At 72.9% G+C, this 57,156-nt stretch carries 46 protein-coding genes and 1 pseudogene (1 of these 47 only partly in view); 31 read left to right on the forward strand and 16 right to left on the reverse strand.

The annotated features are described in order from the left end of the window. Nucleotides 1-90: 90 nt before the first annotated feature. The gene (locus tag ACFWFZ_RS31480) at nt 91-870 is read right to left on the reverse strand and encodes a beta-glucanase (RefSeq protein WP_387126896.1); all 780 of its coding nucleotides are present in this window, start codon (nt 868-870) and stop codon (nt 91-93) included. Nucleotides 871-1,090: 220 nt separating this feature from the next. Between ACFWFZ_RS31480 and ACFWFZ_RS31485 the strand changes: the two genes are divergently transcribed. From ACFWFZ_RS31485 to ACFWFZ_RS31495, 3 genes are read left to right on the forward strand one after another with little or no spacing between them, the layout of a single operon-like run. Next, nucleotides 1,091-1,948: a hypothetical protein gene (locus ACFWFZ_RS31485; protein WP_387126898.1), complete on the forward strand. Its 858-nt coding sequence runs from the start codon at nt 1,091-1,093 to the stop codon at nt 1,946-1,948. Further along, on the forward strand, nt 1,948-4,107 hold the full coding sequence (locus ACFWFZ_RS31490; RefSeq protein ID WP_387126900.1) for an ABC transporter substrate-binding protein: 2,160 nt from the start codon (nt 1,948-1,950) through the stop codon (nt 4,105-4,107). The genes ACFWFZ_RS31485 and ACFWFZ_RS31490 overlap by 1 nt, the downstream gene beginning before the upstream one ends. Nucleotides 4,108-4,113: 6 nt before the next feature. Further along, complete coding sequence (locus tag ACFWFZ_RS31495; protein ID WP_387126902.1) at nt 4,114-6,264, forward strand: bifunctional serine/threonine-protein kinase/ABC transporter substrate-binding protein; 2,151 nt, start codon at nt 4,114-4,116, stop codon at nt 6,262-6,264. A gap of 5 nt (nt 6,265-6,269) precedes the next feature. Here the strand turns inward: ACFWFZ_RS31495 and ACFWFZ_RS31500 are convergent, their stop codons facing one another. Further along, entirely contained in the window at nt 6,270-6,890 is a 621-nt protein-coding gene (locus ACFWFZ_RS31500; protein WP_030819830.1) for an L-threonylcarbamoyladenylate synthase, read from the reverse strand. Nucleotides 6,891-7,075: 185 nt separating this feature from the next. Between ACFWFZ_RS31500 and ACFWFZ_RS31505 the strand changes: the two genes are divergently transcribed. From ACFWFZ_RS31505 to ACFWFZ_RS31520, 4 genes are read left to right on the forward strand one after another with little or no spacing between them, the layout of a single operon-like run. Continuing rightward, nucleotides 7,076-9,208: a SpoIIE family protein phosphatase gene (locus ACFWFZ_RS31505; RefSeq protein WP_387126904.1), complete on the forward strand. Its 2,133-nt coding sequence runs from the start codon at nt 7,076-7,078 to the stop codon at nt 9,206-9,208. Between the two features lie 43 nt (nt 9,209-9,251). Then, a complete protein-coding gene (locus ACFWFZ_RS31510; RefSeq protein ID WP_387126906.1) occupies nt 9,252-10,481 on the forward strand; it encodes a serine hydrolase domain-containing protein in 1,230 nt (409 codons plus the stop codon). 35 nt (nt 10,482-10,516) lie between these two features. Next, entirely contained in the window at nt 10,517-11,041 is a 525-nt protein-coding gene (locus ACFWFZ_RS31515; RefSeq protein WP_387126908.1) for a GNAT family N-acetyltransferase, read from the forward strand. A 55-nt stretch (nt 11,042-11,096) separates the two neighbouring features. Further along, a complete protein-coding gene (locus ACFWFZ_RS31520) occupies nt 11,097-11,495 on the forward strand; it encodes a DUF4440 domain-containing protein (protein WP_387126910.1) in 399 nt (132 codons plus the stop codon). A gap of 194 nt (nt 11,496-11,689) precedes the next feature. Here ACFWFZ_RS31520 and ACFWFZ_RS31525 read toward each other — a convergent pair whose 3' ends face one another. After that, nucleotides 11,690-12,874, reverse strand: a complete 1,185-nt coding sequence (locus ACFWFZ_RS31525) for a cytochrome P450 (RefSeq protein ID WP_387126912.1) — start codon at nt 12,872-12,874, stop codon at nt 11,690-11,692. After that, complete coding sequence (locus ACFWFZ_RS31530; protein WP_387126914.1) at nt 12,864-13,571, reverse strand: tRNA-dependent cyclodipeptide synthase; 708 nt, start codon at nt 13,569-13,571, stop codon at nt 12,864-12,866. Before ACFWFZ_RS31530 ends, ACFWFZ_RS31525 begins: the two co-directional genes overlap by 11 nt. A gap of 691 nt (nt 13,572-14,262) precedes the next feature. Between ACFWFZ_RS31530 and ACFWFZ_RS31535 the strand changes: the two genes are divergently transcribed. After that, a complete protein-coding gene (locus ACFWFZ_RS31535) occupies nt 14,263-15,603 on the forward strand; it encodes a phytase (protein WP_387126916.1) in 1,341 nt (446 codons plus the stop codon). A 54-nt stretch (nt 15,604-15,657) separates the two neighbouring features. After that, nucleotides 15,658-15,810 (forward strand): annotated as a pseudogene (locus tag ACFWFZ_RS31540) (PaaX family transcriptional regulator C-terminal domain-containing protein); the annotation flags it as partial. A gap of 48 nt (nt 15,811-15,858) precedes the next feature. Here the strand turns inward: ACFWFZ_RS31540 and katG (ACFWFZ_RS31545) are convergent. Continuing rightward, entirely contained in the window at nt 15,859-18,075 is a 2,217-nt protein-coding gene (gene katG, locus ACFWFZ_RS31545) for a catalase/peroxidase HPI (protein ID WP_387126918.1), read from the reverse strand. A 305-nt stretch (nt 18,076-18,380) separates the two neighbouring features. Between katG (ACFWFZ_RS31545) and ACFWFZ_RS31550 the strand changes: the two genes are divergently transcribed. From ACFWFZ_RS31550 to ACFWFZ_RS31560, 3 genes are all read left to right on the forward strand, one after another. After that, the gene (locus tag ACFWFZ_RS31550; RefSeq protein ID WP_387126920.1) at nt 18,381-18,791 is read left to right on the forward strand and encodes a Fur family transcriptional regulator; all 411 of its coding nucleotides are present in this window, start codon (nt 18,381-18,383) and stop codon (nt 18,789-18,791) included. Between the two features lie 185 nt (nt 18,792-18,976). After that, nucleotides 18,977-19,345 (forward strand): STAS domain-containing protein, encoded by a 369-nt coding sequence (locus ACFWFZ_RS31555; RefSeq protein WP_387126922.1) that lies wholly within the window; start codon nt 18,977-18,979, stop codon nt 19,343-19,345. 14 nt (nt 19,346-19,359) lie between these two features. After that, nucleotides 19,360-19,803 carry an ATP-binding protein gene (locus ACFWFZ_RS31560; protein ID WP_387126924.1) on the forward strand — a complete coding sequence of 148 codons (444 nt, stop codon included), beginning with the start codon at nt 19,360-19,362 and terminating at the stop codon, nt 19,801-19,803. 4 nt (nt 19,804-19,807) lie between these two features. On the opposite strand, the gene ACFWFZ_RS31565 is transcribed toward ACFWFZ_RS31560, so the two are convergent. From ACFWFZ_RS31565 to ACFWFZ_RS31580, 4 genes are all read right to left on the reverse strand, one after another. After that, a complete protein-coding gene (locus ACFWFZ_RS31565) occupies nt 19,808-20,719 on the reverse strand; it encodes a SigB/SigF/SigG family RNA polymerase sigma factor (RefSeq protein ID WP_387126926.1) in 912 nt (303 codons plus the stop codon). Between the two features lie 106 nt (nt 20,720-20,825). Next, nucleotides 20,826-21,557: a metallophosphoesterase gene (locus ACFWFZ_RS31570; protein ID WP_387126928.1), complete on the reverse strand. Its 732-nt coding sequence runs from the start codon at nt 21,555-21,557 to the stop codon at nt 20,826-20,828. Beyond that, a complete protein-coding gene (locus ACFWFZ_RS31575) occupies nt 21,554-21,808 on the reverse strand; it encodes a hypothetical protein (RefSeq protein WP_387126930.1) in 255 nt (84 codons plus the stop codon). The genes ACFWFZ_RS31570 and ACFWFZ_RS31575 overlap by 4 nt, the downstream gene beginning before the upstream one ends. Then, a complete protein-coding gene (locus ACFWFZ_RS31580) occupies nt 21,805-22,392 on the reverse strand; it encodes a nucleotidyltransferase family protein (RefSeq protein WP_387126992.1) in 588 nt (195 codons plus the stop codon). The genes ACFWFZ_RS31575 and ACFWFZ_RS31580 overlap by 4 nt, the downstream gene beginning before the upstream one ends. Nucleotides 22,393-22,652: 260 nt before the next feature. On the opposite strand from ACFWFZ_RS31580, the gene ACFWFZ_RS31585 reads away from it, so the two are divergent. From ACFWFZ_RS31585 to ACFWFZ_RS31605, 5 genes are all read left to right on the forward strand, one after another. Beyond that, nucleotides 22,653-23,333 carry an HAD family hydrolase gene (locus ACFWFZ_RS31585; protein WP_387126932.1) on the forward strand — a complete coding sequence of 227 codons (681 nt, stop codon included), beginning with the start codon at nt 22,653-22,655 and terminating at the stop codon, nt 23,331-23,333. Nucleotides 23,334-23,393: 60 nt separating this feature from the next. Beyond that, on the forward strand, nt 23,394-23,876 hold the full coding sequence (locus tag ACFWFZ_RS31590) for a DUF6328 family protein (RefSeq protein ID WP_387126934.1): 483 nt from the start codon (nt 23,394-23,396) through the stop codon (nt 23,874-23,876). 193 nt (nt 23,877-24,069) lie between these two features. Beyond that, the gene (locus ACFWFZ_RS31595) at nt 24,070-28,008 is read left to right on the forward strand and encodes a Pls/PosA family non-ribosomal peptide synthetase (RefSeq protein WP_387126936.1); all 3,939 of its coding nucleotides are present in this window, start codon (nt 24,070-24,072) and stop codon (nt 28,006-28,008) included. Between the two features lie 95 nt (nt 28,009-28,103). Next, on the forward strand, nt 28,104-29,426 hold the full coding sequence (locus tag ACFWFZ_RS31600) for a M1 family metallopeptidase (RefSeq protein ID WP_387126938.1): 1,323 nt from the start codon (nt 28,104-28,106) through the stop codon (nt 29,424-29,426). Between the two features lie 241 nt (nt 29,427-29,667). Then, nucleotides 29,668-30,138 carry a hypothetical protein gene (locus ACFWFZ_RS31605; protein WP_387126940.1) on the forward strand — a complete coding sequence of 157 codons (471 nt, stop codon included), beginning with the start codon at nt 29,668-29,670 and terminating at the stop codon, nt 30,136-30,138. A 128-nt stretch (nt 30,139-30,266) separates the two neighbouring features. Here ACFWFZ_RS31605 and ACFWFZ_RS31610 read toward each other — a convergent pair whose 3' ends face one another. Together ACFWFZ_RS31610 and ACFWFZ_RS31615 are read right to left on the reverse strand one after the other, a co-directional pair. Further along, nucleotides 30,267-30,818 (reverse strand): hypothetical protein, encoded by a 552-nt coding sequence (locus tag ACFWFZ_RS31610; RefSeq protein WP_387126942.1) that lies wholly within the window; start codon nt 30,816-30,818, stop codon nt 30,267-30,269. 71 nt (nt 30,819-30,889) lie between these two features. Beyond that, on the reverse strand, nt 30,890-32,746 hold the full coding sequence (locus tag ACFWFZ_RS31615; protein ID WP_387126944.1) for a protein kinase: 1,857 nt from the start codon (nt 32,744-32,746) through the stop codon (nt 30,890-30,892). A gap of 429 nt (nt 32,747-33,175) precedes the next feature. Between ACFWFZ_RS31615 and ACFWFZ_RS31620 the strand changes: the two genes are divergently transcribed. From ACFWFZ_RS31620 to ACFWFZ_RS31630, 3 genes are all read left to right on the forward strand, one after another. Continuing rightward, the gene (locus tag ACFWFZ_RS31620) at nt 33,176-34,999 is read left to right on the forward strand and encodes a VanW family protein (RefSeq protein ID WP_387126946.1); all 1,824 of its coding nucleotides are present in this window, start codon (nt 33,176-33,178) and stop codon (nt 34,997-34,999) included. 182 nt (nt 35,000-35,181) lie between these two features. Next, nucleotides 35,182-37,815, forward strand: a complete 2,634-nt coding sequence (locus tag ACFWFZ_RS31625; RefSeq protein ID WP_387126948.1) for a SpoIIE family protein phosphatase — start codon at nt 35,182-35,184, stop codon at nt 37,813-37,815. 59 nt (nt 37,816-37,874) lie between these two features. Beyond that, complete coding sequence (locus ACFWFZ_RS31630; protein WP_387126950.1) at nt 37,875-38,873, forward strand: RNA ligase family protein; 999 nt, start codon at nt 37,875-37,877, stop codon at nt 38,871-38,873. Nucleotides 38,874-38,909: 36 nt separating this feature from the next. Here the strand turns inward: ACFWFZ_RS31630 and ACFWFZ_RS31635 are convergent, their stop codons facing one another. Beyond that, a complete protein-coding gene (locus ACFWFZ_RS31635; protein ID WP_387126952.1) occupies nt 38,910-40,994 on the reverse strand; it encodes a SpoIIE family protein phosphatase in 2,085 nt (694 codons plus the stop codon). A 311-nt stretch (nt 40,995-41,305) separates the two neighbouring features. Here ACFWFZ_RS31635 and ACFWFZ_RS31640 point away from each other — a divergent pair, with 311 nt between their 5' ends. Continuing rightward, nucleotides 41,306-41,659 (forward strand): hypothetical protein, encoded by a 354-nt coding sequence (locus tag ACFWFZ_RS31640; RefSeq protein WP_387126954.1) that lies wholly within the window; start codon nt 41,306-41,308, stop codon nt 41,657-41,659. A gap of 56 nt (nt 41,660-41,715) precedes the next feature. On the opposite strand, the gene ACFWFZ_RS31645 is transcribed toward ACFWFZ_RS31640, so the two are convergent. Together ACFWFZ_RS31645 and ACFWFZ_RS31650 are read right to left on the reverse strand one after the other, a co-directional pair. After that, nucleotides 41,716-43,083: a pyridoxal phosphate-dependent decarboxylase family protein gene (locus ACFWFZ_RS31645; RefSeq protein ID WP_387126956.1), complete on the reverse strand. Its 1,368-nt coding sequence runs from the start codon at nt 43,081-43,083 to the stop codon at nt 41,716-41,718. Nucleotides 43,084-43,185: 102 nt separating this feature from the next. Then, complete coding sequence (locus tag ACFWFZ_RS31650) at nt 43,186-43,710, reverse strand: flavoprotein (protein WP_387126958.1); 525 nt, start codon at nt 43,708-43,710, stop codon at nt 43,186-43,188. A gap of 266 nt (nt 43,711-43,976) precedes the next feature. On the opposite strand from ACFWFZ_RS31650, the gene ACFWFZ_RS31655 reads away from it, so the two are divergent. The 5 genes from ACFWFZ_RS31655 to ACFWFZ_RS31675 all read left to right on the forward strand — a co-directional run bounded on the left by ACFWFZ_RS31655 (nt 43,977) and on the right by ACFWFZ_RS31675 (nt 48,297). Beyond that, on the forward strand, nt 43,977-44,783 hold the full coding sequence (locus tag ACFWFZ_RS31655) for a hypothetical protein (RefSeq protein WP_387126960.1): 807 nt from the start codon (nt 43,977-43,979) through the stop codon (nt 44,781-44,783). A 136-nt stretch (nt 44,784-44,919) separates the two neighbouring features. Further along, the gene (locus ACFWFZ_RS31660) at nt 44,920-45,612 is read left to right on the forward strand and encodes a DUF6882 domain-containing protein (protein WP_387126962.1); all 693 of its coding nucleotides are present in this window, start codon (nt 44,920-44,922) and stop codon (nt 45,610-45,612) included. A 510-nt stretch (nt 45,613-46,122) separates the two neighbouring features. After that, nucleotides 46,123-46,767 (forward strand): DUF4360 domain-containing protein, encoded by a 645-nt coding sequence (locus ACFWFZ_RS31665; protein WP_387126994.1) that lies wholly within the window; start codon nt 46,123-46,125, stop codon nt 46,765-46,767. A 48-nt stretch (nt 46,768-46,815) separates the two neighbouring features. Further along, entirely contained in the window at nt 46,816-47,499 is a 684-nt protein-coding gene (locus tag ACFWFZ_RS31670) for a DUF4360 domain-containing protein (protein WP_387126964.1), read from the forward strand. Nucleotides 47,500-47,745: 246 nt separating this feature from the next. Further along, nucleotides 47,746-48,297 carry a GNAT family N-acetyltransferase gene (locus tag ACFWFZ_RS31675; RefSeq protein ID WP_387126967.1) on the forward strand — a complete coding sequence of 184 codons (552 nt, stop codon included), beginning with the start codon at nt 47,746-47,748 and terminating at the stop codon, nt 48,295-48,297. 179 nt (nt 48,298-48,476) lie between these two features. On the opposite strand, the gene ACFWFZ_RS31680 is transcribed toward ACFWFZ_RS31675, so the two are convergent. Next, nucleotides 48,477-50,345 (reverse strand): protein kinase, encoded by a 1,869-nt coding sequence (locus ACFWFZ_RS31680; RefSeq protein ID WP_387126970.1) that lies wholly within the window; start codon nt 50,343-50,345, stop codon nt 48,477-48,479. A 275-nt stretch (nt 50,346-50,620) separates the two neighbouring features. On the opposite strand from ACFWFZ_RS31680, the gene ACFWFZ_RS31685 reads away from it, so the two are divergent. The 4 genes from ACFWFZ_RS31685 (at nt 50,621) to ACFWFZ_RS31700 (ending at nt 54,199) form a co-directional block, all read left to right on the forward strand. After that, a complete protein-coding gene (locus ACFWFZ_RS31685; RefSeq protein ID WP_387126972.1) occupies nt 50,621-51,790 on the forward strand; it encodes a hypothetical protein in 1,170 nt (389 codons plus the stop codon). 168 nt (nt 51,791-51,958) lie between these two features. Further along, on the forward strand, nt 51,959-52,798 hold the full coding sequence (locus ACFWFZ_RS31690) for a class I SAM-dependent methyltransferase (RefSeq protein ID WP_387126974.1): 840 nt from the start codon (nt 51,959-51,961) through the stop codon (nt 52,796-52,798). A 130-nt stretch (nt 52,799-52,928) separates the two neighbouring features. Then, nucleotides 52,929-53,549, forward strand: a complete 621-nt coding sequence (locus tag ACFWFZ_RS31695) for a nucleoside/nucleotide kinase family protein (RefSeq protein WP_387126976.1) — start codon at nt 52,929-52,931, stop codon at nt 53,547-53,549. Between the two features lie 125 nt (nt 53,550-53,674). After that, complete coding sequence (locus ACFWFZ_RS31700; protein ID WP_387126978.1) at nt 53,675-54,199, forward strand: hypothetical protein; 525 nt, start codon at nt 53,675-53,677, stop codon at nt 54,197-54,199. Nucleotides 54,200-54,253: 54 nt separating this feature from the next. Here the strand turns inward: ACFWFZ_RS31700 and katG (ACFWFZ_RS31705) are convergent, their stop codons facing one another. After that, the gene (katG, locus tag ACFWFZ_RS31705) at nt 54,254-56,446 is read right to left on the reverse strand and encodes a catalase/peroxidase HPI (RefSeq protein ID WP_387126980.1); all 2,193 of its coding nucleotides are present in this window, start codon (nt 56,444-56,446) and stop codon (nt 54,254-54,256) included. 312 nt (nt 56,447-56,758) lie between these two features. Between katG (ACFWFZ_RS31705) and ACFWFZ_RS31710 the strand changes: the two genes are divergently transcribed. Beyond that, nucleotides 56,759-57,156, forward strand: partial view of a Fur family transcriptional regulator gene (locus tag ACFWFZ_RS31710; protein ID WP_387126982.1) — the 5' portion only. Its footprint extends 31 nt past the window's final position; only the first 398 of its 429 coding nucleotides appear in the window; the start codon lies at nt 56,759-56,761; the stop codon falls past the right edge of the window.

Below are 57,156 nucleotides of genomic sequence, written 5' to 3' on the forward strand. Positions count from 1 at the left end.
AGTAGCTCCGCTACGAGGACATTCGTCCCGCACGCCGAGGGCACGCACCGAACGCCGCTCCTTGCTCCACGGGGCAACTCGATACAGACCCTAGGGGCGGATGACGCGGAGGTAGGCCACCTCGAACGACATCTCGGACACGTCGTGGTCGGGCGCCGGGTGGTAGCGGCCCGCGCAGACCGAGAGGTTGACGATGAGGTACGCGCGCCAGCGGCGTCCCACCCCGCGCCGGTCGGCGAAGACCCGCTTGCCGTTGACCCACCACACGACCGAGCGGGACCCGAACTCGACCTTGAGGTCCACCCAGCGGCCGGGGCCGACCGCGGCATCGCGGTGGTAACGGGAGCCGCCCCTGACGTGGTTGGACAGTTCGAGGAGGTCGGGGTTGTCCGGGTGGTACTCGAAGACGTCGATCTCGTTGTCGCCGTCCAGCCAGGTCCAGATCGCGGGCCAGGCCCCGAGCTCGGCGGGCAGCCGTACGCGGGACTCCAGTACGTCCCCGGTCCGCACCATGAAGCCTTCGTCGCTGCCCTCGGTGGTCAACAGGCCCGCGTTCCACTTGCCGTCGGGGCGGCGGACGGCCCGGAAGGTGCCGCTGCGGCTGAAGGAGGGGTCCTGCACCAGGTAGTCGAGCTTGTTGTCGCCGGGGTTGGTGGGGCCGCCGTTCGGATAGGCCCAGGAACGGCCGGCGACCCACTGGCGGGTCGAGCCGAAGTCCGCCGTGAAGACCGGAGCCCGGGCGCTCGTCGGACGGGCGCCGTCACCTCCGGGAGCGGAGGGGGAGGCCGAGGTGGAGGTGGAGGTGGAGGTGGAGGTGGAGGTGGAGCGTCCGAGGAGCCGTCGGATCCGGTCGAGAACCTGAGTGAGCACATCGCTCCTTCCCGAGCATGCGAGCCCTTGCAGCATGCCCGCCTTCCCGGCAGTACATACCGGTCCACCGGTTTGTGTTTCACCCGCCCCGCCATGGAGTAACCCCCACGCCCTTTCGGCGAGGCACCCGGTGATCGCGCTCTCGCACGCGAACAACGCTTGTGCATAAGCCAGTTGCGCGCGACCGCGGCGGGGTACGATCCGTGCCGTGGGGGGAACTGTGACACGACGTGATGTCGCGCTGCGCGCCTGCGGCTGCGCGGCGGCAGGCTTGTTCTTCATGGCCATGGTCGGGTGCACGGCCGACGGAGGGGCCGACGGCGGGGCGACAAGCCGCGCCCCTGCCGCGTCGCCGCCATCGCCCGCCTCACCGGCACCGGCACGGCCCTCGTCCACCGCCCCGCCCGCACCCGGGACCACGGCCGTCTCCCTCGTGCCGGAGCTGGACGAGTCCAAGCAGCCGAAGACGGCCGCCGAGGCCCGGGCGCTGCTCGACCGGATCGTCATCACCGAGGACGCCTTCGGCCCGGACGTCGTGCGCCGCACCCCCTTCGAGAGCAGCCCCGGCCGCTGGCCCGTCCTCGACGAGAAGTGCGTGTGGCAGACCACCGGCCTGCCGCCGGACGTACTCGCCACCAGCACCCGCTACTTCCAGATCCCGGCCGGCAACGGCCACGGCCGCGTCCAGCTCAACGCCACGGTGACCGTCCACCACAACCGCGCCGAATCAGGCTGGGAGACCGCCCGCGCCATGGAGGAGGTCGTGCGCTGCCCCGAACAGAAGCTGCGCGAGGGCGAGGACCTCACGGGACTGCTGGGCACCGTGAACCACCAGGGCGAACAGCTGAACAACTGGAGCGAGGACGCCTTCAGCGAGTTCGGCACGTACGTCAGCGCCCAGGGCGGCGAACCCCAGCCCTACTTCTGGTACCAGGCGCAGTTCGGCCCCGTCACCGTGGCCATCGCCGGCAAGGGCGCCGAGGGCTTCCAGCAGGAGACGCTCAGCCAGCTCATCGTGCAGGGCAACAGCCGCATGCTCGCGCAGGCCAAGCAGGCCCTCGGAAAGGCGGCCGGCTGATGGAGCAGCTGCACCCCTCGGACCCGTCCCGCATCGGCGGTCACCGCCTCCTCGGACGGCTCGGCGCCGGTGGCATGGGCGTCGTCTACCTCGGCCGCACCGACGACGGTGCGCTCGCCGCCGTCAAGGTCATCCGCGCCGAGTACGCCGAAGAGGCCGACTTCCGGGCCCGTTTCCGCCGCGAGGCCGAGATCGCCGCCGAGGTCGACACCCCGTGGGCCGTACGGATCACCGGCGCCGACCCGGACGCCCGCGAACCGTGGCTGGCCACGGCCTTCGTCGCCGGCCCCTCCCTGGCCGAGGCCGTCTCCGCCCACGGCCCGCTCCCGTTGCGCGCCGTACGGATCCTCGGCAAGGCCTTGGCCAAAGCCCTTCAGGTGATGCACGCGCAGGGCCTCGTCCACCGCGACGTCAAACCCGGCAACGTACTCCTCGGCATGGACCGGCCCCGGCTCATCGACTTCGGCATCGCCCGCGGCGGCGAGCACACCGCCCTGACCTCCGCCGACGCCGTCCTCGGCACCCCCGGCTTCATCCCGCCCGAGCAGGCGGAGGGCCGCCCCGCCGAACCGTCCGGCGACGTCTTCTCCCTCGGCTGCCTCCTCGCGTACGCCGCGACCGGCCGGCTGCCCTTCGGCGCCGGCACCGTGGAGGCCGTGCTCTACCGCACTGTCCACGACGAGCCCGACCTCGGCCCGGAACTCCTCGCCGACCCCGAACTCACCGCCCTGCTGCGGACCTGCCTCGCCAAGCACCCCGACGTCCGCCCCACCGCGGCCGCACTCGACGAGGCCCTCATCGAGGACACCCCGGGCGAGGGTACCGACTGGCTGCCCGACCCGGTCGTCGCCACCATCGCCGAACGGGCCGCCGCCCTGCTCGCCCTGCCCGGCATCGAGGAGACCGTCGCCGACCCGAAGGCCGCACCCGCACCCGGCAGCACCGGCGCGGCACCGTCCCGCAGGCGGTTCCTCGGCTTCGCCGCCGGCGCCGTGCTCGCGATCGGCGGCGGCACCGCCAGCTGGCTGGCCCTGCGCGAGGACGACGACCCCCGACGCACACCGGCGGCCGCTCCCCGGCCGTGGGTGATCGGCGTACAGGCCGACCTCTCCGGCCCGCAGAAGAGCGCAGGGCTCGCACAGGAACGCGGCGTGCGCCTCGCCGTGGACGCCTTCAACTCCCGCAAGGACAAACCCTTCACGCTCTCCGTCGCCACCGCCGACGACGCGGGCGCGGCCGACCGCGCCCCGGCCGCCGCCACCGGCCTCATCTCCGACCCGGACGTGCTCGCCGTGATCGGCCCGACCGGCAACGCCGCGGTCACCCCCTGCCTGGAGCTGTACGGAGAGGCGGCCCTGCCCCTGCTCACCGTCTCCGCCCTGGCGAGCGCCTTCGGCGTCGCCGACCGCCGCAGCTTCTTCCAGGTCAGCCCCATCTCCTTCATCCAGGGCGGGGCCCTCAACAACGTGCTGGCCCGCCGGCAGGGGGTGAGCACGCTGGGCGTCCTGTGCGACCGGGACGGCGACGGGGAGGGCTGGCAGGCGATCCTGCACGCGAGCCGCACCATCGCCGCGTACGTTCCCGGAGCCGGCGTCTACCCGCGGGTCGTCCCACGCGGCACCCGGGACCTGTCCCCGGTCGTCACCGACATGCTCGCGCACGGCGTCGACGCCTTCTTCTACTCCGGCACCCCGCAGGGCGCGGCCAGGACCGCCACCCTGCTGGCTGCCGCCGGCTACCGGGGGCACCGGGCCGCCGACTACGCCGCCATGGGCCCGGAGTTCCTCGCCGCCGCGGGCCCGGCAGCCGAGGGCTGGCAGTTCGTCGCCCCGTACACCGGTCCCGAAGCCCCCGAGACCGCCGAGCTGGCCCGCGCGCACCAGGCCGCGTACGGCACCGCGCCCGACGTGTGGACGGCGGAGGCCTATGACGCCGCCGGCCTGGTCATCGACCGGCTCGTCACGGCGGCCCGCGGAGGCCGCCGCCCGGCCCGCGCCGAACTGCTGACCGCCCTCGCGCAGGGCACCTTCCGCGGCCTGACCAAGGAGTACGCCTTCGGCGAGGATCGGACGGTGAAGGGCAACACCTACTTCCTCCACCGGGTGGAAGGCGGCCGGATCCGCTATGTGGGCCCGGCCGCCGAAGCCCCGGCGGGATAGCGGCCGATGCGCCCCCTCCTCCCCGCCGATCCGGCCGCGATCGGCGGGAACCGGCTGCTGGGCCGCCTCGGCTCGGGCGGCATGGGCACCGTCTACCTGGGCCGTTCCCCCGAGGGCGTCCTCGTCGCCGTCAAGGTGATCCGCGCCGACCACGGCGCGGACCCCGCCTTCCGGGCCCGGTTCCGCCGCGAGGCGCAGGCCGCCGGCGGGCTGACCGGCCGCTGGGTGGTCCCGGTGATCGCCGCCGACCCCGAGGCCCGCGAACCGTGGCTGGCCACCCCGTTCGTCCCCGGCCCCTCGCTGGCCGAGGCGGTGGGCGGGTACGGGCCGCTGCCCGCCCGGACCGTACGGATCCTGGGCATGCGCCTCGCCGAGGCCCTGGCCGAGGTGCACACGGCCGGGCTGATCCACCGCGACGTCAAGCCGGGCAACGTCCTGCTGGCCCCGGACGGGCCCCGCCTGATCGACTTCGGGATCGCGCGGGCGGCCGGCGCGACCACGCTCACAGCCGTCGACGCCGTCGTCGGCACCCCCGGCTACCTGGCCCCCGAGCTGGCCCGTGCGGGCGGCCCCGTCGCGGGACCGGCCGGCGACGTGTTCTCCCTCGGCTGCGTGCTGGCGTACGCGGCGACCGGGACCGGCCCGTTCGGCGGCGGTCACGCGGCCGCGGTGGTCTTCCGCACCGTCCACGAGGAGCCGGAACTCCGCTCGCTGCCGGAGGAGTTGCGAGAGGCGGTCGGCGGCTGCCTGCAGAAGGAACCGGCGGACCGGCCGACGCTCGGCGAGCTCACCGCCCTCCTCGGAACCGGCCCGGGCGGCCCGGGCGCCGCCGCGGCCGCGGACTGGCTGCCCGCCCCGCTGCCCCGGATCATCGCCGAACGCTCCACCCGGGCCCTGGACCTGCCCGCGCCCGAACCCACCCGGATCGAAGCCCCGGCGCCCGCCCGACAGTTCACCCGCAGGCGGCTGCTCGCGGCCGGCGCAGCCCTGGCCGCCGCCGCGCCGATCGCCTGGTTCACCACCCGGGGACCTGGCGGCCGCGGCGCACCGCCGGCCGACGCCGGCCGGGACCTCCCGGTCCTGACCCTCGCTCTGCAGGCCGACCTGACCGGCCCCGGCCGGGCGACCGGCCAGGCGCACGAGAGGGGCATGCGGCTGGCCGTGGCCCGGCACAACGCCCGGGCCGACGCCGCCTTCCGGCTGGACCTGCGCGTCGCCGACGACGGCGGGGAACCGCAGCGCGCCACGCAGGCCGCCAAGGGGCTGCTGGCCGACCCGGCCGTGCTCGGCCTCGTCGGACCCACCTGGGACGCGGTCGTACCGGAGCTGGCCGGCGCCTGCCTCGCCGCGGACCTCGCCCTGGTGCTGGTGTCGGTGAACAGCCAGGAGAACACCCAGGCGCTGTGGCGCACGGTGTGCGCCACCCGCCCGACCGACGAGGGCCTCGGCCTCCCGGTCCTGCACTACCTCTCCCAGGTGCGGATCTCGCGCCGCACGGCGGTCGTGGAGGACGCGGCGAACGGATCACCGGCATGGCAGGTCACCCGTGTGCTCCAGCAGAGCCCCCCGGCGCAGGGCACCGTGAGCGTCCACCGGGTCCCCGACGGCGGCTCCGGCTTCGCGCCCACCGTACGCGCGCTGACCGAGGCCGGCGCCGAGGCCGTCGTCTACACCGGCACCTCGCCGCAGCGCGCGGCCGAGCTGGCCCGCGCGCTGACCGACGCCGGCTTCCCGGGCCCGCGCGTGGGCCTCCAGCACGCCATGGAGCCGGCCTTCCTCACCTCGGCCGGCCAGGCGGCCGAGGGCTGGGTGTTCAGCGCCCTCTGCACCGACCCGCTGGCCACGCCGGCCGCCTCCGAGTTCGTCGCCGCCCACCGGAGCGCCTACGGCGAACCGCCCGCCCGGTGGGCCACCGAGGCGTACGACGCGGTGGGGCTGCTGGCCACCGCCCTGACCGGGCTGGAGGGGGAGGTGCGCGACCGGGCGGGCCTGTCCCGCCGGATCTTCCGCACGACGTACCAGGGCCTCGCCAAGACGGTCGCCTTCGACACCAGGACGCGGGCCCTGACCGGGGACGCCCTCGCCCACCTCTACCGCGCCGAGGCAGGCGCCTTCCGGTACCTGGGCCGGTACGCGGACGTACGCACCGACCCGTGAGCGGCCTACTCGAAGCGTGAGGTGTCCCCGGCCCCCCGGCGCACGATCTCGACGTCACCGCCGGAGAAGTCGATCACCGTGGTCGGCTCGGTGCCGCAGTCACCCGAGTCCAGTACGGCGTCCACCTCGTGGTCGAGCCGCTCCTTGATCTCCCAGCCCTGCGTCATGGGCTCCGCCTCGTCCGGCAGCAGCAGCGTGCTGGACAGCAGCGGCTCGCCGAGCTCCGCGAGCAGGGCCTGGGTGACCACGTGGTCGGGGATCCGGACGCCCACGGTCTTCTTCTTCGGGTGCAGCAGCTGGCGCGGCACCTCCGAGGTCGCCGGGAGGATGAAGGTGTAACTGCCGGGCGTGGCCGCCTTGATGGCGCGGAACACGTTGTTGTCGATCTGCACGAACTGCCCCAGCTGGGCGAAGTTCTGGCACACCAGGGTGAAGTGGTGACGGTCGTCGAGGTTGCGGATCGACCGGATCCGGTTGATGCCGTCCCGGTTGCCCAGCTGGCATCCCAGCGCGAAGCAGGAGTCCGTCGGGTACGCGACGAGCTTGCCCGAGCGGATCATGTCGACCACGTTGTCGATGGTGCGCCGCTGGGGGTTCTCGGGGTGCACGTCGAAGTATTTCGCCATCCGCCGAGCCTACGCGGTCCTGGCGGGGCCCGGTCACGGCCGCTCGGGACGCTTCCCGGCGGTTTCGGGGGGACGATGAGAGGTAACCGTGCGCCCTGGACCGGCCCGGCCCGCCCCGAACGGGGGCCGGATCGGCCCGGGGCGGGTGGCCGCCGGGCCGACGGTGCCGGAAGGGAGCATCGCCGATGGGTGCGATCGACGGGGCGGGGGCCAGCGGGAGGCGGTCCGTCGCGGCCGGGCTCGCCCCGCCGAGCGGGCTGCTCGACGTCCTGAACGTGGCGGCCGTCGTCCTCGACGCCGAAGGCCGGGTCGCCCTGTGGAGCCCGCAGGCCGAGCAGCTGTTCGGCTGGACGGCGGCCGAGGCCCTGGGCCAGCCCGCCGCCCGGCTGCTCGCCGCGCCCCAGCACGTGGGCCTGGTGACGGAGCTGTTCGCCCGGGTCATGGGCGGTGCTGGCGACTGGGCGGGCGCCTTCCCGGTGCGGCACAAGGACGGCAGCACACGCCTCGTGGAATTCCGCAACATGCGGCTGCTCGACGAACGCGGCGACCTGTACGCCCTGGGCATCGCCACCGACCGCACCACGCTGCGGCAGCTGGAGCGGGACCTCGCCCTGTCCGCCCGCCTGGTGGCCCAGTCCCCGATCGGCCTCGCGGTCCTGGACACCGAGCTGCGCTATGTCCTGGTCAACCCCACACTGGAGCGGATCAACGGGCTCCCCGCCTCCGAGCACATCGGCCGGGGCGTCCGGGAGGCGTTGTCCTTCCTCGACGACACGGAGGCCGCCGAGTCGGCGATGCGGCAGGTCCTTGCGACCGGCACGCCCCTGCTGGAGCAGTTCACCGCCGGCCGGACCCACGGCGGGCACCGCGCCGAACACGCCTGGTCGGTGTCCTACTACCGGCTGGAGGACGCCACCGGCCGGGTCCTGGGCCTGGCCACCTCCGTGGTGGACGTCACCCAGAGTCACCTGGCGGCGCTGGAGATCGCCCGCAGCCGCCGCCGCCTCGCCCTGATCGCGGACGCCACCGTCCGTATCGGCACCACCCTCGACCTCGACCAGACCGCACGCGAGCTCGCCGACGTCGTCGTGCCCGAGCTCGCGGACATCGCCGCCGTCGACATCCTCGACTCGGTTCTCGAAGGCCGGCCCACCCTCAGGTCCTCGGCCCACGAGCCCGCGGTGTTCCGCGCCCTCGCCGTCGCGGCCGCCTACCCGAGCGAGGCCGTCCGCGCCGCGGACCCCCCAGGTGACATCGCCCGCTACGCCGCCGACCGGCTGGTCACCCAGTCGGTGACGACGGGGCATCCCGTCCTCGTCGCCCACGTACAGGCCAGGGACATCTCCCGGATCGCCCGTGACAGCAACGCCGCCTCCCTGCTGACCCGCGCCGGACTGCGCTCGTACCTGGCCGTGCCGCTCATCGCACGCGGCGAGGTGCTCGGCGCCCTCGACCTCAAACGCACCCGCAACCCGCTGCCGTTCAACGACGACGACATCGTGCTGGCCGGCGAACTGGCCGCCCGCGCCGCCGTGTGCATCGACAACGCCCGCTGGTACCGCAACGCGCACCACACCGCCCTCGCGCTCCAGCACCACCTCCTGCCCCACCATCCGCCGCCGACCCCCGGCCTGGAAGTCGCCTCCCGCTACCGCCCCGCCGCCGCCAGCAGCGAGATCGGCGGCGACTGGTTCGACGCCATCGCGGGACCGGACGACACCACCGTCCTCGTCATCGGGGACGTCATGGGCAGCGGGATCAACGCCGCCGCCAGCATGGGGCAGTTGCGCACCGCGACCCGCACCCTGGCCGAGCTCGCCCTCGACCCGCCGCAGGTGCTCCAGCAACTGGACCGCACCACGGCCGCCCTTGAGGAGACCATCGCCACCTGCGTCTACGTCGTCCACGACCCGCACCGTGCACAGTGCCGCATCGCCGTCGCCGGCCACCTCCCTCCCGTGCTCATCCGCTCCGGCCACGCACCCCGCCTGCTCGACCTGCCCACCGGCGCACCCCTGGGCGTGGGCGGCATCCCCTTCGAGGCCACCACCGTCGCCATGGCCCCGGGCGACCAACTGGTCCTCTACACCGATGGCTTGGTGGAGACCCGGGACCAGCCCATCGACGAACGGCTCGACCTGCTCCTGGAGCTGCTCGCCGACACCGGACGCCCGCTGGAGGAGACCTGCGACCGGCTCCTGGACTCCCTGCGCCGCCCTGACGACCACGACGACGTCGCCCTGGTCATCGCCCGCGCCAGGTCCCTGACCCCGGGCGACAGTTCGCCTCGCGGCCCCGCCGGTACGGGCCTACGCTGACCGTGCATGCCTTGACCTGGTCCTCGTACCGCAGGAGGCACTGGTGAAAACGACGCACACACGGCTTCGCCGGGCCTGCGCGGCCACCGCCGCGGCGGGCCTGCTCCTCACCGGGGCCGTCACGGCCACCGCGTACGGGGCGCCGACCCCCGGCCCCTCCGTCTCCGCCACCCCCTCCCCGGACACCAGCGGGGAGTTCAAGCAGCTCACCCCGGCCGTCGCGCTCCAACTCGACGCCGCCGTCCGACAGGTCATGCGCGAGGCCCAGGTCCCGGGCGTGATCGTGGGACTGTGGGCGCCCGGCAAGGGCAGCTACGTCAAGGCCTTCGGCGTCGCCGACAAGGCGACCGGCGCGCCCATGCGGACCGACTTCAACACGCGTATCGGCAGCCAGACCAAGACGTTCACGGTCACCGCCCTCCTCCAGCTGGTCGACCAGGGCAAGGCCGGCCTCGACGACCCCGTCGGCGACTACATCTCCGGAGTGCCGAACGGCGACCGCATCACCCTGCGCGAGCTGGCCGGTATGCGCAGCGGGCTGTTCAACTACAGCGAGGACCCGGACTTCGACAAGGCGTTCACCAGCGACCCCGACCGCCGTTTCACCCCGCAGGAGTTGCTCGACTACTCCTTCAGACACCCCGTGCAGTTCGCGCCGAACGCGCAGTTCCAGTACTCCAACACCAACCTGGTCCTGCTCGGCCTGGTGATCGAGAAGATCACCGGCCGGCCGCTCGCCGAGGTCATCGACAAGAACGTCGTGGAGCCGGCCGGACTGGACCGCACCTTCTTCCCGACCGGCGCAGAGTTCCCCCAGCCGCACGCCCAGGGCTACACCGACCAGACCGCGACCGGCAAGGTCGAGGTGGCCACCGACTGGGACCCGTCCTGGGCCTGGGCGGCCGGGGCGATGATCTCCGACCTGCAGAACCTGCGCAGCTGGGCGCGCACCCTCGCCACCGGTACGCTGCTGACGCCCGCGACACAGGCCCAGCGCCTGAAGACCACCTCGGTCGGCATCCCCGGCGCCGGCTACGGCCTGGGCCTCTTCGACGTCCAGGGCTGGATCGGCCACAACGGATCGCTCCCGGGCTACGAGAGCCTCGGCGTCTACCTCCCGCAGGCGCAGGCGACCATGGTCGTCATCCTCAACACCGACATCCTGCACGACGGCCAGGAGCCCAGCACGCTCTTCGGTGAGGCGATCACCAGCATCGTGACCCCCGGCAACGTGTACCCCGGCCACAAGCCGTCCGAGCCGAAGGACGGCTGACCGGGTCGGACGGCCCGGCTGTTAGGGTCCGAGGCATGCCCGAGCTCATCGCCCCCACCCCCCGCCTGCACGGATCCTGGACCGCCGCACAGGAGGAATGGGGGCCCGACGCCCACATGGACGGCGCCGGGCTCGGCTCCGACGACGACGTCGACAGCCCGGAGGGCTTCGCCGCCTGGACGGAGCGGCTGCGCCGCTACGCGGACCGCTCGGTACCGGTCGACCACGGCCGCGTCCACGCGACGTACTGGTGGATCGCCGAGGGCGACACCTACCTGGGCGCCATAGACCTGCGCCACTACCTCAACGGCTTCCTCCTGGACGCCGGCGGCCACATCGGCTACGGCATCCGGCCCTCGGCCCGCAGGCGGGGCCTCGCCACCTGGGCCCTGTCCGCGGTCCTCCACGAGGCGCGCGTGATGGGAATGGACCGCGTCCTGCTGACCTGCGACCCCGGCAACGAAGGGTCCGTCCGCACCATCGAGCGCGGCGGCGGCCTACTGGAGGACGTGCGCGAGACCCTGATCGGCCCCAAGCGGCGCTACTGGATCACCCTCTGACCACCCCGGCAGTGACGATTGCGGACGGCGGCCCCGGCGAATTAGTGTCGCGTCCATGTCCAAGGCCGAGATCGACATGGTGACCGCCGAGTTCTTCGGCTCCTTCGACAACCGGGGCGGAAAGACCGCCGACGTGGCCCGGATCCGCAGGCTCGCCCTGCCCGGCGCGGTGATCGTCATGACCGGCCCGCGGTTCACGGTCTACACCGTGGACCAGTTCATCGAACCCCGCCGGACACTGCTGGCCGGGGGCCGACTGGTGGAGTTCTCCGAGTGGGAGACCTCCGAACGCACCGACATCGCGGGCGACATCGCCTCGCGGTTCGGCGCGTACCGCAAGTCGGGGATCCTGGACGGCGAACCGTTCGAGGGCGGCGGCACCAAGACCATCCAGTTCGTCCGCACCGCGGAAGGCTGGCGGATCGCGGCGTTCTCCTGGTACGACCGGCCCTGACCGGGCGATGGGACGCACAGACGGGCGGGGGCGGCGAGCACGCCGAGCCGGTCGTCCGTGCACCGGGCCGCACCGGGCCGCAGCGGCATGCTGCCGCCCGTACGCCCCCCGTACGCACGGCGACGACCCCGGCCGGATTCCCCCCGGCCGGGGCAGTCCTCGACGTGCGGGCGCGCCGCCGCGCGCCGGCGCCGCTACCAGAGGACGGGGAGCCGCTCCGGCAGACGCTTCATGAAACGGGTACGCCAGACGAGCTGATCGAAGGGTACGGCCAGCTGCAGGTCGGGCATCTTCTCCAGCAGCACCTCGATGGCGATCTCCGTGTGCCGCTTGCCGAGCGCGGTGGCCGGGCAGTAGTGCGGTCCGCCGCCGAAGGACAGGTGCGTGCCGGCGTTCGCACGGTCGATGTCGAAGACGTGCGGGTCGCAGTACACGGCCGGGTCGGTGTTGGCCGCCTCGACCAGGACGAGCAGCAGCTCGCCCTTCTTGACCTCGACGTCGCCGAGGGTGACGTCCTCCAGCGCGAGCCGGGGCAGGCCGTCGGCGATCGACAGGTTGACGCGCAGGAGCTCGTCCACGGCGGAGGGGACCTTCTCCGGAGCCTCGCGCAGCTGCTCCCACACGTCGGGGTTCTGCAGGAGCGAGACGATCGCCATGGTCAGGAAGCCCATGGTCGAGATGACTCCGGCACCGAACAGCGTGACGCCGACGGTCGCCAGCATCTCGTCCGTCAGGTGCGCGTAGTCGGGGTCCTCGCGCAGCGCGGCGAGTTCGGCCATCAGCCCGACGGTGGCCGGGTCGTCGAGGCGCTCCACCATGTAGGCCATGTCGCGGTCCCAGTTGAGCTTGGCGCCCGTGACGGGGCAGGCCGAGTTCATGAACGCGATGTCCAGGCTGGCGGCCAGGCGCGGGGCGTCGGCCTGCGGGATGCCGAGGATGCGGCAGTGGAGGTTCTCCGCGTACGGGTTGGTGAACGCGCCGCGCAGGTCGACCGGCGCACCGCTGCGCAGGATGTCGTCGACGAGGGAGTCCGCCTGGTCGCGCATCCAGCCCGTGAGGTTGTCGGTCTTCGGGTTGATCGCCTTGAGTACGGCCTTGCGCAGGCCGGCGCCGGTGATGTTGCCCATGTTGTTGACGACCTCGGGCGGGATCGTCAGCGCGTACTGGCGGGGCACGCCGGGAGCGGAGGTGTCCTTCAGACTGAACCGCGGGTCTTCGAGGACCTGCTTGCAGAGCGCGTAGGACGAGACGAGCCACGCCTCGTCGCCTGCTATCGTGCGGACGCGCTTGACCGGCTCGTCCCGCAGCTGCTCGACCTCGGCCGGGAGTCGGTCGCCGCGGGCGGAGAACGGGAAGTCGAGGAGGGTGTCAGCGGTCATCGGATTCTCCTTCGGCGGGGGTGATGATGGCGTGGCCCTGGTTGCGTGAGGCGCGAAGCCCCGAGCCGCGCGAGTAGAGCAGTTCCGCCATGGGCAGGAGCTGGTGGTAGCAGTTGAGGGAGGACGGCACGCCGAGGATGGCGGGTGTGTCCAGGAACAGCGGCGCCTCGGCGCAGACGTATTCCAGGCAGACCTCGCGCTGACGGGCGGTGGCTGCCTTCCCGCCCAGCACCTTCGAGGAAAGGAACGCGTCGACAAGGGAGTTGCAGGTCCCGCGGAACTCCGGGTCGATGTCGAGCAGGTTGTTCAGGTGGTTGTGGAGCGTCCGGTACGCCGGGATGTCGGTGAGGGACGACATCGGACGGGCCCGGAGGCGGAGGCCGGTGGGGTCGGCCTCGGCTGCGGCGTTGTTGACCTTGGCGCGGACACCGCGCAGGTTCTTCACGGCCTTGCGGCGTGCTTCGTCCTCGCCGTATCCGAGGGCCTCGTACATCTCCGCGACGTGCATGTCGGTGTAAATGAGGTCGACCTGCGCGAAGTTGCGCATGCCCCACTGGGCGAGGTCGTTGACCCGCTGGGCCGAGAAATAGCTGTTGCCCGGCGAGATGCCGATGACCGCGTGGTCACCTTCGGTGTGGATCACCTGGCAGTGCGGGGTGTACGGACGGACTGTGAAGACTTCGGTTGCTGTCGTCAACAGGGGTCGGGTCCTTTGCGCCGCAAGTCCCGTGGGGCCCTGTGCCCCGGGTGTGGCGGCGACGTGTTGGAAGGTACCGGAACTCTGAGCGACGTTCCATGTCTTCTGGGTAGTAACTCAACAGGCGGACAGAGCAGTTGACCAGGGCATCCTTCCCCTGCCCGGGCAGGCGGCCCGATTCCGCCGGCCGGCCGGCGCGGGGTGCCGCATCATGGTGAGCCGCCCCCGCTCACCCGGCGAGCCCCCCCGGAGGCCGTACGGGCCCTCAGCTCGGCCATCCGGAACGGCTTGACGAGCGTGGTCGTCGGAGCCCGCGCGCAGCCCCCGCACGATGCCGCGCTCCCGGCAGCGCGCGGCACCACGATCAGCGGAACGCGGCGGGTCCGCAGCCGCCGGGGCAGTTCTGTCCCAAGCAGGGAGAAGGGCCTGGGAGGTGGGGGAGTGTCCAGAGCGTGCGGCTGTCGTCGGACCCGTACACGCTCCGCCGCGCAGATCTGGCGCTTCCGCTGAGCAAGCGGGCCAGGTATGGCATTTCATGGTGTGGCCATGTCCCCGCCATGTCGGCTCCATGGTGCTCACCCGCGAAGGGGAGACGGTGGGGGCGGCCCGGCCGCGGAGCACCCGTGCCACCCGACCCCGCGGCCGGCCGCACCCGTGACCCCTGACCTGTGACCCCTGACCAGGAGGCAAGATGACCGCGATCTTGAGAAGGCGGACGACGGCCGTCGGCGTGGCCGCCGCCGTGGCCCTGGGCGTGATCGCCGTACCGGCGCACGCCCGCGGGGACCGCGGCGCCCCGCCGCCACCGGCCCGGGTGCCCGCCTCGGTCGAGACTCCCTCCCTCTTCGACGACGAGGCCGGCGGCAACGCCGACGCGGACGACCCCGCGATCTGGCGCAACGCCGAGGATCCCGACCGCAGCCTGGTCATTGCCACCGCCAAGGAGGGCGGGCTGCGCGTGTACGACCTCGACGGGCGCCAGGTGCAGTCGCTGCCGGCCCCGCCGCCGCCCCGGGAGGGGGACGCCCCCGGACGGTTCAACAACGTCGACCTGATCGCCGGCCTCCGCTTCCCCGACGGCCCCCACGACGTGGCCGTGGTCTCCGACCGGGGCCGCGACCAGCTGCGCGTCTACCGGATCGACGCCCGGCGGACCGGCGCGCCCCTGGTCGACGTCACGGACGAGACCGCGGCCCCGCTCGTCTTCTCGACCGGCCCGGACGAGGTCGCCGACCAGCGCACCGCCTACGGCCTGGCCGCCTACACCGACCGCCGCGGCGGCCGCTCCTTCGCGGTCACCAGCAGGCGCCACGACACCGCGCTCGCCCTGGCCGAACTCCTGCCCACCCCGCAGGGGAAGGTCGGCTACCGCACCGTCCGCACCACCTCACTGCCCGCCGCCTTCCGGCTGCCCGACGGCAAGACCTGGACGCCCTGCGGCGAACCGGGCGAGCTGCCCCAGATCGAGGGCATGGTCATCGACGCCGACACCGGAGTCCTGTACGCGGGCCAGGAGGACGTCGGCATCTGGAAGCTCGACGCCGACCTGAGGTCCCCCGCCCGGTTGATCGAGAAGGTCCGCTCCTTCGGAGTGCCCGGCACCTGGAACCCGCGGACCGAGGGATGCGACGCGGGCCCCGACCCCGGCTTCGGCGGCCGGCACCTCACCGCCGACGTGGAGGGCCTGGCCATCTGGCGCGATCCCGCACACCCGCGCCGCGGCGGCCACCTGATCGCCTCCAGCCAGGGCGACGACACCTTCGCCGTCTTCGACCGCGAGCGCGGCGACGCCTACGTGCGCGGCTTCCGCGTCACCGCGGGCGGCGGGCCCGCGGCGCCCGACGGCGCGCAGGAGTGCGACGGCGCCGCCGTCACGAGCGCCCCGCTGGGCCGGAGGTTCCCCAACGGCCTCCTCGTCGTCCAGGACGGGGCCAACACCCCTCGGACCACCGGCCCCGACGGGGAGGTCCGTACCGACACCGACTTCAAGTTCGTGGACCTGGGCCGCCTCCGGCGCGCCGTACGCCTGTGACCGGGGCCGGGCGGCCGAGCGGAGCCGCGGCCGCCCGGCTCGTTACCCTACCCCGACCCCGGTCTGCCCGCAGGACTGCTCCCGGCCGACTGGAACGCGGTGGCCGCGCGCCAGATCTTCCAGCAGCTCAACGACGTATCGTCCGCTCCCGCGCTACGGCACGTACAGGACGTCACCGGCCTGCCGCAGGAGACGGCGCAGCCCTGAGAACGACGGTCCGGGCCGGCCGGGCGCCGGCCGGCCGGGACGCCGGGATCAGACCAGGTCGAAGCGGTCCAGGTTCATCACCTTGTCCCACGCGGCCACGAAGTCCCTGGCGAACTTCTCCTTCGCGTCGTCGCTCGCGTAGACCTCTGCCAGCGCCCGCAGCTCGGAGTTGGAGCCGAAGACCAGGTCGGCACGGGTGCCGGTCCACTTGACCTCGCCGGTGGCGGCGTCACGGCCCTCGAAGGTGTTCCCGTCCCCGTTGGCCGACGTCCAGGTCGTGCCCAGGTCGAGGAGGTTGACGAAGAAGTCGTTCGTCAGCGTGCCCGGGCGGTCCGTGAGGACGCCGTGCGCGGTGTCCGCGTGGTTGGCGCCGAGGACGCGCAGACCGCCGACGAGGACGGTCAGCTCGGGCGCGCTCAGGCCCAGCAGGTTCGCCCGGTCGAGCAGCAGGTACTCGGCCGGCAGGCGGTTGCCCTTGCCGAGGTAGTTGCGGAAGCCGTCGGCGGTGGGCTCCAGGGCGGCGAAGGACTCGGCGTCGGTGTGCTCCTCGGTGGCGTCCACCCGGCCCGGGGTGAAGGGCACCGCGATGTCGTGGCCGGCGTCGCGGGCGGCCTTCTCCACGGCGGCGACGCCGCCGAGGACGATCAGGTCGGCCAGGGAGACCTGCTTGGCGCCGGAGTTGAACTCCGACCGGACGCCCTCCAGGACCCGCAGGACCTGCGCCAGCTCGTCGGGCTCGTTGACCTCCCAGCCGGCCTGCGGCTGGAGGCGTACGCGCGCGCCGTTGGCGCCGCCGCGCTTGTCACTGCAGCGGAAGGTGGAGGCCGACGCCCACGCGGTGGAGACCAGCTGGGAGACGGTGAGGCCGGAGGCGAGCACAGCGTCCTTGAGGGCGGCGGTGTCGGCGGCGTCCAGGGGCTCGCCCTGGGCCTCGGGCAGCGGGTCCTGCCACAGCAGGGTCTCCGCCGGGACCTCAGGGCCGAGGTAGAGCGACTTCGGGCCCATGTCACGGTGGGTCAGCTTGTACCAGGCGCGGGCGAAGGCGTCGGCGAACTCCGCGGGGTTCTCGTAGAACCGGCGCGAGATCTGCTCGTAGACCGGGTCGAAGCGCAGCGCCAGGTCGGTGGTCAGCATCGTCGGAAGGTGCTTCTTCGACGCGTCGTAGGCGTCGGGGATGATCGCTTCCGCGTTCTTCGCCACCCACTGGTGCGCGCCGGCCGGACTGGCCGTCAGTTCGTAGTCGTACTCGAAGAGGTTCTTGAAGAAGCCGTTGCCCCACTGGGTGGGCGTGGTGGTCCAGGTGACCTCCAAACCGCTGGTGATCGCGTCGGCGCCCTTGCCGGTGCCGAAGGAGTTGGCCCAGCCCAGGCCCTGCGCCTCGATCGGGGCGGCCTCGGGGTCGTCGCCGACGTGGTCAGCCGGGCCGGCGCCGTGGGTCTTGCCGAAGGTGTGGCCACCCGCGATCAGGGCCACCGTCTCCTCGTCGTTCATCGCCATCCGGCGGAACGTCTCGCGGATGTCGCGGGCCGCGGCGATCGGGTCCGGGTTGCCGTTCGGGCCCTCCGGGTTGACGTAGATCAGACCCATCTGGACGGCGCCGAGCGGGTTCTCCAGCTCGCGGTCTCCGGTGTAGCGCCGGTCGTCGAGCCAGGTGGTCTCGGGGCCCCAGTACACGTCCTCGTCCGGCTCCCAGACGTCGGCGCGGCCGCCGGCGAAGCCGAAGGTCTCGAAGCCCATCTGCTCCAGCGCGACATTGCCGGTGAGGATCATGAGGTCGGCCCACGACAGGCTCTGGCCGTACTTCTTCTTGACCGGCCACAGCAGGCGGCGGGCCTTGTCCAGGTTGCCGTTGTCCGGCCAGCTGTTGAGGGGCGCGAAACGCTGCTGGCCGGCGCCGGCGCCACCGCGTCCGTCGCTGATCCGGTAGGTGCCGGCGCTGTGCCAGGCCATGCGCACCATGAACGGGCCGTAGTGGCCGAAGTCGGCGGGCCACCAGTCCTGGGAGGTCGTCAGGACCTCCGCGATGTCCTGCTTCACCGCGGGCAGGTCGAGGGCCTGGAACGCCGCCGCGTAGTCGAACTCCCCGCCGAGCGGGTTGGCCACCGCGGGGTTCTTGGCCAGGATCTTCAGGTTCAGCCGTTCGGGCCACCACTGGCGGTTTCCGCCGCCCTGGGTGGGGTGTGCGGCCCGCTCGTGTGCGACGGGACAGCCACCCCCGCCCTGCGCCTTGCCGTCCGTGACGATCGCGTCGTGGTTCTCAGACATGGGAATCCTTCCGTACCAGGGGGATCGCGGTGCTCGGATCGCGGTGCTCAGGACCGGATGAGGTCGGACGGCGGGACACGGGGCCGCCTGTGCACGGGGCCCGGCCTCGCCGGTCGACTCGACGCCGAGCGGACGCCGTCCCGTACTTCCGCCGCTCGGGAGTCTTCCTGCCTCTTGGTTATCAACGGAACCGATCCTACGATGGACCCAATCCAAGTCAAGATGAGCACCAAGCCCATATTCGATCGGATCCCGGAAGCCGCCCGCGCACCGGGGTGCCCGCGGAACCTGTTGGGGGAGCCGATATGAGTGACCTGCTGGAGCGGCTGCGGGGGCGCGGCTGGCGGCTGACGTCCCAGCGGCGGGTCGTCGCCGAGGTCCTCGACGGTGACCACGTGCACCTGACCGCCGACGAGGTGCACGCCCGCGCGGTCCGGCGGCTGCCGGAGATATCCCGGGCCACCGTCTACAACGCCCTGGGCGAGCTGGTGGCCCTCGGAGAGGTCGTGGAGGTCACCACCGACGGCCGCGCGAAGCGCTACGACCCCAACGCGCACCACCCGCACCAGCACCTGGTGTGCTCCGGCTGCGGCCTCATCCGCGACGTCCACCCGGACGGCGACCCGCTGGCGGTGCTGCCCGCGGCGCAGCGCTTCGGCTTCACCGTCGCCGGAGTCGAGATCACCTACCGGGGCCTGTGCCCGGCCTGCGCCTGAGGCGGGGGCCGCCATGCCTGGATTGGCGTCCCGCATGCGGGGGTAGGCGCCCGGCAGAAACCGGGCGAAGCGAAGCGACGCCGGAACGACCTCGGCGGGCGCGGCCGATCACCGGTCGCGGTGCGCGGAGGGCAGCAGGGACGATGGCCTTCACGTACCTGCGCACTGGGAAGAGGTGGTTCCCGATGGCCCCGCCGGCGGACGGTGAGCGATTCGCCGTGGAGGTGCGGTCCGAGGACGACGTGCTCGTCTTCACCCTGACCGGAGAGCTGGACCACGACACGGCCGAGCCCCTGCGCGCGGCGCTCGCCGCAGCCGTCGACGGCGGCGCCCGCAGGCTGCTGTTGGACTTCTCCGGGCTGCGGTTCTGCGACTCCACGGGTCTGAACGTGCTCCTGCACAGCCGGCTCTCGCTGCGGGAGGAGGGCGGCAGCATCGCGCTGGCCGGGCTGCGCCCACCCGTCGCACGGATGTTCCGCATCACCGGTGCGGACGGGATCTTCCCCGTCCACCCCGACGTGGCGCACGCGCTGGCCGAGCCGCGGCACGCGTGAGGGAGGAGCGCGTCATGGAGCCACGGCCATTCGACCGGACGCGGAGCCTCCTGCTGACGGGCATGACGGATGTCGTCACCCGGTGCCGCGACTTCACCCGTGACGCCCTGATCGCCTGGAAGTGGATGCCGGGCGCGGGCGACGACGCCGAGGACGTCCTGCTGCTGGTGTCCGAGGTGGTCGCCAACGCCTGCCTGCACGCGGGCGGGGCCCACGAGCTGCTGCTGGAGTGCACGGACGACCGGCTGCGCGTCGAGGTCACCGACGGCAACCCCGTCGCCCCCACCCCGCGCACACGTCCGGATCCGGCCCGCCCGGGCGGCTACGGCCTGCTCATAGTGGAGCGGATCGCCCGACGCTGGGGCACGCTGCCCCTCGCGGACGGAAAGTGCGTCTGGGCGGAGATCGACTCACCCCTGCGGTCCCCGGACGTCCGGGGACCGCAGCCCGTTTCCTGACCTACTACGCGCCGTCGTCCTGCGGCCCCTGTGTCTGCCCCTGGCCCTGCTCCTCGGCGCTCTCGGCGTCCTCCAGCATCCCGGCCCGCAGCTTCGCCATGATCCGGCTCAGGAGCCTGGACACGTGCATCTGCGAGATGCCGAGGTGCTCGCCGATCTGCGACTGGGTGAGCTCCTCCCCGAAGCGGAGCTGGAGGACCAGCCGGTCGCGCTCACCGAGCGCGCCGAGGAGGGGCTTCAGGGTCTCCAGGTCCTCGATGCGCTGGTAGGCCTCCTCCTCCGAGCCCAGGGACCGCGGCAGACAGCCGCCGTCGGAGTCCTGCCCGACGGAGGTGCTGAGGGACTCCGCGACGTAGCAGTTGGCGGCCTGCCGGCCCTCGGCCAGGGCGTCGTCGCTGACGCCGAGGTGCTCCGCGAGCTCGTGGTCGGTCGGGCGGCGGCCCAGGTCCTGTTCCATCGCGTCACAGGACTTCGCCATGTCCAGGCGCAGTTCCTGCAGGCGCCTGGGCACCTTCACCGACCAGCTGGTGTCCCGGAAGAAGCGCTTCATCTCGCCCGTGATCGTCGGCACGGCGAAGGTGGCGAATTCGACCCCGCGCTCGACGTCGTACCGGTTGATGGCCTTGATCAGGCCGATCGTGCCGACCTGGACGATGTCCTCGAAGGGTTCGCTGCGGTTGCGGAAGCGCCGGGCGGCGTACTTCACCAGGCTGAGGTTCAGCTCCACCAGCGTGTTGCGGACGTAGGAGTACTCCGCGGTGCCCTCGGCCAGCGAGCCCAGGCGGTGGAAGAGCGCCACGGACAGGCTGCGGGCGTCGTCCGTGCTCACTGCCAGGGGGTTCTCGGGAATCTCCACGGTGTCCACCGGAATCCCGGCATGGACGGGGTCCGCGGTGTCGCGGGGCAGGCGGGTCATGGGTTTCCTCCGACGGGTCGGGGGGCTGCGCGAGGCGCAGCGGGGCCGTCGTTGGTTCTGTTCGGTTATATACCCGATCGTGGCGCGCTGACCCTTCCGACGCTCCTCAGCCGGGCGACGGGGAAAGGTGGTACACGGCGAAAGCGCGGTCGATGACCGGCATGGCGACATTGCGTACGCGCACTCCGCCGCTCGTCATCCCGTGTTCCGTGCCGAGGTGGGCGTGCCCGTGGACCGCGAGGTCCGCACCGGCCTCGTCGATGGCCTCCGCCAGCAGGTAGCTGCCGAGGAAGGGGTAGATCTCCAGCGGCTCGCCCGCCAGGGTGTCCGGCACGGGCGAGAAGTGGGTGAGGGCCACGCGGAGTCCGCTGCCCAGGGCGTCCAGCTCGCGCAGTGTGCGGCCGAGCCCGTCCGCGCACGCCCGCGAGTACCGGATGAACGCCTTCATCTCCGGTTCCCCGAACTCCGTGGCGCTGCGGCCCGCGAAACCCCCGCCGAAACCTTTCGTCCCGGCGATCCCCACGGTGACGCCCCGGATGCCGAAGGTGACGCCGTCACCCTCCAGGACGTGGACGCCCCCCGCGGCCAGTTCACGGGCCACGAGGTCCGGCTGGTCGCTCTGGTAGTCGTGGTTGCCGAGGACGGCGACCACGGGCACGGGCAGGCCGGCGACCTCGGCGGCCACCACCCGTGCCTCCTCGCGGGTGCCGTGCCGGGTGAGGTCACCGGCGAGCAGCAGCAGGTCCGCGCAGTCACCGAGGGTGTCGAAGGCCGGCCGCAGGGCGCCGCCACTGTCCGGTCCCAGGTGGATGTCCCCGACGGCCGCGATGCGGATCACGACAGAACCTCCGCCGGCCCGGGCGGCCCGACCCGGTGCACGGTCAGGTCCTCGTGCCAGGGCACGCCCTCCAGTTCCTCCGCGACGATCCGCAGCACGGCCGCCCGGGAACCGGCGTCGGCGACGACGCCCCAGACCATCACCCACGCGCCCCGCGTCTCCACCCGTACGCCCAGCTCGGCGATGTCCTCACGCGCCAGGCGGTCGCGCAGGTGCTCCACGCGGTAGTCGAGGTTCTCGACGGAAGTCATGAGGTCCCCTTCCCCCGGTCGATGACCCGGAGCCGGTCGAGGAGGTACAGGAAGGCGTCGGGCAGCGGGGAGTCCCGGTGGACGCGGTCCAGCCGCCCCCAGTCGATCTGCTCGCGCAGCATCCGGGCCATCGGCAGCAGGTCGCCGAAGTCGCAGTAGTGCTCGGACAGGGCGGAGAGCAGGCTGTCCATCAGGTCGGTGGGGGAGAGGACCGGCATCCACACCGAGTCCACCGACTTCACCGGCGCCCGCTCCAGCAGCTCCGTACTGACCGGCCGACGGGCGAGCTCGAAGATCAGGTCGATCTCCTCCCCTCCCGTACGGCCTTTGACCAGCCAGTCCTCCGCCGCCCGGCGCATCTCGATGCCGCCGTCCTCCAGCGCCTTGATCGCCGCGTCGGCGTCCTCGCGCCGCATGCAGAAGTCCGTGTCGTGCTGGAACCGGGCCGGGACGCCGTGCGCGAACGCGGCCACGCTGCCGGCGAGCGCGAACGGCTGCCCTGACTCCTTCAGCAGCGCCGCGACACGTTTGGTGACCTCCAGGATCGCCTGGGTGTGGTCCTCGGGGAGCTGGCCGTCGGTCATGGTGGGCGGGCTCAGGGCCTCCGGCGGAGGGACCCCGCCGGAGGTGTCGGCCGCAGGCTTGTTCACGGAGGACCTCGCTCGTTCGAACCGGCACAGGCCGGGGATCCGCGCGCTGACGGCAGGCACCTTACCCATCCGGCGCCGGCGAAACCCCGGTGTGGGCCGGACGAGTGACAGGGAGCGCCGGGGGTAGGCGCCGGACGAGGCGGGGCCAGGCGTTCCCGCACGGTCCCGGCCACCGACCCGTAGGGAGGCGGAAGATGAACCGCGCCGCTCTGTTCGACGTCGACGGCACCCTCGCCGACACCAACCACCTGCACGTCACGTGCTGGTGGGAGGCGCTGCGCCAGGCCGGCCACGACGTGGCGATGCACGACATCCACCGCGCCATCGGCCTGCCGGGCGAGGACCTCCTCGCCCACCTGCTGGGGGACGACCGCGACACGAGCGGGGACGAGCGGCTCACCGCCGCCCACGACACGCTGTACGCCACCTGGTTCGACCGGCTCCCCGGCCTCGACCGCGCCGCCGACCTGCTGCGCGAGCTCGACCGCCGGGGCTGGCGGGTCGTCCTGGTCACGTCCGCGAGCGAGGCCGAGCTCACCGCGCTCAGGGGCGCCATCGGCGCCGACGACGCCATCACCGCGACCGCCAGCTCCGACGACGTCAGCGAGGGCAAGCCGGCCCCGGATCCGGTGCACCACGCCCTCGAACTCGCCGGCGCGGCCGCGCGTGACGCCGTGTTCGTCGGCGACACCGTCTGGGACATGGAGGCCGCCACGCGCGCCGACGTCGTCTGCGTGGGACTGCTCAGCGGCGGGATCCCCCGGCGGGACCTGGAGGAGGCAGGAGCGCGCGCGGTCTACCGGCACCCCGCCGACCTGCTGGCCGGCCTCGACGACAGCCCCTTCGCCGACGGGTCCGGCGAAGGTGGGAAGTAGGACTGCGGCCGATGCGTCGGGGCGGCGGCGCCCCGGGCCACACGAAACGAGGGAGAGAGCATGACCGGCACCAGCGAAGGACGGGACGAGAGCCCGGAGGAGCGCGCCGACCGGCAGTGGCAGGAGCTGATCCAGGAGATCCGCGTCGCCCAGACGGGCGTGCAGATCCTCTTCGGTTTCCTCCTGACCGTGGTCTTCACCCCGCTCTTCCACCAGCTCCCCCAGACGGACCAGACCATCTACATCGTCACCATCGTCCTCGGCTCCCTGGCGACCGGCGCACTCATCGGGCCCGTGGCCTTCCACCGCATCGTCTCCGGCCGGCAGATCAAGCCCCAGGCCGTGGCCTGGGCCTCGCGCCTCACCTTCACGGGCCTCGTCCTGCTGCTGGCCACGTGTACAGCGGCGCTCTTGCTCGTCCTGCGGGTGGCCACCCACGACGCCCTGGTGCCGTGGCTGGTGGCCGTCGTCCTGGCCTGGTACCTGCTGTGCTGGTTCGCCCTGCCGCTGTGGGCGCGGATCCGCTACACGGTCGAGAAGTGAGCGGGGTACCGAAAGCGGGGTACCGAAGCGGTCGGCAGACCGTCGCCAACCGGCCACACCCGAAGCTTCGACGGGAAGATCCCTGACCGCGCACTAGGCTGGTGGGTTGTTCGGCGACAGACCGTAACAAACAGGGCGTATCAGGTCTCAGCCGATGAACCGGACCAACTGTCGGAACGACACGCGAGGGCCGATGCCAGCCACACCCGACCGCACTGAACTCGCCCTCCTCGACGACCGAGGCCCCTACGACGCCCCGGACGGGGGAACGGCAACGCACGAGGAGACCGGCAAGGCCGCCCGCTTCCGCGCCGGGCCCGCCGCCCCGCCCCGCACCCTCGTCGACATCCTCGAAGCCTCCGTACGGGCGTACCCCGACGAACCGGCCCTCGACGACGGCGCCACCCGCCTCACCTACCGCGCCCTGGCGGCCGAGGTCGACCGCGGCCGCCGTGCCCTCGCCGCCGCCGGGATCGGTGCCGGAGACCGGGTCGGCGTCCGCGTCCCCTCCGGCACCAACGAGCTGTACGTCGCGATCCTCGCGGTCCTCGCCGCGGGCGCCGCCTACGTGCCCGTCGACGCCGAGGACCCCGACGAACGGGCCGACCTCGTCTTCGGCGAGGCCGGAGTACGGGCGGTGGTGGGCGCCGGACGGCGCATCGACATCAAAGGCGCCACCGGTCCGGGCGGCGACCGCTCCGCCCGCCCCGGGCCCGACCACGACGCGTGGATCATCTTCACCTCCGGCTCCACCGGCAAGCCGAAGGGCGTCGCCGTCACCCACCGCAGCGCCGCCGCCTTCGTCGACGCCGAAGCCGCCCTCTTCCTCGCCGAGGAACCCATCGGGCCCGGCGACCGGGTCATGGCCGGCCTGTCCGTCGCCTTCGACGCCTCATGCGAGGAGATGTGGCTGGCCTGGCGCCACGGCGCCTGCCTCGTGCCCGTCCCGCGCAGCCTGGTCCGCAGTGGCGCCGACCTCGGCCCCTGGCTGGTCGAACAGGAGATCACCGTGGTCTCCACGGTCCCCACCCTGGCCGCCCTCTGGGAGCCCGAGGCCCTCGGCGAGGTCCGGCTGCTCATCTTCGGCGGCGAGGCCTGCCCGCCCGAACTGACCCAGCGGCTGGTCACCGAGGGCCGCGAGGTCTGGAACACCTACGGCCCCACCGAAGCCACCGTCGTCGCCTGCGCCGCCCTCCTGACGGGCGGGGAACCCGTCCGCATCGGCCTCCCGCTGAACGGCTGGGAACTCGCCGTCGTCGACGCGGCCGGAGAACCGGTCCCGATGGGCGGCAGTGGCGAACTCGTCATCGGCGGCGTCGGCCTGGCCCGCTACCTCGACCCCGGCAAGGACGCCGAGAAGTACGCCCCCCTCGCCTCCCTCGGCTGGCAGCGCGCCTACCGCAGCGGCGACCTCGTCCGCGCGGAACCCGAAGGACTCGTCTTCCTCGGCCGCGCCGACGAGCAGATCAAACTCGGCGGCCGCCGCATCGAACTGGGCGAGGTCGACGCCGCCCTCCAGGCCCTGCCGCACGTGTCGGGCGCCGCGGCAGCCGTCCGCACCGCGCGCAGCGGCAACCAGTTGCTCGTCGGCTATCTCGTCACCCAGGACGGCTGGGACCGTGCCGCGGCCGTCGAACGCCTGCGAGCCGAGCTGCCCGCGGCCCTCGTACCGCTCCTCGCCCCCGTCACCGAACTGCCCACCCGCACCTCCGGCAAGGTGGACCGCGACGCGCTGCCCTGGCCGCTGCCCGACCTGGAGACCGCCGGCCCCGCCGAAGAGCTCCACGGCACCGAGGCCTGGCTCGCCGAGCAGTGGCGGGAGATCCTCGGCGCGACCGTCACCCGCGCCTCCGACGACTTCTTCGCGATCGGCGGCAACAGCATCGCCGCCGCCCGGCTCACCACCCGCCTGCGCACCCGCTACCCGAGCGCGGCCGTGCTCGACATCTACCAGCAGCCCACCCTGCGCAAGCTGGCCCGCCGCCTGGAGAAATCCGTACCGGACGCGGACGCGGCACGCCCCGTCGCACCGGTCCCCCTCCGCTCCCAGGTCGTCCAGTGCCTCCTGCTGCTGCCGCTGCTCACCGTGCTCGGGCTGCGCTGGACGGTCGCGCTGCTGGCGCTCGGCAACGTACTGCACCGGTTCGGGCCGTATCCGTGGGCGCCGACCGCCTCCTGGTGGCTCGTCGCCGCCGGCGCCGTCCTGCTCTTCAGCCCCCCGGGGCGCCTCGCCATCGCCGCCGGCGGCGCCCGCCTGCTCCTGCGCGGGGTGGAGGCCGGACGGCACCCGCGCGGCGGCAGCGTGCACCTCAGACTGTGGACCGCCGAGCGGCTGGCCGAATACGCTGGCGCGACCTCCCTGACCGGATCCTGGCTGGAACGCTACGCCCGGGCGCTCGGCGCCAAGGTGGGCCCCGAGGTGGACCTGCACGCGCTGCCCCCCGTCACCGGCATGCTCAAGCTCGGCCGCGGCTGCGCCGTGGAGGCCGAGGTCGACCTCTGCGGTCACTGGCTGGACGGGGACCAGCTGGAGATCGGTCCCATGAGGATCGGCGCGGGAGCGGTGGTCGGCACCCGCAGCGTGCTCTTCCCCGGCGCGCGGATCGGCAAGCGGGCCGAGGTCGCCCCCGGCTCCGCCGTGACCGGGACCGTCCCGACCGGCCAGCGCTGGGCCGGCGCACCCGCCGTCAAACTCGGCAAGGCCAAACGGAACTGGCCCGCTGAACGCCCGCCGCGCGCGGTCCACTGGCGCGCCATGTACGGGACCACCGGCTTCTGCCTCACGGCACTGCCCGCCCTCGCCGCCGTGCCCGCCCTGCTCGTGCTGAGCCGGTTCGTGCCCGCCGACGCCGGGCTCGTCGAGGCCCTGGGCGGAGCCCTGGTCGCCGTGGTGCCCGCGGCGCTCGCCTTCGGCCTCGCCTACGCGCTGCTGCTGCTGGCCGCAGTACGCCTGCTGAGCCTCGGCCTGCGCGCCGGCAACCATCCGACGCACAGCCGGACCGGCTGGCAGGCATGGACCGTCACCCAGCTCATGGACCTCGCCAGGGAGACCCTCTTCCCGCTCTACGCGGGGCTGATCACACCGGTCTGGCTGCGTCTGCTCGGCATGAAGATCGGCCGCGGGGCCGAGGTGTCCACCGTACTGGCGCTGCCCAGCCTCACCACCGTCGGCGACGGCGCGTTCCTCGCCGACGACACCCTCACCGCCCCCTTCGAACTGGGCGGCGGCTGGGTGCGGATCGGGCACTCCGCGATCGGCCGCCGGGCCTTCCTCGGCAACTCCGGCATGGCCGCTCCCGGCCGCACCGTGCCGGACGACGGGCTGGTCGGCGTGCTGTCCGCCGCCCCGAAGAAAGCCAAGAAGGGCACCTCGTACCTGGGCCTGCCCCCGGTGAAGCTGCCCCGGTCCGCCGCCGCCGCCGACCACAGCCGGACCTACGAGCCGCCCGCACACCTGCTGTGGGCCCGCGGCCTGGTGGAGCTGTGCCGACTCCTCCCCGTGTTCTTCTCGGCGGCGCTGGCCGTACTGGCCGTGGCCGCCCTGTGCGCCCTGGCCGCGTGGAGCGGTCTGGGCCTCTGGGGCGCCGCGCTGCTGTCCGGAGCCGTCCTGCTGGCCGCCGGAACGACCGCGTGCTGCGTGGCGGTCACCGCGAAGTGGCTGCTGGTGGGCCGGCACCGGCCGGGCGAGCACCCGCTGTGGAGCGGCTTCGTCTGGCGCAACGAGCTCGCCGACACCTTCGTCGAGGTACTGGCCGTGCCCTGGCTGGCCGGATCGGTGCCCGGGACCCCGCTCATGGCCCTGTGGCTGCGCGGGCTCGGCGCCCGCATCGGCCGGGGCGTGTGGTGCGAGAGTTACTGGCTGCCCGAGACCGACCTGGTCACGCTGGGCGACGGGGTCAGCGTGAACCGCGGCTGTGTGTTGCAGACACACCTCTTCCACGACCGGATCTTGAGGACGGATACTGTGATCCTCCGCGAGGGCGCCACCCTGGGCCCGGGCGGAATCGTCCTGCCCGGCAGCACGGTCGGGGCACGCAGCACCCTGGGCCCCGCCTCCCTCGTGATGGCCGGGGAGTCCGTCCCCGCCGACACCCGCTGGCTGGGCAACCCGATCGAGGCGTGGCGATCCTGAGGGGCGGCGGCGCCGGCCGGGACGCAACCGGCAGCAGGCACGGCAGGGGCACACCAGCACGTCGTACGAGCACGGCGCAGGGAGCGGAAGCGGCAGTGAGCGGCCAGACCACAGCGGTATCGGACCCGTACTTCCCGGCCAACGGGGACGCCCGCTACCGCGTGCACCGGTACGAGATCGCCCTGGACTACCGCCCCGCCCCCAACCGGCTGGCCGGCACGGGCCGCCTCAGCGCGATCGCCGGCCGGGCGCCGCTCACCGAGTTCCACCTGAACCTGGCCGACTTCAAGCTGGGCCGTGTCCTGGTCAACGGTCGGGCGCCGCAGTACGCCCACCGCGGCGGCAGGCTCCGCATCCGGCCGGCCAAGCCGCTGCCGCCCGGAGCGGCCTTCACCGTCGACGTGCACTGGTCGGGCAACCCCAAGCCGGTGCGCAGCCCCTGGGGCGGCCTCGGCTGGGAGGAACTGACCGACGGCGCCCTCGTGGCCAGCCAGCCGGTCGGCGCCCCCTCCTGGTACCCGTGCAACGACCGCCCCGCCGACAAGGCCTCGTACCAGATCTCCGTCAACACGCCGTCCGCCTACACGGTCGTGGCCGGCGGCCGGCTCCTCACCCGGACCACCAGGGCCAGCACCACCACCTGGGTGTACGAGCAGCCCGCGCCGACCTCCAGCTACCTGGTCGGCCTGGCCATCGGCATGTACCAGACGGTGCTCCTGGGCGACCCCGGGCTCGGCGGCGTCACACAGAGTGCCCACGTGCCCGCCCACCTGCTCCCTCGGTTCGCCCGGGACTTCGCCCGGCAGCCCGCCATGATGCAGCTCTTCGAGGAGCTCTTCGGCCCCTACCCCTTCGGCGAGTACGCGGTCGTCGTCGCCGACGAGGAACTGGACGTGCCGGTGGAGGCGCAGGGGCTGTCCCTCTTCGGGGCCAATCACCTGGACGGCGTCCGCGGATCGGAGCGCCTCATCGCCCACGAGCTCGCGCACCAGTGGTTCGGCAACAGCGTGACCATCGCCGACTGGCGCCACATCTGGCTCAACGAGGGCTTCGCGAAGTACGCCGAATGGCTCTGGTCGGAACACTCCGGCGGCCGCACCGCACACGAGCAGGCGGCCGCCGCGCACCGGTCGCTGACCGCCCGGCCGCAGGACCTGAGGCTGGTCGACCCCGGCCGGAAGCTGATGTTCGACGACCGCCTGTACCAGCGCGGCGGCCTCGCCGTCCACGCGATCCGCCGCGCCCTCGGCGATGAGGCCTTCTTCGGCATGCTGCGCGACTGGGCCATCGTGCACCGGCACGGCGTGGTGAGCACCGCCGCGTTCACCGCCCACGCCGCCCGCTACACGGCCGATCCGCTGGACGACCTGTACTCGGTGTGGCTGTACGAGGCCCCTCTCCCGCCCCTGCCGGTGTAGTTTCCGGACGCATTGGACTCCCTCCCGTCCACCCCTCCTCGACGATCGTGCAGGTCAGAGGCTTGCCCGAGGCGGCCGGAAGTCGGCGGGCAGGGGTGGGGCCGCCCTTGCCGGGGGACTATGCGGCTGCCAGCATTCAGCGCGCGCCCCGCGGAGGTCCGGGCCGGAGCAGATCCCGGCACCTCCCGCCGCACCCGTCGCATGGTTCCGTCCGGTGAACAACGAGCCAGGAGTGCATCCCGTGATCCGATCGAAACTGCGTACGCTGCTGCTCGGTGGCGGCAGTGCGGCCGTCATGCTGGCCACCGCCCTCGTCCCCGCCACCGCGTCCGCCTCCCCGGCCGCGCAGGCCACGGCCGCGGCCGCCGGCTTCTGGTCCTGCACCGTCCCGCCCGGCTACACCTACTCCTCCACCACCAACACCCTGAACTGCGGGGGCAGCGGCTTCCGCACCTACTACTTCGTCCAGCCGCCCAGCGACGGACTGTGGGCCTGCACCGTCTCCGACGGGTTCACCTACTCCTCCACCCAGAACACGCTCGACTGCTCCACCGGCGGCGGTTTCCGCACCAAGTACCTGCTGCGTACCCCGAAGACCGGCCTGTGGGCGTGCACCGTCCCCTCCGGCTTCACCTACACGAGCACGCAGAGCACCCTCGACTGCTCGACGAGCGGCGGTTTCCGCACCAAGTACCTCCTACGGGCCTTCTGAGGCCGCTTCCGGGCGCCCGTCGCAGCGGTGCGTACGCTCTCGCGGGCGCCGGTGTCCCACCGGCAGCGGTGACGGTGGGGCACTAGGGTCTGTATCGAGTTGCCCCGCGGGGCAACTCGATACAGACCCTAAGTCCCCCGGGTGGGGGCGATCGTCGGGGTGGCGGAGGAGCCGCCCGCGTCCAGGCAGGTCAGGGACATCACCACCAGGGCCTGAATGCCCTGCGCGGGCTCCGCGGCCGGGAAGTTCGCCAGGACCGTCCAGTTCCCCTTCGTGAGGGTCAGCGTGCCGCTGCCGAGGTCGGGGCCGGCCTGCCAGCCGTACTCGGAACGGGCCCGGGAGAAGGCCGCCTGGAGGGCGGAGTCCACCGTCTCCGGGGCGTGCCGGCCCGACAGCCGTTCGGTGCACCGGCCCAGGACGTCCGAGGGCTGCCGCGTCACGGTGACGCCCTCCGCCGCGAGGACCGACGTCATCTCCGACACCACCGTGTCCGCGGGCAGCGGCGGGCCCGAGAAGCGCGGCGGCAGCGGGCCGAGGTCGCGCAGCGCGGTGCCGCAGGCCGTGGCCGTCGCCGTCACCAGTGCCGCCATGGCCAGGGCTGCCAGGGCTGCCCGCCCCCGTTGCCGTCGCACGATGGTGTCCGCCCTCTCGGTTCGCCGTACGGTCGGCCAGTGTGCCATCCCGTCGATCTTGGCGAACCACCGCCCGTGGTCACGGGCGCGTCGGCCGGGCCGGGCGCGAGTGCCACGGCTCAGGCCTGCTTCGTCCAGCGCTGGGACGCCTCCCCGCCACAGGTCTTCGTCACCAGGCCGCTGCTCATGCCGAGGTCGAGGCAGCCGCCACCGAGGTCGCTGCGGAGGGATCCGCCCGAACCCGTGCGCCACACCCGGCCGATGTCCTGGGCGCAGTCGCCGACGAAGACGGCCTGGCCGAGACCGTTGGAGTAGAGGCAGCCTCCGCTCTGCTGGTTGACGAGCTTGAAGCTGCCGTCCGGCCTGCTCCGTACGGTCCAGCGGGCGGAGCCGTTCGCGCAGTCACCGAAGTCCGAGGAACCGAAGACCTGGGTGATGCACGTGCCGTTGTTGCCGTTGCGGTAGCGGTAGGTGCCGGAGTCGGGGGGAGAGGAAGGCTGCTCCGGGGCCTTGGTGGGTGCCGTCGACGCGCCCCCGGCGGACGGGTGGGATCCGCCGCCGTTGCCGCCGCCGCCCGCGGCGGCCGAGCGTGCGGAGCCGCCCGAGCCCGGTAGGGCGCCGCCGGGCACCGTGCCCGCGCCGGGACCGGTTCCCGCGCCGCCGGCCGCCGTGACCGGGGCGCCGCCCGTGGCGCCCTGCGCCTGCCCCGGGTCCTGGGCCGGCGGCTGTCCGGGCGGAGCCGTACCGGACGGGCTGCCACCGGCCCCCGACGCCGGGTCGGCCGGGGCCGTCACGGAAGCCGTCGGGGTGCTCTGTGCCTCGGCCCGCGGCGAGGAGTCGTGCGGCAGGTACTGGACGGCGAGTGTCGTGCCGCCGGAGAGCACGACGACGGGAAGGACGGCGAGGAGGACACGGGTACGGCGGCGCTCGCGCCGCTCGGGCCCGTGGGGGAGGGACCCGACGGCGGGAGCGGGCCCGGGCGCCTCGGCCTCCTCCTTCTCCGCCTCCTGCGGGTCCGGCTTCCCGCCGGAGAGCGGCAGCGTGGGCACGTCGACGTCCTGCACGTTCGCGGCGAAGGCGGCCCGTTCGGTCAGGCGATCGTCGATGGCCGCCGGCCACAGCGGCTGCGTGAACGGACCCTTCCGGGAGGCGTGTGCGAGGAGTTCCGGCGCCGTGGGGCGGTCGTCCGGATCCTTGGCGAGGCAGGCCCCGACGAGCCCGGCCAGCTCCGGCTCCAGCTTCCGCAGCGGCTCCAGGTCGGGTTCCTCGTGGACGATCCGGTACAGCACGCCGTGCCCCGACTCGTCCCCGAAGGGAGGCCGGCCGCACGCCGCGTACGCCAGTACCGAACCCAGCGCGAACACGTCGGTGGCGCCGCTCAGCCGCCGCTTCCCCGAGGCCTGCTCGGGAGCCATGTAGGCGGGAGTGCCCACGACCATGCCGGTCCTGGTCAGCTGGCTCTGTTCGGCGGCCCGGGCGACACCGAAGTCGATGAGGGTCAGCCCGTCCAGGGTCAGCATGACGTTCGAGGGCTTGAGGTCGCGGTGCACCATGTCCAGCGCGTGCACCGACGACAGGCTCGCCGCCGCCTCCCGCAGCAGCAGCCACAGCGCGTCCCCGGGCAGCGGTCCGCCGTGCAGCGAGAGGGCCTCGCGCAGGGTGAGCCCGGGGATGTAGGCGGTGGCGAACCAGGGCGGCTTCGCCTCGCGGTCACTGGCGAGCAGCGGCGCGGTGGCGTCCGCGGGCAGCCGGGCGAGGTTGTCCAGCTCGTGCCCGAAGCGGCGCAGGAAGTCCTCGTCCTCGCCGACGACGGAGGACAGGAGCTGCTTGACGGCGACGTACCGGCCCTCCTGGACGCCGAGGTACACCCGCCCCATGCCGCCGGCCCCGAGCCGCCCCGCCAGCGGAATCGGCCCGATCCGAAGTGGATCCTCCGCCTCCAGCGGCTGGGCCCCGCTCCCCGTCAGCTCTAACACGTCGCCTGCCCCGCTTGGATCGGTAACCGTTTCCGGAAATCTATCCCGGTGATCCGAAGAGGGCAACGAGCCTGATGAGCAGCGGAGTTGCTGCTCCGCGGCGGGTGCGGACCGCCTGGCGCCACGCGGCGGCGGAGCCCAGGGCCGTCCCGGCCGGGTCCCGGCGCAGGGGATGTCGGGGCGGGGTGGGCGGACGACGCAGTTCCGCGCCCGGACCTCACCCCGGACCTCACCCGGGACCTGGCCGTGCCGGGCCCGCCCGGCACCGGACGGCTCGCCGCACCCGCACCGGCCTCATCGTGAGAACCGTTACATTCATCCCTCAATTGACCCTTTTGGGGGAATCATGATTCCCGGTAACTGTCGTCTATGTGCCGCGCGAGCCGCGGCCCGCGCCGCCCGGGAACGGTCGGCGCCACTGGGAGTGACATGGGACGCGTGCGCGGCTGGACGGGCAACCGGCGGACGGCCCTGCCGATGGTGGCGGGCGGAGCCGTCGTCCTCGGGCTGGGCGGCCTCTACGTCACGGGACTGGCGGTCGGCGGCGACATCGACCAGGGCACCCGCGTGCGCGGCGTGGACATCGGCGGGATGACCGCGGCGCAGGCCCGCCGAACGCTGGACCGGGAGCTCGGCCCCACCGCCGCGGCGCCCGTCGCCATGAAGATCGGCGACCGCGTGGAGAAGGCCGATCCCGCCGCGCTCGGGCTGTCGCTCGACGCCGAGGCGACCGCCGACCGCGCCGTACGCAAGGGCTACGACCCAATGACCGTCATCGGCGGCCTCTTCGCCTCCGGCGAGCGCGACATCGAACCGGTGATCCGCGCGGACGAGCAGAAGGGCCGGGCCGCGGTCGACCGCATCGCCGAGACCACCGCCCGCGCGCCCCGCGACGGAGCCATCGCCTTCGAGAAGGGCGCGGCGAAGGCCGTCACCCCCCTCCCCGGCGTCACCCTCGCCGAGGACCGGGCCCTCACCACCCTCCGCGACTCCTACCTGCGCACGGACACCTCCCCGGTCGTACTGCCGGTCGAGCACACCGAGCCGGCCGTCGGCGCCGCGGAGACCGGACGGGCCATGAAGCAGTTCGCGCAGCCCGCCATGTCGGGTCCCGTCGCGCTCACCGTCGCGGGCCAGAGCATGTCCATCCCCCCCGCCGTGCTCGGCGAGCACCTGAGCATGCGCCCCGACGCCCAGGGCCGTCTCGTGCCCGCCCTCGACTCCAAGGGCCTGCTCGCCGACCCCGCCGTGGCCCGCCCCATCGAGGAGGTCAGCCGTCCGCCGCTCGACGCCGCACCCCACGTCGGCCCGGACGGCACCGTGGTCCTGGCCCAGCAGAGCCGTGCGGGACGCAAGGTCACCGAGGACGCGCTCGGCAAGGCCGTGCTGCCGCTCCTGACCCGTACCGGCGCCGCCCGCAGCGGCGAGGTCGCCACCGTGGCGGTCCAGCCGGAGCTGACGAGCGAGGCGGCCCGGCTCGGCATCAAGGAGAAGATCTCCTCCTTCACCGTCGAGTTCCCCGCCGCCCCCTACCGCAGCACCAACATCGGCCGCGCCGTGGAACTCATCAACGGCTCCGTGGTCCAGCCGGGCAAGGAGTGGAGTTTCAACCGCACGGTCGGTGAGCGCACCAAGGAGAACGGTTTCGTCGACGGCATCATGATCAATGACGGCCAGTACGTGAAGTCGCCCGGCGGCGGCGTCTCCGCGGTCGCCACGACCATGTACAACGCCGTCTTCTTCGCGGGCCTCAAGCCCGTCGAGCACGGCGCCCACTCCTTCTACATCGAGCGCTACCCCGAGGGCCGCGAGGCCACCGTCGCCTGGGGCACCCTCGACCTGCGCTGGATCAACGACTCCGGCCACCCCGTCTACATACAGGCCGAGTCCACCGACACCTCGCTGACCATCACCCTCCTCGGCACCAAGAAGTACGACGAGATACGCGCGACCAAGGGGCCGCGCAGCAACATCACGCAGCCCGCGAAGCGCACCGGCACCGGACCGGCCTGCGAGGTCCAGACCCCCCTCGAAGGCTTCGACGTGACCGTCGGCCGTGTCTTCGTCCAGGGCGGCAAGGAAGTCCGCAGCGAGGAGTTCAAGACCCGCTACACCCCGCGCGACGAGGTCGTCTGCACCCCGGAAACCCCCGAGGGGCCGCAGACCCCGGCCCCGACGGCGGAAGCGGCCCCCGCCCCGTCCGACACCCCTGCCGACCGCCTCAGCGCCGCCGGCGCACCCCGCTCGTCCTGAGCGAGGTACGGGACGAGGCGTGACACTCCCGGCGCGGATTGTGCATGCCGGGAGCCATGACGGCCCGGAAGTGCTACAACTGGGTTCGTGACCATTCCTCGCCACCCGTGCCGGGCACGTCGGTGCGGTCACCTCTAGGCAACCGATTCAGAAGCGTCGCCGGCCAGGTATTCGTCCTCCAGGTGGCGATCGTGGTCCTGCTCGCAGCCGGGGCGCTGCTGGCACTGGTGCTCCAGTCGCGGCACGACATCGACCGCGAGGCGCGCAACCGCTCGGTGGCCGTCGCCGAGACCTTCGCCCACCAGCTGGGCCTCCAGCCGGCGCTGAAGACGCCCGACCCCGCCACCATCCTCCAGCCCCTCGCCGAGCAGACGCGCAAGGCCGCCGGGGTGGACTTCATCGTGGTGATGGACACCAACGGCATCCGCTACAGCCATCCCCAGCCGGACCGCATCGGGAAACGGTTCGTCGGAAACATCGAGCCCTCGCTGCAGGGCAAGGTCCACACCGAGAGCGTCGACGGCCCCCTCGGCAAGGAGATCCAGGCGGTGGTCCCCGTCAAGGGACCCGACGGCGAGGTCGTCGCTCTGGTGTCCGCCGGCCTGACCGTCGAGAACGTCACCGGCGCCCTCGACCGCCAGCTCCCCGTCATCCTCCTGGCCATCGCCACGGGCCTGGCCCTGGCGACCGGCGGCACCTGGCTGATCAGCAGACGCCTGCGCCGCCAGACCCACGGGCTCGGCACGCAGGAGATGACCCGCATGTACGAGCACCACGACGCGGTGCTCCACGCCGTCCGCGAGGGCGTGCTCATCACCGACGGTGACGGGAAGCTACTGCTGGCCAACGACGAGGCCAAACGCCTGCTCGGCCTGCCCGAGGACGCCGAGGGACGGCACATCGGCGACGTGCCCGGTCTGGAGCGCCGGATGGCGGACCTGCTGCTCTCCGGCCGCGAGGCCACCGACGAGGTGATCGGCTCCGGCGACCGCCTCCTCGTCGTCAACCAGCGCCCCACCCACCCCCGCGGTCGGCCCGAGGGGGCGGCGGTCACCATCCGCGACTCCACCGAGATGCAGATCCTCACCACGCGCGCCGAGACCGCCCGCAGGCGCCTCAAACTGCTGTACGACGCCGGCGGCGACATCGGCACCACCCTCGACGTGGTCCGCACGGCCGAGGAGCTCGCCGCCGTCGCCGTACCCCGCTTCGCGGACTTCGTCACCGTCGACCTCGCCGACCAGGTCATCGACGGCGACGAGCCTGCCCCGGGCGCCGACATGCGCCGCACGGCGATCAGCGGCATCCGCTCCGACCACCCCCTCTACCCCGTCGGCCGGCTGATCGACTTCCTGCCGTCCACCCCGCAGGCCCGCGGCTACGGCACCGGCCGGGCGGAACTCGTACCCGACCTGTCCAAGGCGCCCGGCTGGCAGGCCCAGGACCCGCCCCGCGCCCGCGCCATCGTCGACTACGGCATCCACTCGCTCATCGCAGCCCCCCTCATGGCCCGGGGCGTCGTCCTCGGCGTGGTCAACTTCTGGCGGTCGCAGAAACAGGAGCCCTTCGACGAGGACGAGCTGTCCCTCGCCGAGGAACTCGTCGCCCGCGCGGCGGTCAGCATGGACAACGCCCGCCGCTACACCCGCGAGCACGCCCTCGCCGTGACGCTCCAGCGCAGCCTGCTGCCGCGCGCCCTGCCCGAACAGAGCGCCATGGACGTCGCGCACTTCTACCTGCCCGCCCAGTCGGGCGTCGGCGGCGACTGGTTCGATGTCATCCCGCTGCCGGGCAGCCGGGTCGCCCTGGTCGTCGGAGACGTCGTCGGCCACGGCCTGCACGCCGCGGCCACCATGGGCCGGCTGCGCACCGCCGTACACAACTTCTCCTCGCTCGACCTGCCGCCCGACGAGATCCTCGCCCGCCTGGACGACCTCGTACAGCGCATCGACCACGACCACAACGGGGACGCCGAGGACGCGGACGGCGGCGTACTCGGCGCCACCTGCCTGTACGCCATCTACGACCCGGTCTCCCAGCGCTGCACGATGGCCCGTGCGGGGCACCTGCCTCCGCTCCTGGTCGCCCCCGACGGCAGCACGCAGATCGTCGAGCTGCCGGCCGGGCCCCCGCTGGGCCTGGGCGGCATGCCGTTCGAGACCGCGGAACTGGAGCTGGCCGAGGGCAGCCAGCTGGTCCTCTACACCGACGGCCTGGTGGAGGAACGGACCCGGGACATCGGCGAGGGCCTCGAACTGCTCCGGGCGGCGCTGAGCCACCCCGACCGCGACCCCCACGACAGCTGCCGGGCCGTGCTCGACATGATGCTCCCGGCACGGCCGACCGACGACGTGGCCCTGCTCATCGCGCGGACCCGGACCCTCGGCCCGGACCGGGTCGCCCAGTGGGACGTGCCCTTCGAACCGAGCGCGGTCGGCGCGATGCGCAGCGTCGCCGCCAAGAAGCTCGACGAATGGGACCTGACGGAGCTCGGCTTCGCCGCGGAACTGATCCTCAGCGAGCTGATCACGAACGCCCTGCGGCACGGAAGCGGGCCGGTGCGGGTACGGCTCCTCCGCGACCACAACCTGACCTGCGAGGTGTGGGACGGCAGCAGCACCGCCCCCCACCTGCGGTACGCCGCCACCACGGACGAGGGAGGACGCGGACTGTTCCTGGTGGCGCAGCTCAGCGAGCACTGGGGCACCCGCTACACCCCCGACGGCAAGGTCATCTGGGCGGAACTGCCCCTGCCGGGCGCCCCCGGCGGCGGCGAGCCCGTCCTGTCGGCGTTCCTCGACGTCGACCCCCTCTGACGGCGCCCTCGCAGGTAAAAGACCTGCTCGGCGGGGGCCGTGATCGCTACCATCGCCCGGTGCACCGTGAACCCGAATGGGCCCCCTATCCCAAGATCCCCGCGAACACCCGGCTGGGAGAGGCCCGCGGCCGGACCTGGGTGGCCCACGAGAAGATCCACGGCGCCAACTTCGCCGTCGTGTGCGACGTGGCGGGCGCCCACCCCGCCAAGCGGCGCGAACTGCTCGGCGACGGCGGACTCGACGCCTTCTTCGGCGTCGGCCGGATCTGGCCCGCCCTGGCCGTCGCGGCGACCCGCTGCGCGGGGGCCCTGCGGGAGGCCGTCGGCGCCGCGCCGTCGGCGGTCGTGACCGTGTACGGCGAACTGGCCGGCGGCCGCTACCCCCACCCCGGGGTACCGGCCGTGCCGGGCGCGGCGGCCGTACAGACCGGCGTCTGGTACGCCCCCGACCTGATCTGGCTGCCCTTCGACGCGACGGTCACCGACGAGGACGGGCCGCGCTGGGTCGCCGACCGCACCCTGCGCGCGGCGGCGGATTCGGCGGGCCTGCTGTGCGTGCCGCTGCTGGCCGAGGGGCCGCTCGTACGCCTCCAGGAGCTGCCGGCGCTCTTCCCGACCCGGCTGCCCGGCCTGCTCGGCCTGCCGGCCCTGCCCGACAACCTGGCGGAGGGCCTCGTCGTCAAACCTGCGGGGGAGTCCCGGGGGCCTGCCCGGCCCATGGCCAAGGCCAAACAGCCCGCTTTCGCCGAGGACGAGCGGTTCGACGGCGCGCGCCCCTACCAGGCGCCGGCCGAAGGCGCCGCGGGCGTCCCCGGCTGGCTGCTGGCCCACGGCACCGGCCTGCTCACGCCTGCTCGCGCCGCTTCGGCCGTCAGCAAGCTGGGACCGCGTACCCCGCCGGGAGACGTGGCCGCCGAGATCGCGCGGGACGCCACCGAGGAGGTCACCCAGGAGCTGGGCGGCCTGGACGGGCCCACGCGGCGTGCCCTGGAGGACTCCCTCCATGCCGGCGCACTCGCCCTGGCACGCTTCGACGCCGCCGACCGCCGGTCCTGACGCGACGGTCACCGCAACGATCAGCCCGGCCAGGGCTCACCGGCCGACCCGGTGGCTCATGCCGATGCGGGCCGTCAGCAGGGCGATGTCGTCGTCGGCGGACGCCGGGACGAGGTGGGCGATCAGCGAGTCGCACAGGTGGTCGAGAGGCTGGAGGGGCTCCGTGAGGAGGCCGGTCAGCTCGCCCAGACGCTCGTCGATGTCCCGGTCGCGGGCCTCGATCAGCCCGTCGGTGTACAGGACGAGCAGACTGCCCTGCGGGAGGATGATGTCGGTGGTGGTGAAGGTGACCCCGCCGACCCCCAGCGGCGCACCGGGCGGCGTCTTCACCAGGTAGACGGTGCCGTCGGGCTCGGCGACGGCCGGCGGCGGGTGGCCGGCGCGCGTGACCGTGCAGTGGCCGGTCGCCGGGTCGCACACCACGTACAGGAACGTGGCGAGCATCGGCTCCGCGAGGTCCGCGAGGGCCGCCTCCAGCTGGTGGAGCAGCGCGGTCGGCGGCATGTCGAGCCGTGCGAGGGCACGGACGGTCGCGGACAGGCGCCCCATCACCGCGGCGGCGGCGATGCCGTGCCCCATCACGTCGCCCATGAGCAGGCCGGCCCTGCCTCCGGTCAGGGGGACGACGTCGTACCAGTCCCCGCCGACCTCGTTGACGTCGCTGGCCGGCAGGTACCGGTGGGCGATCTCGATACCCGGCGGCGGGGTGACGTGCTGCGGCAGCATGCTGCGCTGCAGTACGACCGCGGTCTCGTGCTCGTGATGGTAGAGGCGGGCGTTGTCGATGCTGATGGCGGCCCGCGCGGCGAGCTCGCCGGCGAGGGTGACGTCGTCGGAGCCGAACGGCTCGCAGGGCCGGGTGCGGAAGAACGAGGCCACCCCGAGGACGAGACCCCGCGCGATGAGCGGGACCATCATGAACGAGTGCACGCCCGCCTCGACGAGCTGCGCGGGCCTGGGGGTGTACCGGGCGGCCGAGGCCACCGTCGTGGCGTCGAGCTGGGCGACCAGGTAGGGCTGGCGGGCCGCGAGGGCCTGGGTGTACGGGGCGGTCGCGGGGAAGGTGAGGGTCCTGCCCAGCGGCGCGAGGATCTGGGTGACCGGGGTGCCGGCCAGCGGGGCCTTGCCCAGACGGCGCAGCGCGACGCCCCCGGTCAGCCCCATGCCCGGTTCGTCGCCGCACGCGAGCGAGTCCAGGACGTCGACGGTGACGGCACTGGCGAGGTGCGGGACGGCCAGGTCGGCCAGCTCCTGCGCGGTGCGTTCGAGGTCGAGGCTGGCGCCGATGCGGGAGCTGGCCTCCGTGAGCAGCGCGAGCCTGCGCCGCCCCGCCTCGGCCTCGGTGTGGTCGCGCTGCTGCGTGGTGATGTCGAGCAGGGAGGCGATCACGCCGATCGGCTGCCCGCCGGGGTCCTCGGCCCGTACGTACGAGCACGCCCACACGTGGTCGTGGTCCGGGTCGGCGGGGGTCCGGCCGGTGCGCAGTCGGTTGAGGACCGGTTCGCCGGTCTCCAGCACCTGGCGCATGGCCTCTTCCATCTCGCCCGCGTTGACCTCCGGCAGCACCTCGGCCAGGCGCCGGCCCACATGCGCCGACTCCGACAGACCGTTCATCGCCTCAAGAGCCGGATTGACCTGCAGGAACCGCAGCTGTGTGTCGAGTACGGCGATCCCCACGGGAGAGCGGGCGAACAGGCCGTCCCAGACCGCCGAGGCCCCGCGGATCCGGCGCGCCGCGTGCGCGTCCGCCGCGAACACCAGCACCGCCGAGGCGCCGTGCCGCCGATCCGGTACGGGGCAGGCCCAGATCTCCAGCTCCATCGGATGGCCGCTGCGGTGCCAGGCGGTGACCGTACCCATCACCCCGCGACCGGTGGCGGCCGTCTCCCACAGGGAACGGCCCAGACTGCGGTCCGCGCCGGGGTGGAGGAGATCGGCGATGTGCCGTCCGATGACCTGGGGCGGGTCGTAGCCCAGCAGCTCCTGCGCGCCGTGGTTCCACCGCACGATCATGCCGTCGCCGCTCGTGGCCACGAGGGCCACCGGCAGGGCGCCCAGCCACCCGCCGGCGTCCTGGGCGGCGCTGCTGATCAGGTCGTACTGCGGCATCTCCTCATGCATCCCGCACCCGCTCCTTCCGGGCGGACCCGGCCTTGCCACACGGCAGCCCGGGATCGCGGCGCAGCTCGCGCCGGCCGCTCGCCGAGTGCGGTCCGCGGCTGCGTCTGTTCCCCTTCATCACCTTCATCCTCGCTCCGGGGGGCGGGCGGCGCCCCCCGGCCGTAGCACCCGGGTGCGGCGTCCACCCGTGGGCGGGAGCGGTCCGTACCGGCCGGGTTCATCCGGTCGGCCGAGCACAGCAAGCCACCCGCGCCACGCCGGGCCACGCTGTGGGCAAGGACCGCCACCACCGCACAGACGAGGACCGCACCATGTCCCACAGGCGACGTATCGGCATCATCGCGGGGGCCGCAGCGCTGCTGCTCAGCGCCACCGCTTGCTCGGGTCTGGGTCGGACCACCGTCGGCCAGCTCAGCTTCCGCGGCCACGACTCGCCGGTCGAGATCAACTACAACAACACCCTCGTCACGGGCTGCCACCGGATCGCCATCCCCGACGGGGCCACCCACGTCGAGAACAACACCCTCGTCGACGTCATCCTGTACCAGAACCACGACTGCAAGGAGACCGACGAGCCGAACAACGGGATCTACGTGGCGACGACTCTCTCGGACGTGACGGCCCCCAGGACCCGGCCCTGGCGGAGCTTCAGCGTCGTCCACTGACGCCGGTGGGCCGTCGACCGGCGTCGCCTCCCGGGGCGACGGGGCACAGGGCCCGGTCAGAGGCCGGCGGCGGCGCGCCGGATCGAGTCCAGCGCGCGCCTCACGTCGTCGTCGTTCGTCGACCAGTTGCTCACGGAGATGCGCATGACGCGACGGCCGTGCCAGGTGGAGCCGCTGATCCACGTCGTGCCGTCCTCAAGCAGCCGGGTGAGTACCCGGTCGGTGCGCTCGTCGTCGCCGAAATCGGCGCACACCTGCGTGAACACCACCTCGTTGAGCACCCGGGCGCCGTCGATCGCGGCGATGCCGTCGGCGAACGCGCAGGCGTGCCGGCACAGCCGGTCGACGAGTTCGGCGACCCCCGAGCGGCCGAGCGACCTCAGCGCCGCCCACACCGTGAACGCCCTCCCGCGGCGGGACAGCTCGGGGACCGTGTCGACCGGGTCGCCGTGTTCGTGCTGGATGAGGTAGTCGCCGCGCAGGCCCATCGCGGCCCGCAGCGCGGACGGGTCACGCACGACGGCGAGACCGCAGTCGTAGGGGACGTTCAGGGTCTTGTGCGCGTCCGTCGCCCACGAATCGGCGTACGCGCAGCCCTCGGCCAGGTGCGCGTGGCGCGGCGAGGCGGCCGCCCACAGCCCGAAGGCCCCGTCCACGTGCACCCAGGCGTCCACCTCGCGGGCGGCGCGCACGGTCTCGGTGAAGGGGTCGAAGGCGCCGGAGTGGATGTCTCCGGCCTGGAGGACCACGATGGCGGGGCCGGGTCCGCCCGCCGCCAGAACACGCCGCAGGGCGTCCGGATCCATGCGCCCCTGGCCGTCGGCCGCCACCAGGGCGGGGGCGCCGAGCCCCAGGTAACGCAGCGCCAGGTCCACGGCCATGTGCCGGTCCTCGCCGGCGACGGCCCGTACGCGCGGGCCTCCGACGAGCCCGTCATGGGCGACACTCCAGCCGGAGCGCCGCAGCACCTCGTCGCGCGCGGCGGCGAGGCAGGTGAAGTTCGCCATCGTGGCACCGGTGGTGAAGCCGACGCCGCTGTCGTCCGGCAGAGCCAGCAGATCGAGCAACCACGCGCCGGCGACCTCTTCCACCGCCGCGTACGCGGGTGAGGCGGCCCGCATCACGGAGTTCTGGTCCCAGGCGCTGACCAGCCAGTCCGCGGCGAGTGCGGCAGGCTCCGTACCACCGACCACGAACCCGAAGAACCGGCCGCTCGGGAACGCGGTCAGTCCCGGCTCGCAGGCCGTGGCGAGCAGGTCGACGACATCGGCCGGTGTGCCGGGGGCGTCGGGCAGTTCGGTGCCGAGCGCGCGCACGATCTCGTCGACCGAAGCGCGTGCGGGAATCCGCCGCTCGGACAGGCTCGCCAGCCACCGGACGGCATGCTCGTGCGCCCGCCGGAGCGCGGCCTCGCGCGCGTCCATACTTCGGACTATGGGACAGCCGCCGACGCCCCGCAAGCCGCGGCTCGTACGCGTGTTCCCTCTCGGCGGGCCGTCCGGGTCCGGGCGGTCGTGCCGCGCCGGTCAGTGCGGGACGGCGGTGTGGCCGAGGCCGCCCAGGGCGGCGGCCCAGGGGAAGGGGCCCGCGTCGGCGGAGGTGTTGTCGTGCTGGAGGAGCTGGACCCCGGCGTTGCGCAGGGTGGCGAGGGAGATGTCGTACTGGGGGTGTGTGGCGAGGGCGCCGTTGGTGCAGGAAATGGCGGTGATGGGGGTGCCGTTGCCGAGCGCTTCGGCGGCGAGGCCGATCGTCAGCCGGTCGGTGAGGCCGAGGGCCCAGGCGTTGACGGTGTTGAAGGTGGCGGGGGCGTAGAGGAGCGCGTCGGCGGCCGGCCACTGCTCCGGTTCGCCGGGCAGCCGGTACTGCCAGAGGACCGGGTGGCCGGTGAGCGCGGCGAGTCCGTCGAGGCTCTCCGCGAGCCAGTGTGCGGCGGTGGGGGTGAGCCCGAGGCAGACGTTCCAGCCGCGGGCCTGGGCGTCTTCGATGACGTGGGCGACGTCGAACACGGGTGGGGCGGCGGAGCAGAGCAGATAGAGGGTCTTCGTGGTCATGCGGCATTATGATCATATCGCTTGACCTCAAGTGTGGTTGAGGGAGCAGGATCGAGCCCATGGACACCGGACCGGCGGCCGGAGCCTGGCGGGCGCGGCCGCTGACCGCCCGCCGGCACCCCGGTGGCGAAGGACCCGAGCAGGCCTGATCCGGCCAGTGCCCTCGCGCATGGGACGCTCGGTCGCCCTCGTACGTCGCCGTGTCCCCTGTGTCCGGTGATGGTGCCCCTGTCGCCGCGCCACCGCCGGTGGGGGACAGTGGAGCTGTGGTCGATGTCGACGCGGTGGCAGCCGAGCTGTACGGGCTCAGGCCGGAGGAGTTCACGGCCGCCCGGGACGCTCACGCGGCCACCGCGCGCAAGGCGGGGCAGCGGGCCGAGGCGAAACGCATCGCCGCCCTCCGCAAGCCCACGCTCGCGGTGTGGGCCGCGAACCGGCTTGCCCGCGCGGAGGTGGACCAGGCCCAGCACCTGCTGGAACTCGCCCGGGGGCTGCGCGAGGCGCATCGGACGCTGTCGGGGGAGGACCTGCGCAAGCTGTCCCACCAGCAGCACGTGGTCATCGCGGCGATGGCCGGCGAGGCCCGTCGGCTGGCCGGCGAAGCGGGGCAGGACCTTTCCGCCGGGGTGCAGCGGGAGGTCGAGCAGATCCTGCGCAGCATCCTCGCCGATCCCGCGGCGGCCGACACCTGGGCCCGCGGTGTACTGCAGAAGGCGCCGCCCCCGGTTGTCGGCTTCGCCGAGGTGGCACCCGCACCGGGTACGGCGCCGCGACCGCAGCGACCCGAGCCCGAGCGCGAGCCGGAGCCGGAGCCCGACACGCGGGAGGCCGCGCGGGCGAGCCGGGAGGCCGAGCTGGCCGAGGAGGCCCTGGCGCTGGCGGAGACGAAGTGGGAACAGGCCCGTACCGCCCTGGGCGCGCTCGACGAGCAGATCGCACAGCTGGAGGAGCGGCTTGAGCATGCCCGAGCGGAGCGCGAGCGCCTCGCGGCCGCCGCCGAACACACCCACCAGGAGGCCCTACGGGCCGCGAAGAGGGCCCGGTCAGCGGCCCGGAAACCCCGGCGCCGCTGACCGGATGACGCCTCAGCGCAGGTGTACGGCCAGTTGCGAGTGCGAGTGCGAGTGCGAGTGCGAGTGCGAGCGAGGGCGAGTGCCGGACCCCACCGGGCAGGCGGGGCAACTCGATACAGACCCTAAGGTCGTAGGCATGATCATGAAGACCGAGTTCAGTGACACGTTCCTGCTGGAGGCCGAACGGCATGCGGCCTGGGGCGCCGCACAACTGGAGGCCCTCACCGAGTTCATGCCGGCGGGACCCTGGACGGCGGACCTGGAGGCGTGTCGGTACCGGCAGGGCGATCTGGAGCTCCGGGTCGCCGTGTTGGGCACGTACGACCTCCGGGAGCGGTCCTGGATGTGGGGCTGGGCCAATCCGGGGCTGCGCGGCAGCGAGGTCGTCGCCCTGACCGGCGCGATCGAGCGCTACGGACGGGCCCACGGGATCGCCGAGTTCACCGAGGAGGTCCTGGACCTGTCCGGCTTCGAGGACCCCCGCCGGGCCGCGGAGATGCTGGCCTTCGCGGGCATGGGCGTGGCCGAGGCGCCCGGGTACCTGGGCCTGCCGGCGGGGCCGGACAGCCAGGTCTACTTCCTGCCGGACGATCCGCAGGTCCCGCGGGCCGGCCTCGACGCGGTGTCGCTGCCGCGCCAACTCGTGACCGGCGCCGGCCTGATCGGCCGTTCGGCGCGGCGGGTGGTGACGGGATACCTGGAGCACCACGGCCTGCCCTCCCGGGAGGACGGCAACCTGATCCGGGCCGACCTTCCCGGCGGCAGTGCGGCGGAGGTCGAGTTCGACGGCGCGGGCCGCATCGCCGCCGTACGCCTGACCGCGCTCTGACCGACGGCCCGGACACGAACGAGGCCGTGTCCGGGCCCCGGTACCCGCTTTCCGGACCGTGCCGACCCGCCTGCGTGCCTCGCCGCCCGCCGCCGCGAGGCACGCCATCCCGTCCGGTCCGGCCAAGTTGCGTACGGCGTGCCTGTCGGTGGCCCCTCCTGGCCGGGCCGCCGGCCCGCCGCCCCACCTGCGTCGCGACGTATCCCGGCACGGCTCCGCGGGCACGGCACGCCAGGGTCCGCTGCGGCGGCTGGGGCCGACGTGGTCGCCGCTCGCCCCACCGAACCGGGCCTTTCCGGCCCATCGCGGGCGTCGCCGCCGGACCGGGAGGTAGGCCGCCGGCCGTCATGGCGGCAGACGTGCCGCCGAAGCGGAATCCGGCCAGCTGACGAGTGCGCGCACCGCCGCGAGGCGGTTGTCCATATCCCGTCCTGTCGCCGCACTCGGCCGCATGGTGGCATGACCATGCCGGAATTCGATCGGTGGCCCCCGATGAACGGAGAAACAAAAATGATGCTCCGCAGGCTGACCGTCGGCGCGGCGGTGGTGGCGTTGTCCACCCTGGCGATGCCGGCACAGGCCCACAACACCACGTATCCACCCGGAAGAATCACAGTCGACGTCGTCGGCGTGAACGGTTCGGGATGTCCCCAGGGAACGGCGAGCGTCGCCGCCGCCTCCGACAACACCTCCTTCACGGTGACGTACAGCGACTACATGGCCCAGACCGGCGCCGGCTCCGGCGGCACCGATTTCCGCAAGAACTGCCAGCTCGCCCTCCAGATCCACGTGCCGCACGGCTTCACGTACGCCATCGCCCGGGCGGACTACCGCGGCTTCGCCCACCTCCAGCGCGGGGCCTACGGCCAGGAGCGCGCCAACTACTACTTCCAGGGCATGGCCCAGACGACCCGCCGGACCCACCAGTTCAACGGCCCCTACTCCGACAACTGGCAGGCGAGTGACCAGACGGAGTACACCGACCTGGTCTGGGCGCCGTGCGGCGAGCAGCGCAACCTCAACGTCAACAGCGAACTGCGCGTGTACGCCGGAACATCGAGCCCGCAGGCCCTGAGCTTCATGAGCATGGACTCCACGGACGGCAGCGTCAGCACGGTCTACCACTTCGCGTGGAAGGAATGTCCCGCGGTCTGACAGGGCGCGATCCTCGGAACCAGCCCATCACGGTCAGGAGTGACAACGATGTCCCACCCCCTGCCCCGCACTCTGTTCACCGGTGCCGCGGCCGCGGCACTGATCGCCACGGCGACCCCGGCCGGAGCCGCCGGCCCCACCCCGCCGATCACCGCACCGCCCGACAAGATCGTCATCGAACTCGCCACGGTGAACGGGTCCGGATGTCGGGAGGGCACCGCGGAGGTGGCCGTCGCACCCGACAACACGGCCTTCACCGTCACCTACAGCGACTATCTGGCCCAGGTCGGGCCCGGCGCGCCCCCGACCGGATTCCGCAAGAACTGCCAGCTCAATCTGCGGGTCCACGTTCCCTCGGGATTCACCTACGCCATTGTCCAGGCGGACTACCGGGGATTCGCATTCCTCCAGCCCGGCGCATGGGGCCAGGAGAGGGCGAACTACTACTTCCAGGGAATGCCGCAGACCACCCAGCGCACCCACCAGTTCAACGGACCGCTCAACGACAACTGGCAGGCGACCGACAGGACGGAGTACGCGGATCTCGTCTGGGCACCGTGCGGTGAGAAACGCAATTTCAACATCAACACCGAACTGCGCGTCAACGCGGGCACGTCCAACCCGCAGTCGGCCACCAGCTTCATGACGATGGACTCCACCGACGCGAGCGTGAGCACGCTCTACCACCTCGCCTGGCAGGCCTGCCCGGCCCCCCGGCCCCGTCCCAGCTAGTGCCGCGCGCGGCACTGGTGCTGTGACCGCCCAGGTTCACCGGGTCACGGCGCCCGGCACGGCGCCTCGCCGCGTGGGAGGGCGCGGTGGTACGGGCAAACCCTGGGCCGGCCCGTACCGTACCCCCGTGCACGGGCCGGCCACGAGCCCAAGAGCACCGGACAGGTGGGCGGCCTGCGCCGCACCGGTGATCGGCTGGTGCTTCGACCCGGTGAACTTGAGCGGTCACGGCGCTAGGTTGGCGTCATGTCCGAGCTGCGAACCGAACGCCTTGTCCTGCGCGGGTGGCGGGAGTCCGACCTGCGGCCCTGGGCGGCGATGAACGCCGACCCGGCGGTCCGCGAACACTTCGACGGCGTACTCACCCGTGAGCAGAGCGAGGCGTCCGCGGCCCGCTTCCAGGCCGCCATCGAGCAGCGGGGCTGGGGCTGGTGGGCCGTCGAGGTGCTGGACACCGGCGAGTTCATCGGTTTCACGGGACTGGACCCGGTGGACGGGTACATGCCGTTCACCGGGGTGGAGGCCGGCTGGCGGCTGGCCCGCTCGGCCTGGGGACACGGCTTCGCCACGGAGGCCGCCCGCGCCGTCGTGGCCTTCGGATTCGACACCCTCGCGCTGCCCGAGATACTCGCGGTGACCACGGCCACCAATCTCCGGTCCCGGGCGGTGATGCGCCGCATCGGGATGACCCGTGACCCGGCCGACGACTTCGACGACCCGACCGCGCCCGACGGGCCGCTGCGCCCGAGCGTGGTGTACCGGCTCCCGGCAGAGGGCCGCCACCCCGCCGGGAGGTGACCGGCGGTTAGGGTCTGTATCGAGTTGCCCCGCGGCGTCGCGACGCCCGGCACGCACCCTCGGCGCACGAGCCACATGTCCTAGTAGTTCCGCTACGAGGACATTCGTCCCGCACGCCGAGGGCACGCACCGAACGCCGCTCCTTGCTCCACGGGGCAACTCGATACAGACCCTAGGCGTCAGCGGGAGCCGGAGCCTGCCGCGCCGTTGCGCCAGACCGTCATGTCCAGGGTGAGGTAGGTGCTCGGGGAGTCCTCGGACGACATGCCGCGCACCGTGACGAGGGCGAGGTGACCGGTGCCGGTGGTCACGCAGATCTGCCGGCCCGGGCCGAGCTTGTTCACGTACACGTTCTCCGTGAAGCGGGTCTCCGCGCGGCAGGTGGCGAGCGAGCCCTCCTGACCCGGATCGAGGAGGACCATGCTGCCGCCCTGGCTCTCGGTGTCGAGGTAGCCGCCGGTGTCGTACGACAGCTCGTAGCCGCCGTCCTCGCCCTTCTGCGGGCGCAGCGGTTCCTCGCCCAGGGTGAGGTGGTACCCGGCGGTCAGGTCGACGCTCTTGTAGTCGGCGGGCGTCGGGTCGGGGCGGCTGTCGCCGGTCGCCGGCTTCGAGCCGTCGCCCTTGGTGCCGTCGCTGCCCGGGCCCCCCTTGGCCGTGCCGCCGCCGACCGTGCCGGCGGAAGCGGCGGAAGCGGCGCCGGAATCCTTTCCCTTGTCCTTCACCAGCCCGTACACGGCCGCGCCGCCGACGACCGCGAGCGCCAGGGCGGCGGCCACCACGGCCGGGCCCCGCTTGCCGCTCTGCGGCCCGGGTGCGGGCTGCGGTGGGAACGGCAGCGGCGGATAGCCCGGGATCTGGTGGGATTGCGGGTGGGGCAGCGGCTGGACGGGCTGGGGCTGGGGCCCGCCGAACTGCGTGGGCGCGTAGGGGCTCACCGGCGGGTAGGCCTGGTGCGCTGCCGGCTGGGTCTGCGGTCCGGTCGCCGGGGGAGCCGGCGGACGTGCCGTGGACGGAGCCGTCGGTGCGGACGCCGCTCCGCCGGGAGCCGTGGCCATCGCCGTCGGCGGGTGCGCCGGAGGCGGCGGCGTGAGATCCGGAGCGGGCGCGGCGGACCGCGCGGTGATCTCCGCGGTGACCGCCGCAGGCAGCCAGTCGTCGGGCCGCCGCAGCGTGGTGGCGTCGTTCGCGGTCTGGCACAGCGCGATGACCTCGGCGACGGACGGGCGGTCCGCCGGGTCCTTGGCGAGGCAGCGGGTGACGAGCTCGGACAGCCGCGGCGGTACGCCCGACAGTTCGGGCTCCTCGTGCACGATGCGGTAGAGCACGCCGTGTGAGGGTCCCTCGCCGAACGGGGGCGCGCCGACGGCGGCGTACGCCGCGACCTGGCCGAGCGCGAAGACATCGGTGGCCGGACCGACGCCCCGCCCGGCGGCCTGCTCCGGCGCCATGAACGCGGGCGTGCCGACGAACACTCCGCTGCCGGTCAGAGAGGTCGCGTCGGCGGCGTGGGCGATGCCGAAGTCGATGACGCGCGGGCCGTCGGCGGCGAGCAGGACGTTCGACGGCTTCAGGTCGCGGTGCACGATGCCCGCGCCGTGGATCACCTGGAGGGCTTCCGCGATCCCGGCGACGAGCAGCAGCACGGTCTCGACGGGCAGCGGCCCGTGCGCGGACACGGCGGCGGCGAGCGAGGGCCCGGGCACGTACGCGGTGGCCAGCCAGGGGCGCGGGCCGTCGGTGTCGGCATCGATGACGGGCGCGGTGTACAGGCCCTGGACGCGCTGCGCGGAACGGGTCTCCTGCGCGAACCTGCGCCGGAACTCGGGGTCCTCGGCGAACTCGGGCCGGATCACCTTGATGGCGACGGGCCGGCCCCCGGGCGTGTGGGAGAGGTACACCTTGCCCATGCCGCCCGCGCCGAGCCGTGCGCCGAGTCGGTAACCGGCCACGGTGGTGGGGTCGTCGGGACCGAGGGGCTCGAAATGCGCGGCCGCTCGGCCGCTGCCGCTCCGCATCCCGCCGTCGCCGTCCGGCTGCTGACCGTCCATCACCCTGCCGCTCCCCAGTGCCGCCCGTCCGGTGCGCACCGCACCCTATCCGAGTCGGCGGACAGCGGTGTACCCGCGCACGCGGCAGCCGGCGGCGCGACCCGGACCCCCGCGACAGCCGACGCCTCCAGGGCGGCTGACCTGCACGGAGACAACGGCGCCGGGGCCGGGGCCGGGTACGGCCGCCGTCCGGGGGCGGGTTACCGTATCCCTTCAATCGAGGGGGAACAGAGATGTCGCACAACACGGGGTGGGCACAGCACCAGGGACAGCCCATGCCACAGTGGGGAGGCGGCTGGGTGCCGCCGTCGGCGCCGAAACCGGGCGTCATATCCCTCCAACCGCTCAGCGTGGGCGACATACTCGGCGGTGCCTTCTCGGCCTTCCGCCGGAACTGGAAGGCCTTGGTCGGCATCATCCTCGCCGTGCAGGGCATCGGGATCCTGCTCGTGGGCCTCGCGATCGGCATCGCCGTCGCGGTCGTGCACGATCGCTTCTCCGCCGTCTTCGACCTCGGCCCGGGGGAGACCGCCGCCGACGAGGACGTGATGGCCCTGCTCCTGGCCTTCGTACCGGCCGGAGTGCTCCTCATGGTCACGCTGACGGTCGGCGCGGCGATGATCAGTGCGCTGGGTCCGGCCGTGATCCAGGAGGCCGTCCTCGGCCGCACCGCGACGTTCGGCGCGATGTGGCGCCGCTGCTGGTCCCGGCTCCCGGCGGTGCTCGGCACGGTGGTGCTCGCCGGGCTGATCGCGGGCGCGCCGATGCTGCTCGTCTACGCGGTCTGCGTGCCGCTGGTCATCATGTCCGCCGATGGATCCGGGCCGCCGGCCGCGCTGTTCGTGTTGGTTGTGGGTGTCCTGGTCTGCCTGCCCTTCTCGATCTGGCTCATGACCCGGCTCAGCCTCGCGCCCGCCGTCGCGGTATGCGAGGGACTCGGCACCGTCGCGGCCCTGCGGCGCTCCGCGCAGCTGGTCAAGGACGGCTGGTGGCGGGTGTTCGGCATCTCCATGCTGGGCTCTCTCGTGGCGATGGCCGTGGGCTACGCCATCCAGATGCCGTTCAGCATGGTCGGCATGGCGGCGTTCCTGCCGATCATGCTGGAGGCGGGCGACTCGGGCGGGGACCCGAGCGTGGCGATCGCCGGACTCGTCGTGTACCTGATCTGCATCGTGATCGGCACCCTGGCCAGCGGGCTCTTCCAGTTCGGCTTCCCGCCGCTGGTCCTGGGCCTGCTCTACGTCGACCTGCGGATCCGCAAGGAGAACCTCGCGGAATCCCTGATCGCAGCGGCGAGCCCGGCCGGCCCCCAGACTCCGGCCGGCCCCCAGACTCCGGCCGGCCCCCAGACTCCGGCCGGCCCCCAGACCCCGGGCGGCCCCCAGACCCCGGCCGACACCCAGACCCCGCCTCCGGCGGCGGCTCCGGCGCCCGACCAGCCATGACACCGCCTGCTCCGCACGGAGGATGACCGCTCGACCGTCGCTCTCCACCCGGGCGGGCGGGGCCTGACGGCGTACACCGGCCCCACGTCGGCCGGGACCGGGCGGCCGGTTCCGGTCCGGCGGGCGGTGCGCCACGCGCGCACGGCCGATCGAGGGGACAATTGCCCCATGGCTGAGACAGGGCTGTCACCGGACGGCGCCGGCTCTCCGGGCGAGGGGCGCTACGGCGAGCGGGTCTTCCGGCCGGACCAGGGAGGCGAGGGCGACCGGATCGACCTCGGCGCCCTCACGTACGACGACACGACCATGGCCCGGCTCCGCACGCTCGGGGCGGGTCCCGGCTGGACCTGCCTGGACGTGGGAGCGGGAACGGGCACGGTGGCCCGCCGCCTGCTGGAGGAAGCGGGCGTCGCCGAGGTCCTCGCCGTGGACCGCGACATCCGCTTCCTCGCCGCGCACCCCGTGAGCGGACTGACCGTGCTCCAGGCGGACGTCACCGCCGACGACTTCGCCCCGGGGCCCTTCCGGCTGGTCCACGCCCGGTTCGTGCTCATGCACCTGCCCTCTCCACAGCGCATGGTCGCCAGGCTGAGCCGGCTCCTCGCCCCCGGCGGCGTACTCGTCGTCAGCGACGCGGTCGACCTGACCACCGCCTCCGCGCCCGACACGCCGTACACCCGGGCCATGCGGGCCATGTGGCAGGGGCTGCGCGACGGCATCGGCACGGACGTCTCGCAAGTGCCCCGGCACCCGGAGCTGTTGAGGGAGGCCGGTCTGGTATCCGTGGCGGCCGAGATCCACGTACCGCCCCTCCAGCCGGGCAGCCCGATCAGCCGGTTCTGGGTCGACACCTGGGAGCGTGCCCGCGAGGCCATGGTGGGCACCGGCCTCGTCGACGACGGACAGCTCGACGAGGCCGTGCGCCACCTCGATTCCCCGGCCTGCACGGGCCTGTCACCGGGCATGCTCACGGCCTGGGGCTGGAAGCCCGTGCCCGAAGGGTCGTGAAGTGCGGCGCGCTCCCCGCCGCTCCCCGCCGATCCCGGCAACGGAGCGCGCAGCAGTACGAGACGGCCGCGCCGCCGCCCGGCGCGTCCGGCCGGCCCGCGGCGCGTGAATCCTCGGGCAGGATACGCACGTGCAGACGACGACGGATCTGGTGGCGAGGGCGGCAGCGCTGGCCGGGCAGGGCGGCCGACGGATCCTCGGCCTGGCCGGACCGCCGGGCGCAGGGAAGTCGACCCTCGCCGCCCGGCTGGCCGAAGCGCTCGGTCCGCAAGCGGCCGTGGTGGTCCCGATGGACGGATTCCACCTCGCCCAGGCCGAGTTGCACCGGCTGGGACGGGCCGACCGCAAGGGCGCACCGGACACCTTCGACGCAGCCGGTTACGTATCGCTGCTGCTCCGCCTGCGCGCGTCCGACGGCGCCACGGTCTACGCGCCCGCCTTCGACCGCTCCGTCGAGGAGCCGATCGCCGGCAGCATCCCCGTCCCCCCGGACGTACCGCTGGTGATCACCGAGGGGAACTACCTGCTGCACGACGCGGGGGACTGGTCCGCTGTGCGGCCACTGCTCGACGAGACCTGGTACTGCGCTCCGGACGAGGACACGCGGGTCCGCCGCCTGGTCGAGCGGCACGTGCGGTACGGCAAGGAGCCGGCCGACGCGCGTGCGTGGGTGGCCCGTTCGGACGAGGCGAACGCCCGCCTCGTCGCCCGCGGCCGCCACCGCGGCGACCTCGTCGTCGACACCACCTGACGCCGGCCAGGGGGCTTTCACGGTGCGGGCGTGGCGGAATGAGGTTGTCCGAATCCACTGTTAGGGTGACGTGTGCCCGTCAAGGCGGGCGTATCTGATTCCAGACATTCCAACGGGGTTCACACGTGAAGTTTCGTCATGTCCGTGCAATAGCCGTCTTCGGCGTCGCCGTCGTCGCGCTGACGGGTGCCCGCGGCTCCAACGGCGCCAGCTGTGGTGGAAGCAGCCACTCCAGCTCAAGCTCCAGCAGCTCCGGCGGCAGCGACAGCACCAGCGGCACCAGCGGCAGCGACAGCACCAGCGGTACGAGCAGCAGCTCCGGCGGCACCACCACCGGCGGTACCGGCAGGGACAAGGCCGAGCGCGACATCAAGATCGACAGCTGCAAGCTGGACGGCGCCGGCAAGAACCTGGTCGCCCGGCTGACCGTCACCAACAGCGGTTCGCTCGACCAGACCTACAGCATCACCATGAAGTTCAACCCGGCCGCCGGCTCCAGCGCGGTCGCGGCCCAGGCCCGGGTCACCGGACTCAAGGTCAAGGCCGGTGCCTCCCAGCAGACCGAGGCCACCGCACCGTACACCGGCAAGGGCGACGGCAGCGAGTACAAGGAGTGCGTGGTCTCCACCGCGTCCAAGAGCTCCCTCTGACACACGGCTGAGGTCCCGGCCGACCGCCACGAGCGGCCGACCGGGACGTCCGCGTCAGGCGAGGTCGAACCGGTCGAGGTTCATGACCTTGTCCCAGGCCGCCACGAAGTCACGGACGAACTTCTCCCGCGCGTCCTTGGACGCGTACACCTCCGCGATGGCCCGGAGTTGGGAGTTCGAACCGAAGACGAGGTCGACGGCGGTGGCGGTCCACTTGGGCTCGCCCTTGACGCCGATGCTGCGGCCCTCGAACACGTTCTCGTCCGCGACCGACGCCTTCCACTCCGTCCCCATGTCCAGCAGGTTGACGAAGAAGTCGTTGGTCAGCGTCTCCGGCCGGTCGGTGAACACGCCGTGCGCGGACCCGCGGAAGCCGGTGTTCAGCGCCCGCATACCGCCGACCAGCACCGTCATCTCGGGCGCCGTCAGGTTCAGCATGCTGGCGCGGTCCAGCAGCAGGGTCTCCGGCGACAGCTTCTCTCCCGCCGGGAGGTAGTTGCGGAATCCGTCGGCCCTCGGTTCGAGCACGGCGAAGGACTCCACATCGGTCTGCTCCTGCGTGGCGTCCGTGCGCCCCGGCGCGAACGGGACCGTGATGTCGTGCCCGGCGTTCTTCGCGGCCTGCTCGATCGCCGCACACCCGCCCAGGACGATCAGGTCGGCCAGCGAAACCCTGGTCCCGCCGCCCTGCGAGCTGTTGAAGTCCCGCCGGATCCCCTCCAGGGTCTCGATCACCTCGGTCACCTCGGGCAGGTCGTTGACCTCCCAGTCCTTCTGCGGCGCGAGCCGGATCCGGGCGCCGTTGGCCCCGCCGCGCTTGTCGGTGCCGCGGAAGCTGGCCGCCGACGCCCAAGCCGTGGTGGCCAGTTGGGAGACCGTCAGCCCGGAGGCGAGGATCCGGCCCTTGAGGGCGGCGACATCGCCGGCCGAGACCAGCTCGTGGTCGACGGCGGGGACGGGGTCCTGCCACAGCTGCGGTTCGGGGATCCACGGGCCGAGGTACCGTGAGAGGGGGCCCATGTCACGGTGCAGCAGCTTGTACCAGGCCTTGGCGAACGCCTCGGCGAGCTTGTCCGGGTTCTCGTGGAAGCTCTTCGCGATCGGTGCGTAGATCGGGTCCAGTTTCAGCGCGAGGTCCGTCGTCAGCATCATCGGGGCGTGCCGCTTGGCGGGATCGTGCGCGTCCGGCACCGTGCCCTGCGCCGAGGCGTCCTTGGGAGTCCACTGCTGCGCCCCGGCCGGGCTCCTCGTCAGCTCCCAGTCGTACCCGAACAGGTTGTCCAGGTAGCCGTTGTCCCACTTCGTCGGCTCGGTCGTCCACGCGCCCTCGAGCCCGCTGGTGATCGTGTCGCCGCCCCGGCCGCTGCCGTACGAGTTGTGCCAGCCGAGGCCCTGCTGCTCCAGCGGCCCGGCCTCCGGTTCCGGACCGACGTACTCGGGGTCGACCGCGCCGTGGCACTTGCCGAAGGTGTGGCCGCCGATGATGAGCGCGGCCGTCTCCTCGTCGTTCATCGCCATGCGCCCGAACGTCTCGCGAATGTCCCTGGCGGCGGCGATCGGATCCGGATTGCTGTTGGGACCCTCGGGATTGACGTAGATCAGTCCCATCTGCACGGCGCCGAAAGGACCGGTGAGTTCCCGGTCGCCGCCGTAGCGCTCGTCGCCCAGCCAGGTGTCCTCCGGCCCCCAGAAGACCTCCTCCGGCTCCCAGATGTCCTCCCGTCCGAATCCGAATCCGAAAGTCTTGAACCCCATCGATTCCATTGCGCAGTTGCCCGCGAAAACCAGAAGGTCGGCCCAGGAGATCTTCCGTCCGTACTTCTGCTTGACCGGCCAGAGCAGACGGCGCGCCTTGTCCAGACTCGCGTTGTCCGGCCAGCTGTTGAGGGGGGCGAAGCGCTGCGCGCCGGAACCGCCCCCGCCACGGCCGTCGGCGATGCGGTAGGTGCCCGCGGAGTGCCAGCTCATCCGGATGAAGAGCGGCCCGTAGTGGCCGTAGTCGGCGGGCCACCACTCCTGCGAGGTCGTCATCACGTCGAAGACGTCCCGCTTCAGCGCGTCGACGTCCAGGGTCGCGAACTCTTCCGCGTAGTCGAAGTCCTCGCCCATCGGATTGGCCTGGGGCGAGTTCTGGTGGAGAACCTGGAGGTCCAACTGATTCGGCCACCAGTCCCGGTTCGTCCTGGGACGAGTGGGCGCGGGGGTCGGGGAGGGGATTGCTGGGTTCTCGCTTTCGCTGCCGGACACGTCCGTCCTTCTTCCTGTCTCGGTGCTTCCCACTGCTGGCTGCTCGCTCTTGACGGCGTCCGTATGGTCGCGCACCGCAGACCGCGCGGCGCAGAGAACACGCAGGGCTTCCCCGCCCAAGACGCATTCCCGGTTTCCGCCCGTGCGGGAAAGAGGGAGAACGGTGAAGATCGTGCGATCATCGTTATTCGCTCCGCCGTGATGGAAAGCCCCGCCGGCATCACCGCCGGGTAACCTGTAGCTCGCTTTTCGGGCCCGTCACAGGGTCCGTCGACATCCTTTGTCCCGCCGAGCCCGAACTGGTGAGCCGACATGAGTGACCTGCTGGAGCGGCTGCGGGGGCGTGGCTGGCGCATGACGTCCCAGCGGCGTGTCGTCGCCGAGGTCCTCGACGGCGAGCACGTGCACCTCACCGCCGACGAGGTGCACGCCCGTGCGGCCCTGCTGCTGCCCGAGATCTCCCGGGCCAGTGTCTACAACACCCTGGGCGAGCTGGTCACCCTCGGTGAGGTCGCGGAACTCTCCGCGCACGGGCGCGCCAAACGCTACGACCCCAACGCACACCAGCCGCACCAGCACCTGGTGTGCTCCGGCTGCGGCCTCATCCGCGACGTCCACCCGACCGGCGACCCGCTGACCGGCCTGCCGGCGCGGGAGCGCTTCGGCTTCGCGGTGTCGGACGTCGAGATCGTCTACCGAGGGCTGTGCCC

The sequence above is a fragment of the Streptomyces sp. NPDC060232 genome (assembly GCF_042726555.1).
In the GTDB taxonomy this organism is placed as follows: domain Bacteria; phylum Actinomycetota; class Actinomycetes; order Streptomycetales; family Streptomycetaceae; genus Streptomyces.

Excerpts from the sequence above, each read along its gene's own strand:
- ACFWFZ_RS31525 (WP_387126912.1), bottom strand. The coding sequence starts at position 12,874 with ATGACCGCTGACACCCTCCTCGACTTCCCGTTCTCCGCCCGCGGCGAC.
- ACFWFZ_RS31690 (WP_387126974.1), top strand. The coding sequence starts at position 51,959 with ATGGCTGAGACAGGGCTGTCACCGGACGGCGCCGGCTCTCCGGGCGAG.
- ACFWFZ_RS31565 (WP_387126926.1), bottom strand. The coding sequence starts at position 20,719 with ATGACCCGCCTGCCCCGCGACACCGCGGACCCCGTCCATGCCGGGATT.
- ACFWFZ_RS31515 (WP_387126908.1), top strand. The coding sequence starts at position 10,517 with ATGCCCGAGCTCATCGCCCCCACCCCCCGCCTGCACGGATCCTGGACC.
- ACFWFZ_RS31595 (WP_387126936.1), top strand. The coding sequence starts at position 24,070 with ATGCCAGCCACACCCGACCGCACTGAACTCGCCCTCCTCGACGACCGA.
- katG (WP_387126918.1), bottom strand. The coding sequence starts at position 18,075 with ATGTCTGAGAACCACGACGCGATCGTCACGGACGGCAAGGCGCAGGGC.
- ACFWFZ_RS31685 (WP_387126972.1), top strand. The coding sequence starts at position 50,621 with ATGCCACAGTGGGGAGGCGGCTGGGTGCCGCCGTCGGCGCCGAAACCG.
- ACFWFZ_RS31660 (WP_387126962.1), top strand. The coding sequence starts at position 44,920 with ATGATCATGAAGACCGAGTTCAGTGACACGTTCCTGCTGGAGGCCGAA.
- ACFWFZ_RS31560 (WP_387126924.1), top strand. The coding sequence starts at position 19,360 with ATGGAGCCACGGCCATTCGACCGGACGCGGAGCCTCCTGCTGACGGGC.
- ACFWFZ_RS31675 (WP_387126967.1), top strand. The coding sequence starts at position 47,746 with ATGTCCGAGCTGCGAACCGAACGCCTTGTCCTGCGCGGGTGGCGGGAG.
- ACFWFZ_RS31640 (WP_387126954.1), top strand. The coding sequence starts at position 41,306 with ATGTCCCACAGGCGACGTATCGGCATCATCGCGGGGGCCGCAGCGCTG.
- ACFWFZ_RS31610 (WP_387126942.1), bottom strand. The coding sequence starts at position 30,818 with ATGGCACACTGGCCGACCGTACGGCGAACCGAGAGGGCGGACACCATC.
- ACFWFZ_RS31550 (WP_387126920.1), top strand. The coding sequence starts at position 18,381 with ATGAGTGACCTGCTGGAGCGGCTGCGGGGGCGCGGCTGGCGGCTGACG.
- ACFWFZ_RS31590 (WP_387126934.1), top strand. The coding sequence starts at position 23,394 with ATGACCGGCACCAGCGAAGGACGGGACGAGAGCCCGGAGGAGCGCGCC.
- ACFWFZ_RS31650 (WP_387126958.1), bottom strand. The coding sequence starts at position 43,710 with ATGACCACGAAGACCCTCTATCTGCTCTGCTCCGCCGCCCCACCCGTG.
- ACFWFZ_RS31535 (WP_387126916.1), top strand. The coding sequence starts at position 14,263 with ATGACCGCGATCTTGAGAAGGCGGACGACGGCCGTCGGCGTGGCCGCC.
- ACFWFZ_RS31665 (WP_387126994.1), top strand. The coding sequence starts at position 46,123 with ATGATGCTCCGCAGGCTGACCGTCGGCGCGGCGGTGGTGGCGTTGTCC.
- ACFWFZ_RS31680 (WP_387126970.1), bottom strand. The coding sequence starts at position 50,345 with ATGGACGGTCAGCAGCCGGACGGCGACGGCGGGATGCGGAGCGGCAGC.
- ACFWFZ_RS31505 (WP_387126904.1), top strand. The coding sequence starts at position 7,076 with ATGGGTGCGATCGACGGGGCGGGGGCCAGCGGGAGGCGGTCCGTCGCG.
- ACFWFZ_RS31585 (WP_387126932.1), top strand. The coding sequence starts at position 22,653 with ATGAACCGCGCCGCTCTGTTCGACGTCGACGGCACCCTCGCCGACACC.
- ACFWFZ_RS31635 (WP_387126952.1), bottom strand. The coding sequence starts at position 40,994 with ATGCATGAGGAGATGCCGCAGTACGACCTGATCAGCAGCGCCGCCCAG.
- ACFWFZ_RS31520 (WP_387126910.1), top strand. The coding sequence starts at position 11,097 with ATGTCCAAGGCCGAGATCGACATGGTGACCGCCGAGTTCTTCGGCTCC.
- ACFWFZ_RS31645 (WP_387126956.1), bottom strand. The coding sequence starts at position 43,083 with ATGGACGCGCGCGAGGCCGCGCTCCGGCGGGCGCACGAGCATGCCGTC.
- ACFWFZ_RS31620 (WP_387126946.1), top strand. The coding sequence starts at position 33,176 with ATGGGACGCGTGCGCGGCTGGACGGGCAACCGGCGGACGGCCCTGCCG.
- ACFWFZ_RS31575 (WP_387126930.1), bottom strand. The coding sequence starts at position 21,808 with ATGACTTCCGTCGAGAACCTCGACTACCGCGTGGAGCACCTGCGCGAC.
- ACFWFZ_RS31500 (WP_030819830.1), bottom strand. The coding sequence starts at position 6,890 with ATGGCGAAATACTTCGACGTGCACCCCGAGAACCCCCAGCGGCGCACC.
- ACFWFZ_RS31580 (WP_387126992.1), bottom strand. The coding sequence starts at position 22,392 with ATGACCGACGGCCAGCTCCCCGAGGACCACACCCAGGCGATCCTGGAG.
- ACFWFZ_RS31555 (WP_387126922.1), top strand. The coding sequence starts at position 18,977 with ATGGCCCCGCCGGCGGACGGTGAGCGATTCGCCGTGGAGGTGCGGTCC.
- ACFWFZ_RS31670 (WP_387126964.1), top strand. The coding sequence starts at position 46,816 with ATGTCCCACCCCCTGCCCCGCACTCTGTTCACCGGTGCCGCGGCCGCG.
- ACFWFZ_RS31490 (WP_387126900.1), top strand. The coding sequence starts at position 1,948 with ATGGAGCAGCTGCACCCCTCGGACCCGTCCCGCATCGGCGGTCACCGC.
- ACFWFZ_RS31495 (WP_387126902.1), top strand. The coding sequence starts at position 4,114 with ATGCGCCCCCTCCTCCCCGCCGATCCGGCCGCGATCGGCGGGAACCGG.